42 protein-coding genes and 2 pseudogenes (1 of these 44 running past the window's edge) are annotated in these 57,671 nt (G+C 73.6%); 24 read left to right on the plus strand and 20 right to left on the minus strand.

Annotated elements, in window-relative coordinates; genetic code table 11:
• Window positions 1–234 precede the first annotated feature (234 nt).
• A pseudogene (locus ACZ5GH_RS38370) lies at window positions 235–519 on the minus strand (transposase); the annotation flags it as partial.
• A 97-nt stretch (window positions 520–616) separates the two neighbouring features.
• Here ACZ5GH_RS38370 and ACZ5GH_RS38375 point away from each other — a divergent pair.
• Window positions 617–1,183: an SCO4402 family protein gene (locus ACZ5GH_RS38375; protein ID WP_464336953.1), complete on the plus strand. Its 567-nt coding sequence runs from the start codon at window positions 617–619 to the stop codon at window positions 1,181–1,183.
• 164 nt (window positions 1,184–1,347) lie between these two features.
• A pseudogene (locus ACZ5GH_RS38380) lies at window positions 1,348–1,571 on the plus strand (Tn3 family transposase); the annotation flags it as partial.
• Between the two features lie 61 nt (window positions 1,572–1,632).
• On the opposite strand, the gene ACZ5GH_RS38385 reads toward ACZ5GH_RS38380, so the two are convergent.
• Window positions 1,633–2,757, minus strand: coding sequence for a DUF6183 family protein (locus ACZ5GH_RS38385; RefSeq protein WP_464336954.1), 1,125 nt, complete (start codon window positions 2,755–2,757; stop codon window positions 1,633–1,635).
• Window positions 2,758–2,939: 182 nt separating this feature from the next.
• Between ACZ5GH_RS38385 and ACZ5GH_RS38390 the strand changes: the two genes are divergently transcribed.
• The gene (locus ACZ5GH_RS38390) at window positions 2,940–3,590 is read left to right on the plus strand and encodes a GNAT family N-acetyltransferase (protein ID WP_387760552.1); all 651 of its coding nucleotides are present in this window, start codon (window positions 2,940–2,942) and stop codon (window positions 3,588–3,590) included.
• Window positions 3,591–4,495: 905 nt separating this feature from the next.
• On the opposite strand, the gene ACZ5GH_RS38395 is transcribed toward ACZ5GH_RS38390, so the two are convergent.
• Window positions 4,496–4,828: an ArsR/SmtB family transcription factor gene (locus ACZ5GH_RS38395; RefSeq protein WP_387760551.1), complete on the minus strand. Its 333-nt coding sequence runs from the start codon at window positions 4,826–4,828 to the stop codon at window positions 4,496–4,498.
• 178 nt (window positions 4,829–5,006) lie between these two features.
• Between ACZ5GH_RS38395 and ACZ5GH_RS38400 the strand changes: the two genes are divergently transcribed.
• On the plus strand, window positions 5,007–6,191 hold the full coding sequence (locus ACZ5GH_RS38400) for an MFS transporter (RefSeq protein ID WP_464336955.1): 1,185 nt from the start codon (window positions 5,007–5,009) through the stop codon (window positions 6,189–6,191).
• A gap of 80 nt (window positions 6,192–6,271) precedes the next feature.
• Here the strand turns inward: ACZ5GH_RS38400 and pgm are convergent, their stop codons facing one another.
• A complete protein-coding gene (pgm, locus tag ACZ5GH_RS38405; RefSeq protein WP_464336956.1) occupies window positions 6,272–7,912 on the minus strand; it encodes a phosphoglucomutase (alpha-D-glucose-1,6-bisphosphate-dependent) in 1,641 nt (546 codons plus the stop codon).
• A 191-nt stretch (window positions 7,913–8,103) separates the two neighbouring features.
• Entirely contained in the window at window positions 8,104–8,403 is a 300-nt protein-coding gene (locus tag ACZ5GH_RS38410; protein ID WP_387760548.1) for a YciI family protein, read from the minus strand.
• A gap of 245 nt (window positions 8,404–8,648) precedes the next feature.
• On the opposite strand from ACZ5GH_RS38410, the gene ACZ5GH_RS38415 reads away from it, so the two are divergent.
• A complete protein-coding gene (locus tag ACZ5GH_RS38415) occupies window positions 8,649–10,145 on the plus strand; it encodes an FAD-binding protein (RefSeq protein WP_464336957.1) in 1,497 nt (498 codons plus the stop codon).
• A gap of 785 nt (window positions 10,146–10,930) precedes the next feature.
• Window positions 10,931–11,269 carry a hypothetical protein gene (locus tag ACZ5GH_RS38420; protein ID WP_464336958.1) on the plus strand — a complete coding sequence of 113 codons (339 nt, stop codon included), beginning with the start codon at window positions 10,931–10,933 and terminating at the stop codon, window positions 11,267–11,269.
• 131 nt (window positions 11,270–11,400) lie between these two features.
• Here the strand turns inward: ACZ5GH_RS38420 and ACZ5GH_RS38425 are convergent, their stop codons facing one another.
• The gene (locus tag ACZ5GH_RS38425; protein ID WP_464336959.1) at window positions 11,401–11,847 is read right to left on the minus strand and encodes an Lrp/AsnC family transcriptional regulator; all 447 of its coding nucleotides are present in this window, start codon (window positions 11,845–11,847) and stop codon (window positions 11,401–11,403) included.
• Between the two features lie 482 nt (window positions 11,848–12,329).
• Window positions 12,330–13,313: a helix-turn-helix domain-containing protein gene (locus ACZ5GH_RS38430; RefSeq protein WP_464336960.1), complete on the minus strand. Its 984-nt coding sequence runs from the start codon at window positions 13,311–13,313 to the stop codon at window positions 12,330–12,332.
• Between the two features lie 277 nt (window positions 13,314–13,590).
• Between ACZ5GH_RS38430 and ACZ5GH_RS38435 the strand changes: the two genes are divergently transcribed.
• The 3 genes from ACZ5GH_RS38435 (at window position 13,591) to ACZ5GH_RS38445 (ending at window position 18,661) form a co-directional block, all read left to right on the plus strand.
• Entirely contained in the window at window positions 13,591–16,575 is a 2,985-nt protein-coding gene (locus tag ACZ5GH_RS38435) for a S8 family serine peptidase (RefSeq protein WP_464336961.1), read from the plus strand.
• A gap of 732 nt (window positions 16,576–17,307) precedes the next feature.
• Entirely contained in the window at window positions 17,308–17,649 is a 342-nt protein-coding gene (locus ACZ5GH_RS38440; RefSeq protein ID WP_387760542.1) for an ArsR/SmtB family transcription factor, read from the plus strand.
• Between the two features lie 43 nt (window positions 17,650–17,692).
• Window positions 17,693–18,661: a phosphotransferase family protein gene (locus ACZ5GH_RS38445; protein WP_464337019.1), complete on the plus strand. Its 969-nt coding sequence runs from the start codon at window positions 17,693–17,695 to the stop codon at window positions 18,659–18,661.
• Window positions 18,662–18,805: 144 nt separating this feature from the next.
• Here the strand turns inward: ACZ5GH_RS38445 and ACZ5GH_RS38450 are convergent, their stop codons facing one another.
• On the minus strand, window positions 18,806–20,092 hold the full coding sequence (locus ACZ5GH_RS38450; protein ID WP_464336962.1) for a phytase: 1,287 nt from the start codon (window positions 20,090–20,092) through the stop codon (window positions 18,806–18,808).
• A gap of 501 nt (window positions 20,093–20,593) precedes the next feature.
• Window positions 20,594–21,229, minus strand: a complete 636-nt coding sequence (locus ACZ5GH_RS38455) for a LysE family translocator (protein ID WP_464336963.1) — start codon at window positions 21,227–21,229, stop codon at window positions 20,594–20,596.
• A gap of 518 nt (window positions 21,230–21,747) precedes the next feature.
• On the opposite strand from ACZ5GH_RS38455, the gene ACZ5GH_RS38460 reads away from it, so the two are divergent.
• From ACZ5GH_RS38460 to ACZ5GH_RS38475, 4 genes are all read left to right on the plus strand, one after another.
• Window positions 21,748–21,822, plus strand: coding sequence for a hypothetical protein (locus ACZ5GH_RS38460; protein ID WP_464337020.1), 75 nt, complete (start codon window positions 21,748–21,750; stop codon window positions 21,820–21,822).
• Between the two features lie 141 nt (window positions 21,823–21,963).
• A complete protein-coding gene (locus tag ACZ5GH_RS38465; protein ID WP_464336964.1) occupies window positions 21,964–22,170 on the plus strand; it encodes a S1 RNA-binding domain-containing protein in 207 nt (68 codons plus the stop codon).
• A gap of 789 nt (window positions 22,171–22,959) precedes the next feature.
• The gene (locus tag ACZ5GH_RS38470) at window positions 22,960–23,307 is read left to right on the plus strand and encodes a hypothetical protein (RefSeq protein ID WP_464336965.1); all 348 of its coding nucleotides are present in this window, start codon (window positions 22,960–22,962) and stop codon (window positions 23,305–23,307) included.
• A gap of 101 nt (window positions 23,308–23,408) precedes the next feature.
• Window positions 23,409–23,729 carry a hypothetical protein gene (locus ACZ5GH_RS38475; protein WP_464336966.1) on the plus strand — a complete coding sequence of 107 codons (321 nt, stop codon included), beginning with the start codon at window positions 23,409–23,411 and terminating at the stop codon, window positions 23,727–23,729.
• Window positions 23,730–23,838: 109 nt separating this feature from the next.
• Here the strand turns inward: ACZ5GH_RS38475 and ACZ5GH_RS38480 are convergent, their stop codons facing one another.
• The gene (locus tag ACZ5GH_RS38480) at window positions 23,839–24,315 is read right to left on the minus strand and encodes a Dps family protein (RefSeq protein ID WP_387758820.1); all 477 of its coding nucleotides are present in this window, start codon (window positions 24,313–24,315) and stop codon (window positions 23,839–23,841) included.
• A gap of 337 nt (window positions 24,316–24,652) precedes the next feature.
• Between ACZ5GH_RS38480 and ACZ5GH_RS38485 the strand changes: the two genes are divergently transcribed.
• Window positions 24,653–25,054 (plus strand): SsgA family sporulation/cell division regulator, encoded by a 402-nt coding sequence (locus ACZ5GH_RS38485; RefSeq protein WP_387758819.1) that lies wholly within the window; start codon window positions 24,653–24,655, stop codon window positions 25,052–25,054.
• A gap of 120 nt (window positions 25,055–25,174) precedes the next feature.
• Complete coding sequence (locus ACZ5GH_RS38490) at window positions 25,175–25,480, plus strand: DUF6479 family protein (protein WP_387758818.1); 306 nt, start codon at window positions 25,175–25,177, stop codon at window positions 25,478–25,480.
• 254 nt (window positions 25,481–25,734) lie between these two features.
• Here the strand turns inward: ACZ5GH_RS38490 and ACZ5GH_RS38495 are convergent, their stop codons facing one another.
• Together ACZ5GH_RS38495 and ddaH are read right to left on the minus strand one after the other, a co-directional pair.
• Window positions 25,735–26,193, minus strand: coding sequence for an SRPBCC family protein (locus ACZ5GH_RS38495; protein ID WP_387758816.1), 459 nt, complete (start codon window positions 26,191–26,193; stop codon window positions 25,735–25,737).
• A gap of 207 nt (window positions 26,194–26,400) precedes the next feature.
• Window positions 26,401–27,225 carry a dimethylargininase gene (ddaH, locus tag ACZ5GH_RS38500; protein WP_464336967.1) on the minus strand — a complete coding sequence of 275 codons (825 nt, stop codon included), beginning with the start codon at window positions 27,223–27,225 and terminating at the stop codon, window positions 26,401–26,403.
• A gap of 307 nt (window positions 27,226–27,532) precedes the next feature.
• On the opposite strand from ddaH, the gene ACZ5GH_RS38505 reads away from it, so the two are divergent.
• From ACZ5GH_RS38505 to ACZ5GH_RS38515, 3 genes are read left to right on the plus strand one after another with little or no spacing between them, the layout of a single operon-like run.
• Complete coding sequence (locus ACZ5GH_RS38505; protein ID WP_464336968.1) at window positions 27,533–28,147, plus strand: nucleotidyltransferase family protein; 615 nt, start codon at window positions 27,533–27,535, stop codon at window positions 28,145–28,147.
• Window positions 28,144–28,398, plus strand: a complete 255-nt coding sequence (locus tag ACZ5GH_RS38510; protein WP_387758811.1) for a BON domain-containing protein — start codon at window positions 28,144–28,146, stop codon at window positions 28,396–28,398. The genes ACZ5GH_RS38505 and ACZ5GH_RS38510 overlap by 4 nt, the downstream gene beginning before the upstream one ends.
• On the plus strand, window positions 28,395–29,132 hold the full coding sequence (locus ACZ5GH_RS38515) for a metallophosphoesterase family protein (protein ID WP_401109018.1): 738 nt from the start codon (window positions 28,395–28,397) through the stop codon (window positions 29,130–29,132). Before ACZ5GH_RS38510 ends, ACZ5GH_RS38515 begins: the two co-directional genes overlap by 4 nt.
• Window positions 29,133–29,258: 126 nt before the next feature.
• Here the strand turns inward: ACZ5GH_RS38515 and ACZ5GH_RS38520 are convergent, their stop codons facing one another.
• Window positions 29,259–29,552 (minus strand): WhiB family transcriptional regulator, encoded by a 294-nt coding sequence (locus ACZ5GH_RS38520; RefSeq protein ID WP_387758808.1) that lies wholly within the window; start codon window positions 29,550–29,552, stop codon window positions 29,259–29,261.
• 178 nt (window positions 29,553–29,730) lie between these two features.
• Here ACZ5GH_RS38520 and ACZ5GH_RS38525 point away from each other — a divergent pair, with 178 nt between their 5' ends.
• From ACZ5GH_RS38525 to ACZ5GH_RS38540, 4 genes are all read left to right on the plus strand, one after another.
• Window positions 29,731–30,699 (plus strand): LLM class F420-dependent oxidoreductase, encoded by a 969-nt coding sequence (locus tag ACZ5GH_RS38525; protein ID WP_464336969.1) that lies wholly within the window; start codon window positions 29,731–29,733, stop codon window positions 30,697–30,699.
• Window positions 30,700–30,778: 79 nt separating this feature from the next.
• Window positions 30,779–30,949 carry a hydrophobic protein gene (locus tag ACZ5GH_RS38530; RefSeq protein WP_387758806.1) on the plus strand — a complete coding sequence of 57 codons (171 nt, stop codon included), beginning with the start codon at window positions 30,779–30,781 and terminating at the stop codon, window positions 30,947–30,949.
• Window positions 30,950–31,163: 214 nt separating this feature from the next.
• A complete protein-coding gene (locus tag ACZ5GH_RS38535; protein WP_387758805.1) occupies window positions 31,164–33,449 on the plus strand; it encodes a catalase in 2,286 nt (761 codons plus the stop codon).
• A gap of 82 nt (window positions 33,450–33,531) precedes the next feature.
• Complete coding sequence (locus tag ACZ5GH_RS38540; RefSeq protein ID WP_464336970.1) at window positions 33,532–36,162, plus strand: SpoIIE family protein phosphatase; 2,631 nt, start codon at window positions 33,532–33,534, stop codon at window positions 36,160–36,162.
• 71 nt (window positions 36,163–36,233) lie between these two features.
• Here ACZ5GH_RS38540 and ACZ5GH_RS38545 read toward each other — a convergent pair whose 3' ends face one another.
• The 3 genes from ACZ5GH_RS38545 to ACZ5GH_RS38555 all read right to left on the minus strand — a co-directional run bounded on the left by ACZ5GH_RS38545 (window position 36,234) and on the right by ACZ5GH_RS38555 (window position 38,214).
• On the minus strand, window positions 36,234–36,695 hold the full coding sequence (locus ACZ5GH_RS38545) for an ATP-binding protein (RefSeq protein WP_464336971.1): 462 nt from the start codon (window positions 36,693–36,695) through the stop codon (window positions 36,234–36,236).
• Window positions 36,696–36,823: 128 nt separating this feature from the next.
• Window positions 36,824–37,219: an STAS domain-containing protein gene (locus ACZ5GH_RS38550; protein WP_387758823.1), complete on the minus strand. Its 396-nt coding sequence runs from the start codon at window positions 37,217–37,219 to the stop codon at window positions 36,824–36,826.
• Between the two features lie 113 nt (window positions 37,220–37,332).
• Window positions 37,333–38,214, minus strand: coding sequence for a SigB/SigF/SigG family RNA polymerase sigma factor (locus tag ACZ5GH_RS38555; protein WP_387758803.1), 882 nt, complete (start codon window positions 38,212–38,214; stop codon window positions 37,333–37,335).
• A 302-nt stretch (window positions 38,215–38,516) separates the two neighbouring features.
• Here ACZ5GH_RS38555 and ACZ5GH_RS38560 point away from each other — a divergent pair, with 302 nt between their 5' ends.
• Both ACZ5GH_RS38560 and ACZ5GH_RS38565 read left to right on the plus strand, forming a co-directional pair.
• Window positions 38,517–41,969 (plus strand): HAMP domain-containing protein, encoded by a 3,453-nt coding sequence (locus tag ACZ5GH_RS38560; protein ID WP_387758801.1) that lies wholly within the window; start codon window positions 38,517–38,519, stop codon window positions 41,967–41,969.
• 67 nt (window positions 41,970–42,036) lie between these two features.
• Complete coding sequence (locus ACZ5GH_RS38565; protein ID WP_387758800.1) at window positions 42,037–44,514, plus strand: SpoIIE family protein phosphatase; 2,478 nt, start codon at window positions 42,037–42,039, stop codon at window positions 44,512–44,514.
• A 43-nt stretch (window positions 44,515–44,557) separates the two neighbouring features.
• Here the strand turns inward: ACZ5GH_RS38565 and ACZ5GH_RS38570 are convergent, their stop codons facing one another.
• The 4 genes from ACZ5GH_RS38570 to ACZ5GH_RS38585 all read right to left on the minus strand — a co-directional run.
• A complete protein-coding gene (locus tag ACZ5GH_RS38570) occupies window positions 44,558–46,057 on the minus strand; it encodes a phosphatase PAP2 family protein (protein ID WP_464336972.1) in 1,500 nt (499 codons plus the stop codon).
• A gap of 143 nt (window positions 46,058–46,200) precedes the next feature.
• Window positions 46,201–46,710 (minus strand): GNAT family N-acetyltransferase, encoded by a 510-nt coding sequence (locus ACZ5GH_RS38575; protein ID WP_387758796.1) that lies wholly within the window; start codon window positions 46,708–46,710, stop codon window positions 46,201–46,203.
• A 123-nt stretch (window positions 46,711–46,833) separates the two neighbouring features.
• A complete protein-coding gene (locus tag ACZ5GH_RS38580; protein ID WP_387758795.1) occupies window positions 46,834–47,037 on the minus strand; it encodes an MbtH family protein in 204 nt (67 codons plus the stop codon).
• Window positions 47,038–47,108: 71 nt separating this feature from the next.
• Window positions 47,109–57,671, minus strand: the 3' portion of a protein-coding gene (locus ACZ5GH_RS38585) for a non-ribosomal peptide synthase/polyketide synthase (RefSeq protein ID WP_464337021.1). The gene runs 8,202 nt beyond the window's last position; 10,563 of the gene's 18,765 nt are visible here — the last part of the coding sequence; its start codon lies off the right edge, out of view — the gene reads right to left on this strand; the stop codon is at window positions 47,109–47,111.

Genomic DNA, 57,671 nt, shown 5'->3' on the forward strand with positions numbered 1-57,671 from the left:
TGCCTGCCGCTGGCCAGAGCGAGGAGGCGATCTTCGCCGAACTGGCAGCGAGGACAGGCGAGTCAGGTATCTGCGCGTGGGCAGTGTGCGTTGCTGTGGGCGTGCCCAGATCCGACGCCTAGGCCAGACTCCGCGAGGCCGAACCACTCTTTGCGGAGTTGTCGCTGGGAGAGGAGGAACTTGTCGCCGCTCTCCTCGCGCTGGGGGACATGTTCATCGCCGGACCGAGTACTTGACGAGCACGACAGGCCGCACCGCCCGCACGGCCCGCCACGCCAGGAGGGCCCGGACGTGCTCGACCGGCCAGGTCGGGGACGTCATGAACTGCTGCAACGCCTGGTGGTTGACCCCGAGCCGCTCGGCCATCGGCTACATCGACTTTCGCCGGCCCTCCAGCAGCAGCCCCGCAGATACAGCCCACCCTTGGCCCCGCTGATCACAGCGGGCCAAGGGCGCGAACACCTCAGCCGCGAACTCCTCCAACCGACCCCGCCACAACGCAAGCTCCCCAGCCCTCATACGACCAGAGAACTACCAACCACACGATGCGACAAGCCTCCTAACAAAGCACTATTAGGAGCTGTCCGGCCGATCACAAGATGCGTACTCTTAGCACGTGATTGATCACGGCGTTGCTCTGCCTTACTACCGCCTCCATGTCGTGCCTGCGGTTGAAGCGCTGGCCAGCCCGACGTGGCAGCGAGAGGTGTGGCTCGATCCGGATCAGTTCGAGGACCTCGACTACACGGTGCATGTGCTCTTCGACGACTTCTGCGATGCGAACAACCCTCAGCCCTGGCTGGGGCAATCGCTTCGCAGCGAGGAAGAAGTCGAGCTGATGGCACATCTTGGCACTGCCTACAACGCGGTGCAGGAGTCGGTCGGCGCCACTGCCCGTGACGAGGTCTATCTGGACTCACCGGGCTGGTCGGGCGTAGTCGCCGCGGCAGCCCGGCTGGCTCAGGTACTGGTGTCCAACGACCACTCTGCGTTGAGCAAGTTGCATGACGCCGGCCATCGCTGGCCGCTCGACACTGAGCCAGTTACGTCGGTGACGGAAGGCCAGCACGTCGATTCATGGCCGCAGCCAGATGGCCACGGCCGCCGCGGTGACCGTTGCGAGGAAGACGTAGCCGCGCTTGTCGTATCGCGGGCCACGGCCGGGCGTTCTTCAGCTTGTTGATGGCCCGTTCGACGGTGTTGCGCTTCTTGTACCGGTCCTCGTCGAAGCCCGGTGGCCGTCCGCCGCATGATCCCTTGCACAGGCGGGCGGCCTTGCTGTCGGCCTTTTCCGGGATCGTGTGCCCGATACCGCGCCGCCGCAGGTACTGACGGCAGTCGGGCACGCTCGCACTGCGCCTGCTCCAGTCCGCCCTGGTCAACGTCAACACCCTGCTGATGCAGCAGGTCCTCGCCGACCCGAAGGGAGCCAACCAGCTCACCGACGCCGACCGCCGGGCTTGTCGCCGCTGTTCTGGACGCACGTGAACCCGTACGGCCGGTTCGAACTCGACATGAACGGCCGTCTCGATCCCGGTCCCGCCGCGGCCATCCCCCCTACGGACGGGTGAACCCCAGCCGGCAGCCGCCGGATGACGTCGGCTACCGCCTCAACCAGCAGACCACGGAAGGTCAGTCGGTGTCCGTCGCGGCCAGTACGGCCAGGCGCCGACGGCCCGGTGCCAGGACGGCCAGACCGATGTCCCAGGCCACTTGTTCGAACCACGTCGTGTCGGCGCCGAAACCGTGCCAGACGCAGTCCCGCACACGTGCTTCGACCTCGCCGGCGGTGGCGCCTTCCGGGCTTCCGGCTAGCGCGGCCAGGGACTGCCAGGCCGCCAGCCGGCCGTAGGCGCCATAGGAACCGGAGTTGTACGCCCCTCCCGTCGACGCCGCCGCGAAGAGCACTCGCCATGCCTGGGCCAGCGGGCGGACAGCGACCGACAGAGCCGTCTTCCTCCCCACCCCGCCCAGACACTCCAGGCCCAGTGTCAGCAGCGCGTCCGGGACCAGCCGGGCCTCCAAGGCCTCGGCGAAGTCGAACACCCGTGCCTCGATGCGCCCGTTGGACTCTTCAACCCAGTTCGTCACGGCCTTGGCCATCGCCGTGGCAGAGGCCTCTGTCGTCGTCTCCTCCGCCGACGGGACACGCGCGCTGGTGGTCACCGCCAGTTCGTGGCCCTCCGCCGCACCGTACGGCATCGCGTGACCGCTGCCCCGGATGCTGTAGCTCGGCAGGTCCGCGGTTCGTTCCATGTCGGACAGCGTCAAGGGAAGCCAGCCCAGCGGGTGATGACTCCAATGCGGTGATGTCGCCCAACCCGCGATCCCCGACACCTCCTCGACGACCACACCCCTGAGAACCAGCTCGTGGACCAGGCAGGCCCGAAGCTCCTCCGAAGCACGGCCGGTGAACGCCGCGGCCAGGTCCGACGCCTCGTGACTGGAGGCCAGCAACGAGGCGGTGTAGCGATCCAGTTGCGTGCTGGCGACCTCAGCCGAGGAGACCAGCCGCAGCGCTTGGGCGACATTCTCGGGACCAGCGGTGGTGGCCAACAGCCGAAGCAGATGGTCGAAGACGCTCCTGTACTGCCACATCTGCCCCCCGGTGCCGTGCGTCCTGGCGAGAGCGATGCCAAGGTCCGCAGCGAAGGCGGCATCCCCCTGCGCGGCCCGGCCCTCGGCCACCGCACACACGCCGGTGACATCCTTCAGGTCCGGCAGCCCCGTCACGATCTTCTGTATCTGATCAGCCACGGCCCTGAGCCTACGCATCCGACGGCCCCAACTCACCTCATGAACGGTCATCTCCGGGAGGAAGATCGAACGGTCCCACAGAACGTGCCACAGGACCCGCGGAGACCGCCGTACAGGGGACCGCGGTGCGGCGGCGGTGAAAACGCGGTGCGCAGTGGAGCCTCGCTGGGCACACTGGTTCGATGATCACCGACCACTGGCCGCTGCGGGGCCTGCGGGTGGCCTCGCCCCGCCTGGAGCTGCGCCTGCCCACCGAGGACGAACTCGCCGAGGTCGCCGACGTCGCCGCGCGCGGCGTCCACCCGCCCGAGGACCGCCCGTTCCTGACGCCCTGGGGCGAGCTGGCGCCGGCCGAACGGGCCCGGCACGTGATGCAGCTGCACTGGCGGCGACTGGGCCGCTGGAGCGAGCAGGACTGGGCGCTGAACCTGGTCGCCTTCCACCAAGGGCGCCCCGTGGGCATCCAGGACATGCGCGCCAAGGAGTTCGGCGTGCGACGCGAGATCGTCTCCGGATCCTGGCTCGGCCTGGAGCACCAGGGCAAGGGCCTGGGCACCGAGATGCGCGCGGCGATGCTCCACCTGGCCTTCGCCGAGCTCGGCGCGCAGTCGGCGACCTCCCTGTCCTTCACCGACAACCACTCCTCACTGGCCGTCTCCCGCCGGCTCGGCTACCACGACGACGGCATCGACCGCGACGTCCTGGACGGACAGGTGGTCGTCTCCCAACGACTGCGCCTGACCCCCGAAGCCTGGGCCGAACACGCCCGCACCCCGGTCACCGTCACCGGCTTGACCACCGCCTGCCGCACCCTCTTCGGCCTCCCCCACTGACCACCACCCACCAACGGCCCGCCCAGCCCGCAGCCAACCACACAACAGCACCTCCGCCCGGCGATCGGCCTACGGTCAACGCACCCCGCACAGTGGGAAACCGGACCCGCCGACTTCCCACTCCCCCACAGCGACGCGCGACCACAGCGGACCGTACGCAGCACAGCCCCGGCAGGCAGAAGCCAAGCCGACCCACAGGGCCAGGACACAGCGCCAAGCCCTCCACAGACCGAACCCCCGCCCCACAGCCCCGACATCGACGCCCGCCCCCCGCCGCCCCCGCACAGGAAGTCGGACCCGCCGACTTCCTGTGCGGCGGCGCCGTGCGGCCAGGGCAGCGTGCAGCGGCCGACCCACGCCACGCTGGTGCCGCCGACTTCCCTACGGCTCGACGGCAGCTGATCCGGCTAGTACTGCAGCGGGCCTGGTGCGGCGCGGCCCCCAGGGGCGGGAGGCGAGTCAGCCCACAGAGCCAGACACGACGGCAAGTTCCACCGCAGGCCGAAACCCGCCTCAGCGACGAGGACTTGCCCCCTGCTCCCGCGTGGGAAGTCGGCCCGGCCGACTTTCCACGCGCCACCCCAGCACCAGCGCCCCCGCGCAGCCAGGCCGACGAACGGGCCTGCCGCCCGCATGCCCCGGGCCGTGGGAAGTCGCACCTGCCCGACTTCCCACCCTCCACGGCTCGGCAACGGCCGCGCTCCGGCGAACGCACCAGCAGCGGGCCGGGCGCAGCGCGGCCCCCGGGGGCGGGAGGCGAGTCGGCCCGCAGGGCCGGGCGCGACGACGGATCCGCTGGAGGCCGAAGCGGGCGGTGCGGCAGGCGCGTCGGGCGGCCGCAGCCGTGCCGCCCAGGGCGGGCGCCGCCGACGGTGCGGGGCGGCCCCCGGGGGCTGGGGCGCTGCCTACGGTGCGGGGGTTGCGGCCGCGGTGAGGAGTGCGTCGAGCAGGCCGGGGAAGCGGGTGTCGAGGTCGGTGCGGCGCAGGCTGACGAGGCGGTTGCGGCCGGCGACGCGGGTGGTGGTGACGCCGGCCTCGCGCAGGACCCGCATGTGGTGGGAGACGGTCGACTTGTGGAGGTGTTCCAGGCCGAGGCCGCGTGGGTCGCAGGAGTGTTCGCCGCCGTCGGCGTAGCTGAGCAGCAGGGTCATGCGGACGGGGTCGCCGAGGGCGTGCAGGACGGTGACGAGGTCGATGTCGGCGGTGGCGGGCTGGGGAAGCCGTTCGTCGTCGGGCATGGCGCGCGCTCCTGGGGGCGGGGGCGGGGACAGGGAATGGTTTGACAATCATCCACCCATCCCCGATTGTTTGACGAGTGTCCAACGGTTGCATGCTTGTCCAACAGTTTCGTCCGTTCGACGACGACACGCCCCGCCCCGTCCCACGATCCGTTCCTGCACCCCGGGGGGTCCCGCCGTGCCCGTACGTCTACTCCTGCTCGCCCTCGGCACCTTCGCCGTCGGCACCGACTCCATGGTCGTCGCCGGCATCCTCGGCCCCGTCTGCGCCGACCTGGGCGTGTCGGTGCCCGCCGCCGGCCAGCTCGTCACCGTCTTCGCCCTCGCCTACGCGCTGCTGGCCCCGGTGCTGGCCACGCTCACCGCCCGCTGGCCGCGCCGGCGCCTGCTGCTGACCGCGCTGGCGCTGTTCAGCGCCGCCAACGCGCTCAGCGCGCTCGCCCCCACCTTCGGACTGCTGCTGGCCACCCGCGTGCTGGCCGCCGCCGGCGCCGCCCTCTACACCCCCACCGCCAACGCCGTGGCCACCACCCTGGTCGCCCCCGAACGGCGCGGACGGGCACTGGCCACCGTCCTCGGCGGGATGACGGTGGCCACCGCACTCGGCGTACCGCTGGGCACCTGGGTGGGACGCACCGACTGGCGGCTGACGATGTGGCTGGTCACCGCACTGGGCCTGGCCGCGCTGACCGGCCTGGCCCTCCTGCTGCGCGACCTGCCCGCCCCCACCGCCGCCCCCACCCTGAAAGCCCGCCTGGCCCCACTGCGCCGGCCCCGCGTCCTGGGCGCCGCGGCCACCACCCTGGTGTTCTTCCTCGCCTTCCAGAGCGTCTACATCTACCTGGCCACCGCCGTGAGGAGCGCCACCGGCGGCGACTCCGGCCGGCTCAGCATCATCCTGGCGACCTGCGGCGTGATGTCGGTGGCCGGCAGCTGGCTCGGCGGACGCCTGGTGGACCGGATCGGCGTGCGCCGCGTCCTGCTGACCGGCTCCGCGCTGGCCGCCGGTGCCTTCACCGCACTGCCCTGGCTCGCCCTCAGCATGCCGGGCGCACTGGTCTACGCAACCGTCGTACCCCTGGCAGGCTGGGCCGTGTCAGTCGCGCTGCCGCACAAACTCGCGACCATCGACCCCCACAACGCACCCCTGCTGATCTCCCTCAACAGCAGCGCCCTCTACCTCGGAACCGCGGCCGCAGGCCTGGCCGGATCCACCGCCATCACCGTCCTGGGCGAACGCTGGTTCCCCCTTGCCGCAACCGCCCTCGCCCTGACCGCCTACACCGTCGCAGCCACCACCACCCGCGACGAACGCCCCCGGCGAACCCCGACGCCACGACCCACGCAACCCACCCACACCTGAACCGCCACCCACACCGACGCCCGGTGCCCCGGTCCGGCAGCCTGCCGGACCGGGGCACCGGGCGCCACGAGCAGAAGGGTTCAGCCCCGCAGGACCTCGCCGACCAGCGCGCGGGCCTCCTCCTGCACCCGGGCGAGGTGCTCGTCGCCGTGGAAGGACTCGGCGTAGATCTTGTACACGTCCTCCGTACCCGAGGGCCGGGCGGCGAACCAGGCGTTGGCCGTACAGACCTTGATACCACCGATCCGGGCACCGTTGCCGGGAGCCTCCGCCAGGACCGCGGTGATCTCCTCCCCCGCGATCTCACCCGCCCCGACCCGCTCCGGCGACAACCGCGCCAGACGGGCCTTCTGCTCACGGTCGGCCGGAGCGTCCACACGGGCGTACGACGGCGCGCCGTGACGCTTCGTCAACTCCCCGTAGTAGGCGCTGGGAGACGCGCCGGTGACCGCGGTGATCTCCGCGGCCAGCAACGCCAGCAGAATGCCGTCCTTGTCCGTCGTCCACACCCCGCCGTCACGGCGCAGGAACGACGCACCCGCGCTCTCCTCACCACCGAAACCGATCGAACCCTCCAACAGGCCGTCGACGAACCACTTGAAGCCGACCGGCACCTCCACCAGCGCACGGCCCAGGTCCGCTGCCACCCGGTCCAGCATCGAGGAGGACACCAGCGTCTTGCCCACACCCGCGTCCCCGGGCCAGTCGACGCGGTGGCGGTACAGGTAGTCCACCGCCACCGCCAGGTAGTGGTTGGGGTTCATCAGACCCCCGTCCGGAGTGACGATGCCGTGCCGGTCCGCATCCGCGTCGTTGCCGGTCGCGATCGCGTACTCGTCCTTGCGACCGATGAGGGACGCCATCGCCGCCGGAGAGGAACAGTCCATCCGGATCTTCCCGTCCCAGTCCAGCGTCATGAACCGCCACGTCGGGTCCGTCACCGGGTTGACGACGGTCAGGTCCAGGCGGTGCACCTCCGCGATCCGCGCCCAATAGGCCACCGACGCGCCGCCCAGCGGGTCCGCACCGATCCGCAGACCCGCCGCCCGCACCGCGTCCAGGTCCAGCACCGAGGGCAGATCCTCGACATAGGCACCCAGGAAGTCGTAACGCCCCGTCGTGGCCGCGGCCAGCGCCCGCGCGTACGGAACCCTCCTCACCCCCCGCATGCCCTCACGGATCAACTCGTTCGCCCGGTCCTGGATCCACCCCGTCGCCTGCGAACCCGCCGGCCCGCCACTGGGCGGGTTGTACTTGAAACCGCCGTCCCGCGGCGGATTGTGCGAGGGCGTCACCACGATCCCGTCCGCCAACGCACGGGGACTACGCCGGTTGTGCGCCAGGATCGCGTGCGACACCGCCGGCGTCGGCGTGTACCCGTCCTCCGCGTCGACCAACACCTCCACCCCGTTGGCCGCCAACACCTCCAACGCCGTCACCTTCGCCGGCTCCGACAGAGCGTGGGTGTCCGCCCCCAGAAACACCGGACCCGCGACCCCCTGCCCCGCCCGGAACTCGCAGATCGCCTGTGTCGTCGCCGCAATATGGTCCTCGTTGAACGCCCCGTCCAACGACGAACCCCGATGCCCCGACGTCCCGAACACCACCCGCTGCCCCGGCTCCTGCGGATCCGGCGCCAACGCGAAGTACGCCGTCACCAACCGCGCCACGTCCACCAGGTCACCAGACTCCGCCAACCGCCCGGCCCGAACATCCACCATCAGCCAACTCCCAACCCAAGATCACAACCCACCACGCACCACCACCCCACACTCACCGATCGTAACCACACACCACCCCACACCGAACCGAGCAACACAGACGACGACCGACACCGGACCCCTGCCCGACACCGAGAGCGACGGACACGCGGCCCCGCACGGACACCGAGGACGACGACGGGCGCGGGGCCTCAGTCGGGCAGCCGCTGGCGGTGGGCCGCCAGCGCGGGAGCGGTGGTGGTGGCGAGGAACTCCGTCACCCGGTACTCGGTCAACCCGGCCCGCACGAACGGGTCGGTGGCCACCAGCGCCTCCATCGCGGCCCGGTCCCCGCCCACCGCGAGGATCACCCCGCCGTCACGCGGCACCTTGCGCCCCGAGGCCAGGAAGGTACCCGCCGCGTAGTGCCCCTCCAGCCACTCGATGTGCTGCGCCAGCACGGCCTCGACCGACTCCAGGTCGGCGGTGTACGTGAGCTCCAGTACGAACATGCCATCCAGGCTAGACCTCGGCCCCCACTCACCCCCGAACACCCCCACCCACCCCCGAACACCCCCACCCGCCCCGACGGGCCACCAGAGCACCCGGTGATCCCCGGCAGGCCCCGTAGGCCCCTGCGAACAGCCTCCCGCGAGCCCCGACGACGGCCCCTGCACGCGGCCCACGGCAGTAGGTGATCACCCGATGGTTGCGGTACAACAATCCCGATGTGACGACCGATCGGAGAGATCCTCATATGAGCAGGCCAGGACTGTCACGCCGCGCCCTCCTCACCGCCGCCGCAGCCGGCACCGCCACCGCCGTCGCCGGCTGGAACACCGCCACCGCCGCCTGGGCCACCGAGACCGGCGCCGACGTCGCCGAACTGCCCGCCCTGGACGGCACGATGACCCTCCAGGGACCGGGCCTGGAACGCTTCACCGGCGACTTCGGCCACCTCGTCACCGCCCGCCCGCGCGCCGTACTGCGCCCCGGCTCCGTACGCGACGTGCAGCAACTGCTCGCCTTCGCCCGCCGCCACCGCATCCCGGTGGCCGTCAACGGCCAGAGCGGCGACCTCGCCCAGCACGGCGAGGCCGGCCTCGAATCCCACTCCAGCTACGGCCAGGCCAACCCCCGCGGCGGCATCGCCATCGACGCCCGCGGCCTGTCCCGGATCGTCTCCGTGCAGCCCGGACGCGCCGTCGTCGAAGCCGGCGCCACCTGGGCGCAGGTCACCGAAGCGGGTCTGGCCGCGGGCTGGGTCCCACCGGTGCTCACCGACTACCTGCACCTGACGGTCGGCGGCACGCTCAGCGTCGGCGGCATCGGCGGCGCCGTGCAGCGCCACGGCATGCAGGTCGACAACGTCCTCGAACTCGACGTCGTGACCGGCACCGGCGAACTGGTGACGGCCTCCCCCACCCGCAACCGCGACCTCTTCCACGCGGTGCTCGCCGGCGGCGGCCAGGCCGCCGTCATCGTGCGCGCCACCCTCGCCCTGGTCCCCGCGCCCGAACGCGCCCACGTCTTCTCCCTGTACTACGACGACCTCGACACCTACCTCGCCGACCAGCACACCGTCATGGCCCAACGCCGCTTCGACCTCCAGGTCGGCGACGTCGTCCGCACCGAGGACGGCACCCGCTGGCGCTACAAGGCGGAACTGGTCGCGTTCACCGACACCGGGCAGACGGTGGACCAGGCCGCACTGCTGGCCGGACTCCACCCGACACACACGGAAGTGGTGGAGCAGAGCTGGCGCGACCACGCCTTCCGGGTCGACGCCTTCGCCCAGTACCTGCGCGAAGCCGGCCTGTGGTCACAGCCCAAACCCTGGCTGAGCGTCTTCCTGCCCGCCGCCACCGCACGCAGGTTCATGGCACGCGCCGCCGACATCCTGACACCCGCGGACCTGGGAGCAGGCCTGCTGCTGTTCTACCCCTACCAGCGCTCGAAGATCACCGCACCCCTGGCAGTCCTGCCCGAACAGGAAGTCGGCTGGCACTTCGACCTGCTGGCCTTTCCGCTACCCGGCTCGGACACCACCGCCATGCTGCGACGCAACCGACAGCTGTACGACCTCGCCGTCGAACTGGGCGGCAAGCGCTACCTGATCGGCGCGATACCCGCCATGACCCACTCCGACTGGCAACACCACTACGGAAACCTGTGGCAGGACGTCACCCACGCCAAACAGCGCTGGGACCCCGCAGGGATCCTGACCCCCGGCCAAGGCATCCACACCCCCTGACCACCACCCCCGGACCACCACTCCCGGACCACCGCCCCTCGCACCGCCCCCTCCCGCACCACCGCACCGCCCGCCCGCCGAACGGAGTCGACCACCGTCCCGGCCGCCCGCGCGACACACCCGCGCGGGCGGCCCCTCGCACCGCCCCCTCACGCTGCCCTTTCGGACTGCCCGCTCGGACATTCCCTCCCGGCCCCCGCACCCTCCGACCCCCGCGCGCTCCGAACCCGGGCACGGGTTCGCTACCCTGCCCCGATGGCCCCCTCCCCCCGCCCCACCCGGCTCACCACACGGCTCGTCGACGGACTCGTCTGCGTCTACACCCCCACCGCCGACGCCCTGGGCGTGCTGACGCCCGCCGCGGTCTACCGCCCCGTCCCCGCAGACGAGGCCCTCGCCCACACCGTCGCCCCCGACCTCACCCGCGCCTACTACACACTGCCTGGAATGGAGCGGCGGCTACCTCGACACCGACACCATCCTCGCCACCCTCGCCGGCGAAGACGAGAACGAGGAGGACTGGTTCCGCCACTACCGCGTCCACGCCCGCACCGGCCACATCCACGGCCCCGTCGACACCCACGCCGCCCACCCGGACGACCTCCACCCCCTCGGCGACGGCTCCTGGCTCACCACCGGCCCCACCGGCCACCCCCTGCGCTGGACCCACCCCTGACCCGGACACCGCCACAAGCAACCCCGACGACGGGCCACCGGCGTCCGCACCCAACCGCCTGCGGACGCCCCCGGAGGGCCCACCCCACCCGGCGCGTACAGTGCCTCCCGTGCCCGGACAGAGGAAAGAACCCCGAACCCCCGACAACGCGCAACCCGCGACCTACGAGACCGTACGCGCCGCCATCCTGGTCTCACTCGACTTCGCCAACCTCGACATGGACTTCCCCCGCATCGTCCACTGGCTCCGACAACTACCCGCCACCGACCGCGACCGCGTCCTGAACGACCTGGAAACCCTCACCACAACCCCCACACCCCGCCAGAACGACGCCACCTACCTCCTCAACGACCTCGGACTGCGCCGCATCCACTGGCCACCACCCTGCCCCCCTCACCGAGGAGCGGTCCGGTCGATCGTCAGGTGCGTACTCCCGGCTCGTGATTGACCACGGCATTGCCCTGCCGTACTACCGCCTCCATGCCGTGCCTGCGGTCGTGGCGCCGGCCGGCCCGATGAACAAGCCTGCCGCCGACAGGCGGACGGCCTCCGAGCCTCGGGCGTGATGCCGTTTCGCGGTTACGGGGTGCCGGCTTGCTCAGTCACCCGCGTCCAGGTGTTCATGATGATGAAGGTCTTGGTGCCCTCCACCTTGCCGGTCCGGCGTACGGCGTTGATCACCTGCTGAAGATGCTTCACGTCCCGGACCCGGAGCCTGAGCAGGGCGTCGGAGGTGCCGGCGATGCTGTGGCTCTCCTCGATCTCCGGGATGCTCTCGGAGATGCCCTCGATCTCGTCGCTGTCGGTCGCGCCGAGCAGACGGATCTCGATGAACGCCTGAAGCATGCCCGCCCGGCTGTCCTCGATGACCGCGGTGTAGCCGTGGATCACACCCGTCCTCTCCATGCGCTCGATGCGGCGAGCGCACGGAGCCGCCGAGAGTCCCACAGCACGCGCGATCTCCGACACGGGCGCTCGCCCGTCCTTGCGGAGGATGGTCAGGATATGACGGTCGATCGCGTCCACGGCCAACTCCCCGAATCATGCGCGCCACGCACAAGTCACGCGCTGAAAGCTCCACTGCCCCTTGCAGATCGAGTGAACCACGCTCGACATATGCGTGATGATGCCCGGCCTATCGCCTGCGGACCGCCCTCCTGTCATCGTCATGGCGTCCGGGTGACCCCCGGCAGGAGGCCCGCACCGGCCAACCCCTACGGCGCGGACTCCGACCAGGTGACAGGTGCGCGGGTATCCCCGGCACCCCGCGGCCGGCCCCACATCCTGGGGCCGGCCGGGTACCGGACCAGGTCCACCAGCAGCGGTCATCGCGCAGGCCGCGCAAGAGCCCGCCGGCACCATCCGCCGGAGCAGTTCCCACGAATCGTCCAGGCGCCGGCCGTTCGACGATCCCGACCATGGCTCGTAGGCCACCGAGCCGGCCGAATGAGAGGGCTGCCAAGGACCGCACGCACGAGGGGGTGAGGGCCGGACAACCCCAGACGGGCTCAGATCCAGCCGCGCTCCCGCGCCCGGACCCCCGCTTGGAACCGCGTACCGGCGTCCAGTGCGACCATCAGAGCCGCCACCCGCCGCGTCGCCGTGCGCACGCTGACCCCCAGCTGCCGGGCGATCGCCTGGTCCTTGAAACCGGCGTGCAGCAGACGTACGAGCACCAGATCCTCCTCGCTGGGCCCCTCCTCCACCTCCTCCACCTGATGGGCGAGCAGGGGTTCGGCGCGTGCCCAGTACGCCTCGAACAGCTCGATCAGCCCGTCCAGCAGGCCCGACGGATGCACGAGCACGATGGATTCCTTGCTGCCACCGGTCAGCGGCACCATCGCCACCCTGCGGTCCACGATCCGCGCCTTGAAAGGCAGATGACGCAGCAGCCGCGACTTCTCGCCGAGGGCGGCGAGCCGCAGAACGGTCTCCATCCGGCCGGGCGGAGCGATCGACTCCAGGCAGTACACGCCCCGGATGTCCACGCCGCGCTCCACCCATTCGCGGGTGGTCGTCTTCTCCTGCTCGTGGAAGTGCGGCTGACCGACCGCATCCAGGTACGGCGGCTTGTCCAGCGTCCACAGATGGGTGGTGACGGACCGGTTCACCTCGTCGATCCGCCGGGCGATCGCCTCCGGGTCCGAGAGCACCTCCACCAGGGCTTCCGGGTCCGACGTCAACTGGTTGGCCCGGTAGAGGCGGTGGAGACCCGACAGTTCCGCCTCCACTTCGCCGTACATCGTCTCCGCCTCGGACCGACGCCGGTGCAGCAGGGCCGAGAGCGCCGACCGGGGGCTTACCGCCTCCCATCGGCCCCGGCTCACCCGCCGTACGAGGCCGAGGTCGGCCAGCCGCTTCAACGCCTGTCCGGTACGCGCCGCTCCGGCGCCGGCGCTCTCCGCGAGATCGGCCACCGTGCAGTGCTGTCCCGACAACACCGCCGGGTACACGCTCTCGTCGAACGGGCCCACACCCACGGCTTCCAGCACGACCAACCCTCCTTGCCACCCGAGAGGACACCGCCAAAGGCCCATGCCCCGTTGCGGGCCGACCGGTCTTCCCCCGCGTGGCGCGTTTGGCCACCACGCCAAAGACGCCATCACATTATCTGGACAGTCGGTATTTGCGCAGCGTTCACTCGTCCCGGACCACCTGCCAGTCACCCCAGGTGCCAGACGGTTCGGAGATTCCCACCCCCAGCGCACGCCTCAGACGAGCATCCACGCTCGTCTCTCCGGCGTGCGTGGAAATCCATGAGGAGAGTCCGTGTCACTCCTACCGCGACGAACGTCGCGCAACCGGCGAGCCGCCCTCGCCGCCTTGCTCACCACCGCCCTTGCCGCGCTCAGCCTCCCCCTCGCCACGACCGCCACCGCCACCCCCGCTCCGATCGCCGAATCCGCGACGGGCACCTACCTGGTCACCCTCGCCGACCAGCCTCTGGTCACCTACGACGGCGGGATCGGCGACCTCTCCGCCACGAAGCCCGCCGAGGGCGGCAAGATCGATGTCGAATCGGCCACCGCCAAGCGGTACCGCACCCACCTGACGGACCAGCAGACCCGCGTCGCCAAGGAGGTCGGTGCCACCGTCCGGCAGCACTTCGCGGTCACCACCAACACCTTCAGCGCCCGGCTCGACGCCCGCCAACTGGTGCGCCTCGCCCGCGCCGGGAGCGTCGTGCACATCGCCCCCGACCGGTTCCACAAGGCCGCCGACGACCGGAGCTCCACCGACTTCCTCGGTCTCTCCGGCCGCAACGGGCTGTGGAAGGCCCTCGGCGGGACGGCCGAAGCCGGCAAGGGCATCGTCATCGGGGACATCGACACGGGCATCTGGCCCGAGAACCCCTCCTTCGACGCCCCGGCCCTGAGTTCCCGCAAGCCCGGCAACAAGGACCGCCACCGGCCCTACCGCGTGGGCACGACCACCGTGATGCAGAAGGCGGACGGCGGCACCTTCAAGGGCACCTGCCAGACCGGCGACCGCTTCACCGCCGCGGCCTGCAACGAGAAGGTCATCAGCGCCCGCTACTTCGGCGACGCCTGGTTCGACGCCGTCCCGGAGTCCAACCGGGCCGGATACGTCTCCCCACGCGACAGCCAGGGCCACGGCACCCACACGGCGTCCACCGCGGCCGGCAACGCCGACGTCCGCGCCAAGGTCGACGGTGAGGACCTCGGCACCGTCTCCGGCGTGGCCCCCGCAGCCGCCATCGCCGTCTACAAGGCCCTCTGGCAGAGCAAGGACGGCGCCTCGGACGGCGGTCTGACCAGCGACATCGTCGCCGCCATCGACCAGGCCGTCGCCGACGGCGTGGACGTCATCAACTACTCGATCGGCGGCACGTTCGAGAGCGCGTACGACAGCCCGGTGCAGGTCGCGCTCCGCAACGCCGCCGTGGCCGGAGTCTTCGTCGCCACCGCCGCGGGCAACTCCGGCCCCAAGCCGTCCAGCCTCGACAACATCGCGCCCTGGACCACCACGGTCGCCGCCGGCACCATCGCGTCGCACACCGGCACGGTGACCCTCGGCAACGGCGCGAGCTACACCGGCATCAGCACGACCGTGCACCGGCAGGTCGGCCCCGCCCCGCTCGCCCGGGGCTCCGCGGTCCGGGTCTCCGACACCGTGGACGTCTACGCGGACTACTGCATGCCGAACTCCCTCGACCCGGCCCGCGCGGCCGGGAAGATCGTCGTCTGCGAACGGGGCGTCAACTCCCGCCCCGAAAAATCCGCCGAGGTCCGGCGGGCCGGCGGCATCGGCGTCGTCCTGGTGAACCCCGGCGACGATAGCAGGGACGGCGACCTGCACAGCTTGCCGGTCGTCCACCTCAACACCCCCGACGCGACCACCGTCCGCACCTACGCCGCCACGGACGGAGCCACCGCCACCCTCACCGAGGGAGGCACCTCCGACATCTACCCGCAGGTGGCCGGCTTCTCTTCGCGCGGCCCCTCGCTCGTCGGCAACGGCGACCTGCTCAAGCCCGACATCACCGCGCCCGGCAGCACGATCCTCGCGGCCGTGTCCCCGGACGGCAACAACGGCCACGACTTCGACTACTACTCCGGCACGTCCATGGCCACCCCGCACATCGCCGGCCTGGCGGCGCTCTACCTCGCGGAGCACCCCACCTGGTCCCCGATGAGCATCAAGTCGGCCATGATGACCACAGCCACACCGACGAAGACCGCGGACGGCAAGAACAGCGACGACGCCTTCGCGCAGGGCGCCGGCGAGGTGGACGCACGGGCCATGCTGCGGCCCGGACTCGTCTACGACTCGGGCGAGCGGGACTGGCTCGCCTACCTCGAAGGCTCCGGCGTGCACACCGGAACCGGCGTCAAGGCCATCGACCCGAGCGACCTCAACTACCCGTCCATAGCCATCGGCGACCTCTTCGGCAAGCAGACCGTCACCCGCACCGTCACCGCGACCACGCCCGGCACCTACCGTGCCCGCGTGGACCTCCCCGGCGTCAAGACCACCGTGAGCCCGTCCGTACTGCACTTCACCCACCCCGGCCAGAAGCTCACCTTCACCGTCACCCTGGACGTGACCACCGCGCCCGCGGGACGCGTCGACACCGGGTCCCTCACCTGGACCTCCGACCGCATCACCGTCCGCAGCCCGATCGTCGTCACCCCGCAGACCGTCCGCGCCCCCGCCGAGATCAAGGGCTCCGGGTCCAGCGGCTCGACCACGTTCTCGGTCACCCCGGCCACCAGCACCCTGACGGCCACCGCCTACGGACCGGTCTCCTCACCCGCCACCAAGGGCACCCTGACCACGGCGCAGCAGATCTCCTACGACGCCGAGATCCCGTCCGGCGCCAAGGCGTCGCAGATCACGGTCCGCTTCGACGCGGCGGCGGACACCATCACGGGCGTCCTCTGGGGCAGCAAGGCCGGCGGAGTCCTCCAGGACGTCCACGTCGCCGTCCCCGACAGCGACGGAACGGTCACCATCACCGTGCCGCATCCCACGGCCGACGCCATCCTCGTGTCCCTGGTCGCGGTCGGGGCCAACGACGAAACCGTCACTCCGTACACCTACCAGGCGAACCACATCACCGCGGACAGCCCCGTCACCGGCAAGGTCACGGTCACGCCCGACCGGGCCCGCGTCACCCCCGGCGTACCGACCGACCTGACCGCCGCCTGGTCCGGCGTCCCGGCGGACGCCCGGTCCGGCGCCTGGATCGAATACGCCAACGGGGCGGGCTCCTTCCTGTCCCTCAACTGAATCCCGGCGCCCACCAGCGGGGGCGGCACGCACACGCGTGCCGCCCCCGCACGGGTGCTCCGCACGCGCCGGCTGCTCGAACTGATCAGCGGGCCCTCCCGAAAGCCCTGGCCGGGGCCTGACCTTCAGCCAGGCCCCGACCTCCTCCCACACCTCATCGCCGCCTGGACCGGCCACTGCCCCACCTGCCGACAACCCACCCCGTGGCAGACCTGCGACACCCCTGACAAAGCGCTACCAGGGACCGCGTCGAGCCGTTCCGGGAGCCGTTCACCCTGGCGCTCGGCGAGCATGACAGCGAAGGAGCGGACGTGCCGGGTGAGGACGTCGGTCCTCAACGTCGGCGGCTCTCCGCCCGACAGGCGGACAGCCCTCGTCCAGGGTCCTGCTCAGCCGCCTTCGCCGGTTCCTCCGCCGGTTCCTCGGTCCGCGCCCGGGGTCAAGGCGGTAGGTGCGGCGAGCCGCGGTGCCGTCGGCGGGCCAGGTGCTGACGGGCGTCCTCGCGGCGCCGGCCCGCTCCGCGCGGCCTGGAGCCCGGCCGCCCTGTCCCTTCCCTCCGCCCCGGCGCCGTGTTCCGCCGGGGCGTGTTGTGCGGGTGTCGCGATGAGTGTGTCGCCCGGATGGGGCATAGTAGCGTCGTGCGCGTGAAGTCACGTGCATGGCGCGGACTTTGGCCATCGAACGGACGGGGGCGAGTGTTGGGAAGGGGTGGTGGGTGTGGGACGGGCACGCGTGGCAGCGCGGATGATCGTGCACCCCGGCGTGGAGGACGTCAGCGTCCAGCAGGTGCTGGAGGCGCTCGCTGACCCGGCCCGCAGGACGGTGGTACGCACACTCGCCCACTCGGGAACCGACCTGAGCTGCGGCTCCTTCGACCTGCCCGTCGGGCGCTCGACCTCCAGCCACCACTTCACCGTCCTCCGCCAGGCGGGACTACTACGCCAGTACTACGTGGGCACCACCAAGATGAACGCCCTACGCAGCGAGGAACTGGAACGACGGTTCCCCGGCCTGCTCGCAGCGGTGGTCGCCGCCGCCGACGCAGAAGCCGCACGCACCGCCTCCAAGACCTGACCCGAGGTGCCCTCGGGGCGGGGGCGTAAGCTTGCCGTCCGTGATCAACAGTGGGGGCCAGGACCAGGAGTGGGACACCACGCGCCGGTGGGTCGAGGGACACCTCGCGCCCGGCGAGCGCATCGGCGAGGTCAGCGCGCTCAAGGGCGGGTGGACCTCACGGATGCGCCGCCTGGAGGTGGCCCGCCCCGGCGGCGCGGAGGCCCCCTACACGCTGGTGCTGCGTTCCTTCGTCAAACCCTTCTACCGCCGCCACGCCCCCCAACTGCTGGCCCGCGAGGCCACCGTGCTGCGTCTGCTGGAGGACAGCGCCGTCCCGGCCGCGCGGCTCGTCGCCGTGGACGCCCAAGGGTCCGTGTGCGAGCACCCGTCGCTGCTGATGACCCACCTGCCCGGCAGCGTGCGCCTGGACCAGGACGACGACACCGCCGCCCGTGCCGACCTGCTCGCCGCGCAACTCGCCGCCGTGCACGCCCTGCAGGTCGACGACAGCCACCGGCCGCGCACCTGGCAGCCGTGGACAGCCCCCGAACGCGTCGCCGTACCCCAGGACACCACCCGCCCCGCGCTGTGGGCACGGGCCGTGAAGGCGATCGACACGCCCCCGCCCGCGTACCGGGGATGCTTCCTGCACCGCGACTTCCACCCCGGCAACGTCCTGTTCACCGGCACCGGCCCCACCCTCGCCCTCACCGGCGTGGTCGACTGGGTGGAGACCTCCTGGGGCCCGGCCGACCTCGACGTCGCCCACTGCGCCACCACCCTCGCCTTGCTCCACGGCCCCCAAGCGGGCCTCGCCTTCACCGACCGCTACACCGCCGCCGGCGGCCGCACCCTCTCCGAGGGCCGCGACCACCTGTACTGGCGACTCCTGGACGCCCTCGCCTTCGCCCCCGACGCCGAGAAGGTCGCCGTTCCCTGGCGCGAACTCGGCCGCACCGACCTGACACCTTCCGTCCTGACCCAACGCCTCGAGGACTACCTGCAGGCCCTCTTCGACCGCTACGCCTGACCCGCTTCCCCGGCAGCGGGCGCAGCCGGGCGATGGCCTCCTCGACGCGCTCGTCCCGGGCAGGCAGCCAGGCGATGCAGGCCCGGCCGACAGCGGTAAGGCGGACGCACGGTGTCACCACCGTGCGTCCGCGGTGTTCCCGGATCAGTCGATGGCGTCGAGGACGTCGCCGAGGTCCACGAACTTGAAGCCGGTGGCCTCGCGGTCGCCGTCGCCGGGGGTCTCCTGGCCGTCCTGGACGACGAGCAGGCCGTGGGGGTAGCGGCTGCCGAGAGGGGCGTTGAGGGCGGCGGCGCCGTCGCAGACCTCGGAACCGTCGAGGGTGGTGGAGGCGGCGGTGATACGGAAGGCGCCCTCGTACTCGTTGTCGTCGTCGCGCTCGCGGTCGTAGGCGACGAAGGTGTTGTCGCCCTGACTGGAGGCCAACAGGTAGCCGTCACCGTCCGCCTCGGTGACCAGGGCCAGGCCCTCGACGTCGGCCGTCAGGCGCCTGCCGCCATAGCCGGGGTCGGCGCCCGGGGTGCACTTCTCGGTCGCCTCGTCGTAGGTGCCGGGCACGCCGTACTCGCGCACCTTGTCGACCAGGACCGGTGTGCCGGTCAGGCCGGCGTCGATGCGCCAGATGCCGACGTCCTCCTGTCCCGCGTACAGGGTGCCGTCCGCCGGGTCGACGACCATGCCTTCGACCTGCGGCAGTTCACCGGGTTCGGCGCACGGCGTCCAGGTCGTGCCGTTGGGCAGCCGGAAGGTGGACGGCAGGTCGAGAGTGCGCACCTGGCGGTAGTCCACCGTGCCGGCCGGGGTGGCGATCAGTTCCAGCATCGCGATCCGGGTGCGGTTGCGCTGACTGACCAGCGCGTAGGAGCGCCCGGTGGAGCGGTCGGTCCAGGTGGCCAGACCGTACGCGGTCTTCTGCTTGTTGATCTCGGCCTGGTCGGCGGAGAAGACCGGACGCACTCCCGGGTCGGTGACGTCGGTGAGCGGACCGCCGGGCTTGTCGCGGTCGATGCGGTAGATCCGCAGCCGGTCGTTGCCGCGGTCGCTGACCACCGCGAGGTCGGCGGGGGCGCCGCCCAGCCCCAGGCCCTGCACCAGGTCGACGTTGTTGAACCGCCCGGGCTTGTCGGCGACGCTCGGCCCGGCCGGGGCGGGGAGCGACTGCACCTGCCGCGCCTCCAGGTCGTAGACCCGCAGGCCGCCCTGCTTGGCAGTGGCGATCACCAGGCTGCGGCCCGGGTCGGCGGCGTTGCGCCAGATCGCCGGGTCATCCGCGTTCGCGTTGCCGCCGGCCTCGTCGTCGAACAGAGGCGCGGTCTCGGCCTTCGCGTGGACGGCCGGGATCCCGGAGGCCTGCGCCGGGAGGGCGAGCGAGCCGGCCAGTGTTGTGCAGAGGACGAGGGTTGAGACGCGAACGGCCAGACGTATCGTCATGTTTTCTCCCGATATGAGCGTTTTGCCCTGATGGGGAAGAAACTCGCTGCCGCATCCGTCATGTCCGCGACTGTTCGGTGTCCGGTTGTTGAACACCTCGCGAATCCGTGGAGCGAAGACCGGGCCGCCCCGGTCGGCCCCGGCCCGTGATCACCGGTTCCGAGGCTTGCGGGACATCACCGCCCTCCCGCCGAGCCGGAGTGCAGGGAGGCCACCGGCCGCCTCCCGCCGCATGAGGGCTGGAGGGAGGGACGGTCCGGCAGCCGGAGCCGACTCGACGGAGAGGACGCTAGGCCCCGGGCCCGAGGCCGCGCATCAGGGAGATCCCTTGCCTCGGGCGCAGGGTTCCTGGCAGTCCGTCATCGACCGCTGCAGAAGGGGTGCGGGAGAAGGGGCGGGCGCCGTCGGCAGAGCCGTACGGGATCCGGCGCCGGCCGTCGCGGACCGGCGTCTACCCAGCTGCTCTCGACCGCCCCCTTGGTCACCCCGTTCGACAGCCGCCTACTTCGGCGCGGCGACGAGACGCACGGCCAAGCCGCCGAAGATCGTTCCACCGAGGACGTTCAACGCCCGAGCGGTGCGGGCGCTGCGGCGCAGCAGCGCGGCAAGTCGTCCGGCCAGCAGCCCGACCGACGTGTCGACGGCCAGGCCGATGAGGACCATCGTCAAGCCCAGGAGGAGGAACTGCACCGGAACATGCCCCATGGCCGGACGGACGAACTGTGGCAGGAACGCGATGTTGAACAAGATCACCTTTGGGTTCAGCAGGTTCGTCAGCATGCCCTGGCCGAAGGCGCGCCACCGGCTGGGGCCCGCCGACCCGGTGGTGCCTCCGTCCTCGCCGAGCGGGGCGCGGTCCCGGAAGGCCTTGACGGCGAGATATAGCAGATAGGCCGCCCCGACCCAGCGCAACACGTGGTACAGCGTGGGGAAGGCCAGGAACAACGCGGAAAGCCCCAGCATCGCGGCGAAGACGTGGACGAGGGCGCCGCATCCGACGCCCAGCGCCGCGAGCACCCCCGCTCTCGGCCCCCCACGGCCGCCCATCGCCACGATGAACATCATGTCCGGCCCAGGTGATACGCACAGCATCAGAGCGGCGAGGAAGAAGGCGGCATACAGACTTGAGTCGATCATGGCCCTGATGTTCACTCACCGACTCACTCTTTACAACTCATTTGCCGGCTAGGCCAGTTGCCCGAAGACGTCGATCGCCTCACCAGCACAGAGCGCCTCCAGGACGTACGGGACGGAGAGGAAGTGGCACCGCTCCGCCGGCGTCCTGGCCCCGGACACGGCAGGGCGAGGGCGGCGTCGACGGTCGGGCAGCGCAAGGGTTCGCCGCTGGCGGCGTCGGCGACGATGCTGCTGGAGCATGTCAGAAAGTTCGCGCAAGGCCATGGTCTGGAAGGCTGGCCGGGGCCCGGTTGAGGGCTCCGGCAGGCCGGAACGGACAGGACATGGACGAGAGGGAAGGGCCGGTCGTCGAGCCGGTGCGCTTCAACAGTGTTGGTAGATTCGGACATTCGGACGTGCGGAATAAGGTCTGAGCCGTGACGTATCCGCTCCCCTCCAAAGCCCTGAGAGACTTCCTCCTTTCGCTACGCACAGGCGATGTCGTGGCAGGGGTGGTGAGTGGGATCGAGAACTTTGGTGTGTTCGTCGATCTCGACGGGGCACCGGAGGCCTCGGTAGGGTTCGTCCCTCCGCCCGAGCTCTCGTGGAGATGAATCTCCTCGTGTCATGAAGCGGTGTCACTGGGGCAGCGTGTGAGCGCCGAGGTCTTGGCTCTGGACAGCGAGAGGCGTGGGCAGGCTGTGCTGTCCTTGGTCGCCCTTCAGGAGAATCCATGGCTCGGCTGGTCTGGGCGTGTGGGCAGCACCGTCAGTGGCCGCGTCACGAAGCTCGCCCCGTTCGGCGCCTTCGTAGGCCTCGATGACGGGATCGCAGGGCTGATTCACAACGCCGAACTGCTCGCAGCAGAGCCGGATCGGAAAGTTCGTGTCGGCGATGTGATGACCGCGCGGATCGCAGAGGTCGACCCGTCCATGCGCCGCATTCGCCTGTCGCTCACATGATCGACGCCGACGCGGCGGCTAGCAACGAGCAGGCCGGCACGCCGGCGCAGCACCGGACGAGCAGGACGTCGACGAGCCGGTCCCGGAGGGTGCCGAGGACGGCGGCTTGGCGCAGCAGGGCCGCCGTCGACGAGCAGGCCCCAGACGGCAGCGGTCCGGGCCCGCGGCGGCGGTCGACCCGCGGCGGGCGCGATCGGGACTTCCCGGGCCGTACGGGACACCCGGAGTGCTGCTCTCCGGGCCGTCCGTCCGCTGTCCGCCGGCCCGGAGAGGAGTAGTCGGTGTTCCGGGGCGCGGGTAGTCCCCGGTGCTGAGCAGCGCGGACGCGGGACAACCGGCACTGTCCCGGAACAACCTCCGGCGCACCCTGCGGAGCAACGCCCACGGCAACGCCCGGGGCAACCTGCGGAGCAACCACAGGCCCGGGGCCGCCGACGAAGACCGGTGGCCGTCCGGCCTCAGGGCGGGCGGGTTACCCCTGCAGTTGCCTCGGCCGAGCCAGGCCCCGATCTCCGCAGGCCAGCAGCCGGGCCGCGTTCCACTGCCGATCGACGCCGCTCCACCAGACGCGTTACAGAACCCAGCGACTTGATGTCTACACCGAATCCGCAGGTCAGGGCGCTACTTGACCAGCCGTCGGATATGTGGAACCATTTTCCGGACGGGATATCTGTGTCCTGACCCATGAAGGCCTCGCTGAGCAGCGGGGCTTTTTACGTTCCAGCCCACAGCAACACACTCAAGGCCTCCGCCGACGCGGGGGCCTTTCGTCGTCTCGGAGGGGAAACCTTGGACGCTGCTTTCGACATCGCGACCCTGGTGGTCGTGCTCGTTCTGGGCGCGATCGCCCTGCTGGCGGCCCTGATCGCGTACATCGTGCGGGTGTGCGTGGCCCGGACGCAGGCCCAGGACATGCCCGACATGGTCGGGCGGCTCACCATGCTGATCGCCGCCGTGGAGAAGTTCACGCCCCGCTACCAGGGGGTGCGCGAGCTCACGGCCCCGCTGCGCGGGCTGCAGCTCGGCCAGCAGAACAACTCCACCGCGCCAGCGCCCACCCCGCAGACGGCCCCGATGATCCCCGGCCAGGTCGTCGAGCCGGCAACCACCACGGCGGTCGCCGGCGGTGCCCAGTGACCCGCCGTTCGGTCCCGAGAGACCCCACCGGCCGGAAGGCCACCACCAACGCGCTCACGATCAGCCCGATCGCGCGGGCCCACCTTGAAATGCTTCTCCTGTTGCTGGTCAATAGGGACCTCTCGGGGGCCGAGGTCCGCAAGCAGACCGGCGTGACCCCGATCGAACTGGACCGGCAGCGAGACTCGTACTCCGCCGACACTCTTCGGGAGGTGTACGAGCTCGAGGGCCTGACCGACGGCCTGCCACCCGAGGTGAAGGCCGTCGTGCGGGAGTACGAGGAACGGCCGCTCGGCTACTGCTGGCAGTGCGTGCGCAAGACCATCCCGCCGCCGACCTGGCGCGGCGGCCGGCCCCAGCGCTACTGCTCGAACGCCTGTCGGCAGAAGGCCTACCGTGAGCGAACCCGCGCGTCGGACTGACCCTGGCCACCCAGCCGGGTCCGCTGGGGTGGCCACGACGTCGACCGGGACGCCGGCGGGCCCCGCCCCGGCGGTCGGGCGCCGGGGCGGGGCAGGGCGGGCGGCGGGCTCAGGTGCGGTTCTCGGCCTGGAACATCCAGCTGTGCTTCTCCAGTGCGGCCGTGAGGCCGATCAGGAGGTCCTGGCTGACCGGATCCGCCTCGCCGGTCTCGTCGATGCGCACCCGCAGCCGTTCGATCACGGTGGCGAACGCCTTCACCAGGTGCTCGACGACCGTCACGTCCGCCGTCCAGCCCTCGGGGAAGCCGGGCAGGCTGCTGGTGGCGGCCACCGTGGCGGCGCGGCCGTCCGGGCTGAAGCCGATCGCGGCGGCGCGCTCGGCCACCTGGTCGGCGAAGTCACGCGCGGTGGTGACCACTTCGTCGAGGTGGAGGTGGACGGAGCGGAACCGGGGCCCGTAGAGGTTCCAGTGCGCCTGCTTGGCCACCAGGGAGAGGTCCAGCAGGTCGACCAGGGTGCCCTGCAGGGCGTTCCCGACCGTCTTGCGTTCGCCTTCCGGCAGCGGGCTGGTGATGACGACACCCATCGTTGACATCCTTCCTGATCGGGGAGCCGTCGGCCGGCCCCCGTCCGTGTGGGCGCCCCGCCGCCCGGCGGCCGGCCGTGCGCGCTCTCCGGCGGAACGTGCGCGGGGCCCTGACCGTCCGGGGCACGGGCGGACGACCGCCCGGGCGGCGGGATCGTCCGGCGCCTGCCCGGCCCCGCGGCGGGGAAACCACTCGGGCGGGGGATCACGCCGGGCGACCCGGCCGCGTTGAGAGACGAGGAATGCACCCCGGGCGCGCGGGTAACCGAGCGCTGCAACCCCGGCCGCCGCGGCCGGAGGAGAGCCCGGTGCCACCGCCAGAATGGGAGTCCGCCGCATGACCGTCGCCACCTCCTGGTCCACCGCCGTCACCCTGCCCGAAGGCCCGTTCCCGGACGTCGCCGTGGACGCGGAACTGCGCTTCGACACCGCGTCGCCGTACGCGGTGTGCCTGGCCTTCCCCCCGCTCGGCGACGACGAAGCTACGCAGTGGACCTTCGCGCGCGACCTGCTCGACCAGGGCCGGCACGGCCCGGTCGGTTGCGGGGACGTGACCGTCGCGCCCGGGCCGGAGGGCCAGGTGCTGATCACCCTGCGGTCCCCGTCCGCGCGCGCCGTCATCAGCGTGCCGGCGGCCGTCGTATCGGCGTTCCTCCTCGACTCCTTCCGCCTGGTACCGGCCGGCACCGAGACCGAGCACCTGGACGTCGACGCCGCCCTCGCCCAGCTGCTGTCCTGATCCGCTCCGCACCGGGGCAGGCATGCCTCCCGGCGGACGGGGTAGGCGGGCGACACCGGCGGGCCCGCCCCCGCCTCCCGGGGAACGGCCCGCCGCCGGATCCGGGAAAGGAGAAGACCCATGGCCACCCAATCGCTCCTGGCCGCACCCGACGGCCCCTCGCTGCTCGCCGTCGCCGTACCCGCCCTGGCCATAGCCCTGCTGCTGATCGGCGCGTTCGCCTGGGGCAGCCGCCACCTGAACCGGCGGCGGCCGAAGCCCCCCAGGGGCGCCCCCGCCGCCCGCGCCGACTCCTGGGGCACTCCCGACGGCGACGGTCCGCGCCCTTCCCGTGCCGCGCCGGGCGGTCACGACGGCCACGGGACCGACGACCGCCCGGCGCAGCGGGCGTCACAACGCGCGGAGCCGCCCCGGCGCTCCTCGTGAGGGCCGGGGTCGTCCCTGTGATCCCCGGTGCCTGCGGCCACATCGCGGGCACCGGGGATCACGTCGTCACCGGCACTGCCGGGTGACCCACCGCCGCACGGCAAACTCCGGGACGAACTCCGGGGCGAACTCCGGGACGAACTCCGGTGGGAAGACGGTGTGTTCGGCGTGCAAGGGTCCCGCCCTCCCGGACCCGGCTCGGCCCCGGTCCCTCGCGGGGACCGGGGCCGAGCGCCGCACGGGCCGGACCGCGCTCAGCCGGGGCTGATCCGCCCCCGCCAGCCGCCCTGCTCGTGGCCGTGGCCCTCGATGAAGTCCTTGAAGCGCCGCAGGTCCCCCTTGACCCTGCGGTCCACGACGCCCAGCGCGTCTCCGGCCTTCTCGACCATGCCCTCCGGGCGGAAGTCGATGGCCATGTTGACCCGGGTGTGCTGGTCGTCGAGCCGCTGGAAGGTCACCACGCCCTGCTGCTGCACGTCTCCGCCCACCGTCCGCCAGGCGATCCGCTCGTCGGGCAACTGGTCGACGATCTCGGTGTCGAACTCGCGCGTGACCCCGCCGATGCTCGTCCGCCAGTGGTTGTGGCGGTCGTCCACCTGGGTCACCGAGTCGACGCCCTCCATGAAGCGCGGGAACTCCTCGAACAGCGTCCACTGGTTGTAGGCGGTGCCCACGGGCACGTCGACGTCGACCGATTCCTTCACCATGCTCATCTGTGCTCTCCTCGTTCGGAGTGGCCGGGGCTCTCCCCCGGTCATCCGCGCGTCTGCCCGCCGCGCGCCGACGCATGCCTCCCGGCGGCCCGGCGGATCGATCCGACGCCATCCGACCCGATCGGATCCGATCCGGCGCGACCCGGTCCGAGCGCGGTCCGGCCAGTACGGAGGACGGGGGCGCCGCGCCCGTCGACCGCCCGCCCGTCACCCCGGCCGTAGTTCGAGCACGCAGCACTTCGGCCCGCCGCCGCCCTTGAGCAGTTCCGGCATGTCGACGGGTACGGGCACGTATCCGGCCCGGTGCAGCCGCCCGGCCAGGCCGTGCGCGGCGGCGGGGAGCACCACGTGCCGTCCGTCGCTCACGGCGTTGAGGCCGAAGACGGCCGCGTCCGGCTCGGCGACGAGGATGGCCCGGGGGTAGAGCGCGCGCAGCACCCGTCTGCTCTCCGGGGCGAAGGCCGGCGGGTGGTACATGATCTGCTCGTCGTCGAGCACCGCCAACGCCGTGTCGAGGTGGTAGAAGCGCGGGTCCACCAGGACCAGGCTGACCACCGGGCGGCCGAGGACCCGGCGGGCCTCGTGGTGGGCGGCGCGGCTGGTCCGGAAGCCGGTGGCGGCCAGCAGGTGCCGGCCGGCCAGGAGGAAGTCGCCCTCGCCCTCGTTGACCGGTCCCGCGACCCGTACGGGCCGGTACCCGGCCGCGGCGAACCATCGGCGGTGCGCCTCGGCCTCGGGGGCGCGCTGCTGGTGCCGGAACCGGGCCACCAGCACCCGGCCGTCGATCGCCGTGGCGCCGTTGGCGGTGAACACCATGTCGGGTAGTCCCGGCACCGGGTCGAGGAGATCGACCCGGTGGCCGAGGGCCCGCAGCGCGTCGCGCAGTCGGCCCCACTGGGCCTCCGCGGCCGCGCGGTCGACGGGGCGCGTGGGGTCCATCCACGGATTGATGGCGTAGTCCACCGCGAAGTGGGTCGGCGGGCACAGCAGGTAGTGGCGCCGGCGCGCGGTACGCACGGGGGAAGGTTCCATGGGTGGGCGCGTGCCCACGGCCGTCGGGTGGAAACGGTGGGGTGGAAACGGTGCGGGCCACGCCGGCCCGCGGCGTGAAGTCCCGCTCGCCGGGTACCCGCCGGAGGCGTCCCGGATCGAGCCCGAACCGTCCCGCAACAGCAGCGGCGACCGCAACCGCGTCCCGCAAGCGCAACCGCAACCGCAACCGCAACCGCAACCGCAACCGCAACCGCAACCGCAACCGCAACGCCGCACCCGGGCGTACAGAACCGCTCCCGAACGCACTGGACCCTTCCGAACCGGAACGGACGCCGAGGAGGCCGCGATGGACCACCTCTCCGAACACTCCGAACACTCCGACGAATCCCTCCCGCCGGACCGGGCCCAGGCGATCCTGGAGGCGGCGAAGCGGATCGGCTCCCTGCTGAAGGCCGAGGACCACCCCTTCGCGGTGGCGGGCGGCGTGGCCGCTTACGCGCACGGCGCGACCGTACGGCTCCAGCACGACGCCGACTTCTGCATCCGCCGGGAGGACGCGGAGGCCGTCACCCGGACCCTGCGCCAGGCCGGGCTGCAGGTCTTCCTGCCGCCCGAGGACTGGCTGCTCAAGGCCCGCTGCCTGGGCCAGGACGTCGATCTGATCCTCGAACTCGCCAAACGGCCCGTCACCTCCGAGCTGCTGGACCGCGCCGAGGTGCTGCCGGTGGACTCCGTGCGCATGCCGGTGCTGTCCGCCACCGACCTGGTCGGCAGCCTCCTCGCCGCGTTCTCCGAACACCACTGCGACTTCGGAGCCGTCCTGGCCGTGGTCCGGCCGCTGCGCGAGAAGGTCGACTGGGCGAGGATCCGCGCCGAACACGGCGACGCGCCGATGGCCGCCGCCTTCCTCTACCTCCTGGAACGGCTCCAGGTGATCGAACCCGAAGGAGTCGAGGCATGACCGGCACCGACGACACCGAGTACCGGGTGGCCCACCTGCGCGACCGTCTCGCCGAGGCCGAGATCGGCGAGCTCGGCCTGCGGATCGAGACCCGCGGCGGACACGTCACGGTGTACGGCACGGTCCCCACCGAGCGGCACCGGGCGGCCGTCGAGCGCATCGTCGCCGAGACCCTGGCCGGGCTGGTGGTCCACACCGACATCGTGCTGGCCGACGACCGGCCGCCGGCCGGATCGGAGGTGCTCCGGTGATCCGGCTGGCCGCCGTCGGGGACATCCACCTGGGCCGCGACAGCCACGGCGTGCTGCGGCCCGCCTTCGAGGCGCTGCGCGAGCGGGCGGACCTGCTGCTGCTGGCCGGCGACCTCACCCGGCACGGCGTCCCGGAGGAGGCCGCGGTGGTCGCGCAGGAGGTGGCCGGTCTGCCGGTGCCGGTGATCGCCGTGCTGGGCAACCACGACTACGACGCCGGCTGCCCGGAGGAGGTCGCGGCGATCCTCTCCGGGCGCGGCGTCCACGTGCTGGAGCGCACCTCGACGACCGTCCGGGTGGGAGGTCGGCTGGTCGGCGTGGCCGGGACGAAGGGCTTCGGCGGCGGGTTCGCCGGCCGCAGTGGCAGCGAGTTCGGCGAGCCGGAGATGAAGGCCTTCATCCGGCACACCCGGCACTGCGCGGAGGGCTTGCGGGCCTCGCTGGACCGGCTGGCGGCCGAGCGCTGCGACCTGCGCATCGCGCTGACCCACTTCGCGCCGGTCGCGGACACCCTCGCCGGGGAGCAGCCGGAGATCTTCCCGTTCCTGGGCAGCTACCTCCTCGCCGAGGCGATCGACGCCGCGGGTGCCGACCTCGCCGTCCACGGCCACGCCCACCTCGGCACCGAGCACGGCCTCACCGCCTGCGGGGTACGGGTGCGCAACGTGGCGCAGCCGGTCATCGGACGGGCGTTCGCGCTCTACGAGCTGGAGCCGGCCCCGCGGGCGCCGTAGCCCGCTGCCCCTGGCCGCCGAGGTCGGGCGCCGTAGCCCGCTTGCCCCGGCCGCCGGTGTCGGCGGCCGGGGCAGCGGATACCCCGGTCGGGAGCCCACCTCCCGGCCGGGGCGGCCGGTGACCGGTCAGGCCGCGGAGGCGACCGGGTCACCGGTGAACAGGGCGCGGCGCTCGTCCGCGGTCAGGCCGCCCCAGACGCCGTACGGCTCGCGGGCCGCGAGGGCGTGGCGCCGGCACTCCACCCGGACGTCGCAGCCGGCGCAGACGGCCTTCGCCGCCTCCTCCCGGGCCCGGACGGCGGCCACGGGTTCGTCGGCGGACCCGCCGAAGACGCCGCCGTCCGCGGTGTGGCAGGCCCCGTCGGGCTCACGGCTCCACCGGGGCTGCGGGGCTTCTGACACGTGCGAGAGGTCGGCCACGGCGGTTCCTTCCGATCGGGTTCGCGCTGGCCCCACTCGTCTAACCCCGTCCCGCCGGTTCATGCCTCCGGCCGCTCACGGCCAGCTCACGGCCGCTCCCGGCCGACTCGTCCGGCCGACCGGATGAAGTCCGGCCCGCCTGTGTGGAGAACGGGCCGGACCGGGCAGGCGCGGGGGCATGGTGCAGATCGGATACACGATGATGACGGAGCAGCGGGGCCCGCGCGGCCTCGTCGCCGACCTGGTGCTCGCCGAACGCGCGGGCTTCGACTTCTCGGTGGTCTCGGACCACTACTTCCCGTGGCTGGACGAGCAGGGCCACGCCCCGTACGCGTGGGCGGTCCTGGGCGCGGCGGCGCAGGCCACCTCGCGGATACCGCTGATGACCTACGTGACCTGCCCGACCTTCCGCTACCACCCGGTGGTGGTGGCGCAGAAGGCGGCGACGCTCCAGCTGCTCTCCGAGGGCCGGTTCCGGCTGGGGCTGGGCAGCGGGGAGAACCTCAACGAGCACGTCGTCGGCCGGGGTTGGCCGGCCGCCCAGGTGCGCCAGGAGATGTTCGGGGAGGCGGTGGAGATCATCCGGGCGCTGTTCGAGGGCGGGTACGTGACCCGGCACGGGAAGCACTTCGACGTGGTCGGCGCACGGCTGTGGGACCTTCCGGAGCAACCGCCGCCGATCGGGATGGCGGTGTCCGGGCCCGTGTCCTGCGCGCTCGCGGGGCGGCTCGCCGACGTGGTGATCGCCGTCGAGCCGGACGCCGGGCTGATCTCGGGGTTCGCCGAGCACGGCGGCGCCGGGAAGCCCGCGGTGGGCCAGCTGCCGGTGTGCTGGGACCGCGACCGCGACGAGGCCGTGCGCCGGGCCCACGAACAGTTCCGCTGGTTCGGCGGCGGCTGGAAGGTCAACGCCGACCTGCCGGGGACGGCGGGCTTCGCCGCGGCGAGCCGGTTCGTCCGGCCCGAGGACGTCGCCGAGGCCATCCCGTGCGGCGACAGGGTGGAGGACTTCGTCGAGGCCGTCCGTCCGTTCGTGGACGCCGGTTTCGACGAGGTGGCCCTCGTCCAGGTCGGCGGGGACTCCCAGCCCGCCTTCCTGCGGTGGGCGGAGGAGACGCTGCTGCCGGCCCTGCGCGCGGCGTTCTGACAGCGCCACGGGCAAGGGGGCATGCATCGGCGGTCCGGGGGCAGAAGGGCGGTCACCACTAACCGAGGAGGTCTACACCATGGTCCCGGTCCTTCTGGTCCTTCTGCTCGCACTCATCCTGTTCGGTGCCGGATTCGCCCTGAAGGTGCTCTGGTGGGCGGCGGTCGTCGTGTTCGTGCTGTGGTTGATCGGCTTCGTGGCCCGGGGCACGACCGCGGCCGGCGGGCGGGGCCGCTGGTACCGCTGGTAGCCGCCCGGCACCCCGTGGGCCGCACCGCTGGTGACGGAGCCCGGCGCCCCGTGGGCCGCGACACCGCGGCCTACGGGGCGCCTTCGCCGTCGGCACGTCGGGAGCCTCCGGTCGCGGGACAGCACCGCGCGCTCGGGTTGCGGGCGCGCTAATCCGTTTCCGGAGGCGGCCGCGGGGTTACCTGCGCAGAGTCCCCCGAGTACGAGGAGCATCCATGAACGAGTCCGGACCGGTGAAGAAGATCGTCGACGCCGTCGCCGACGTGGTCGAGCGCGCCACCCCGACCGACCGCCCGGAGGTCCCCGGTGCGCCCGGCGCCGCCTCGCCGGGCGTCGAGGAGCCGACCGAGGTGCACGACCCGCTGCCCCCCAAACCCGACCAGGCGGCTCCGCGGCCGGTGACCGCGACCGGGCGCGACACGGGTGCCGACGCGCGGGTGCGGTCGCAGAGCGGCGCCTTCCTGACCACCGCGCAGGGCGTGCGCCTGCCCGACAGCGACCACTCCCTCAAGGCCGGGCCCCGCGGTCCGGTGCTGCTGCAGGACCACCACCTGCGGGAGAAGATCACCCACTTCGACCACGAGCGCATCCCCGAGCGGGTGGTGCACGCCCGCGGGGCGGCCGCGCACGGCGTCTTCCGCGGGTACGGGAGCGCCGGCGCCGTCTGCAAGGCGGCGTTCCTCGGCGAGGACGTCGAGACGCCGGTGTTCGTCCGGTTCTCCACCGTGCTCGGCTCCCGGGGCTCGGCGGACACCGTCCGTGACACCCGCGGCTTCGCGACGAAGTTCTACACCTCCGAGGGGGTCTTCGACCTCGTCGGCAACAACATCCCGGTGTTCTTCATCCAGGACGCGATCAAGTTCCCCGACGTCGTCCACGCGGCGAAGCCCCACCCCGACCGGGAGATCCCGCAGGCCCAGTCCGCGCACGACACCTTCTGGGACTTCGTCACCCTGCACACCGAGGCCACCCACCACACCCTGTGGAACATGTCGGACCGGGGCATCCCGCGCTCCTTCCGCACCATGGAGGGGTTCGGCGTGCACACCTTCCGCCTGGTGAACGCCGAGGGGGCGAGCACGCTCGTCAAATGGCACTGGAAGCCCAGGCTCGGCGTCCACTCCATGGTCTGGGAGGAGGCGCAGCTGGTCGCCGGGGCGGATCCGGACTTCCACCGCCGGGACCTCGCCGACGCGATCGAGGCGGGCGCGTTCCCGCAGTGGGAGCTCGGCATCCAGACCTTCCCGGACACGCCGGAGCAGACCTTCGAGGGCATCGACCTGCTCGACCCGACCAAGATCGTTCCGGAGGAGCTCGCGCCGGTGCGCCCGGTCGGGCTGCTCACCCTCAACGCCAATCCGACCAACTTCTTCGCCGAGACCGAGCAGGTCGCCTTCCACCCCGGGCACCTGGTGCCGGGGATCGACATCACCGACGACCCGCTGCTGTCGGGCCGCCTGTTCTCGTACCTCGACACCCAGATCACCCGGCTGGGCGGCCCGAACTTCGCCCAGATCCCGATCAACCGCACCCACGCCCCGGTCAACGACATGCTGCGCGACGGCTTCCACCAGGACGCCGTCCACTCGGGCGTCGCGCCGTACAAGCCGAACTCGCTCGACGGCGGCTGCCCGTTCTTCGCCGGCGCCGGGGACCGTCCCTTCATCGAGTACCCGACGCCGGTGGCTCCGGCCACCAAGGTGCGCGAGGCGCCGGCGTCCTTCGCGGACCACTTCGGCCAGCCCCGGCTGTTCTGGGCGAGCATGAGCCCGGTGGAGCGCGAGCACATCATCGCCGCCTACACCTTCGAACTCGGCAAGTGCCACGAACAGGCGATCAAGGAGCGCGGCCTGCGGGTACTGGCCCAAATCGACGGCTACCTGTGCGCGCAGGTGGCGGCCGGTCTCGGCCTGCCGGCGCCCGAGCCCGCCGAACCGCTCGCCCCGGCCCGGCCCAGCCCCGCCCTCTCCCAGGTCGGGCGGACCTGGCCGCTGGACGGGCGGGTCGTCGGGCTGGTCGCGGGCACCGATCACGGCGCGCTGGCGACGGTGCGCCGGGCCGTGCTGGACGCGGACATGGTCCCCCTGGTGATCTCCGCCGCCGGGGGCAGCCTCCGCCCGGAGGGCAACCACGAGCCGCTGGCCGTGCAGCGCACCTTCGCCACCGCCCGCTCGGTGGAGTTCGACGCGCTGGTCCTGGCCGGTGCCCCCGGACCGGCGCCCGAGGGCGAGGCGGCCCGGGACGCCAAGGCGGCCAACCCGCTGCCGGCCGCCTCCCCGGTCGACGCCCGGCTGGTGCTGATGCTGACCGAGGCCTACCGCCACGCCAAGCCGATCCTCGTCCTGGAGGGCGGGCAGGCCGCTCTCCAGGCCGCGGGCATCGCCGCCGACGCCCCGGGCGTCCTCACCGGCGTCCGGCCCGACCAGGCCGTGGACCAGCTCGGCCTGCTGCTCGCCGCCCACCGCGTCTGGGACCGCTTCCCGCCGCCCACCGCCGGCTGACGGAAAGCGTGTGCCGGGGCGGCGTCCGCGAGGGACGGCGCCCCGGCCTTTTAGCGCCGGTGTTTCCGAGCAGACGCCCGGTATGGGCATTCTCAGTCCGCCCGGGGTCCCGTCGCGGCGCTTCGCCCCGGCCCCCGAGAACGTCGCGCTGGCGCGACGGTTCGTGCGCTCGGCGCTGGCCGGCGTACCAGCGGAGACGGTGGACACGGCCGAACTCCTGACCAGCGAACTGGCGGCCAACGCCGTCCTGCACGCGCGCACCGAGTTCGAGGTGCAGGCGTGGGCGCAGGACGGCCGGGTCAACGTGCGGGTCAGCGACGGGCGGCCGGAGGTCGGCCTCGTCCCCCACGACCGCCATCCGTACGCCTCCACCGGACGCGGCCTGGGCCTGGTGGAGGACCTCGCGCCCAGCCACGGCGTCCACAGCGACGCGGAGCGCAAGACGGTCTGGTTCGAGCTGTGGCCCGGGCAGCCGGACCCCCCGGCCTCCGCCTGGGAGACCGTCGCCCCGGTCGGCCCGACCGCGACCGTGACGCTGATCGACGTGCCGTACGCCCTGTACTGGGCGGCGCAGCAGCAGTGGGAGGGCCTGCTGCGGGAGCTGTACCTGGACGGGTGCGCCGAGGAGCGCGTGGTCGTGTCCGCAGCGGACCTGACGGTCGCCCGGGACGCCGGGAACATGATCTGCGAGTGCATGACGGCCTCGGTGCAGCAGGAGACCCCGGACAGTTCGACGCTCTCCGTGCTGGTCGCCTTCCCGGCGGACGGCGCCGAGGCCGTGGCCACCCTGTACCGGGTCCTCGACCAGGCGGAGGCCGCCGCCCAGCAGGGGGCCCTGCTCACCCTCCCGGCACTTCCGCAGATCCGGGCCTTCCGGGAGTGGCTGTTCGACCAGATCACCTCCCAGCTGTCCGGCGCGGACCCCACCGCGTGGACGCTGAACCCCGACGCGCCCAGCGGCACCCCGACCGAGCTGGCCCCGTGGGACGCGAGCGAGGTGGCGGCCGCCACCGAGCCGACGGTCGCGGCCGACGACCTCAACCGGATCATCGCCGTGAACGCCGCCGCGGCGAACCTGCTCGGCTGGTCCCCGCAGGAACTCGTCGGGGAGCGGCTGACCGTCATGATCCCCGAGCACCTGCGCGGCCGGCACGAGGCCGCCTTCACCTCCCTGCTGCTCACCGGCCAGCCCCGCATCCTGGGCCGTTCCGTCCCGCTGCCCGCGCTGCGCCGCGACGGCCGGCTGGTCCCCGTGCGGCTGCGCGTGCAGACCCAGGAGGCGATCGACGGGCGCACGGTGTTCGTCGCCCAGCTCACCGCGCGGACCGGCCCCACCGGCGCCCCGCAGGACCCGCAGGAGCTGCGGAACCTGCACGGCCCGAGGATGGAGCCCGGCCCGGTGAGCCTGCCGACGACCACCAGCAAGTCCCGGCGGGCGAGCATCGAGCGGGCCGCCCTGGACCGCCTCGCCCTGCTGGCCGACACCGGCCTGGCGCTCAGCAGCACCCTGAACCTGCACGAACGGCTGCACCGGGTCTGCCAGGTGCTGACCCAGCGGCTGGCCGACTGGTGCGTGGCGGACCTCCTGGACGACACGGCCGGCCGGGTGGAGCGGGTCTGCGTGGTCCACGGCGACCCGCGGATGCCCATGCCCGAGGGCCTGCTCGGCCGGCTCCCCCCGCTGGCCGAGGACACCCAGGGCTCCCTGCCGCGCGTGATGCGCGGCGCGGGCCCCCTGCTGGTCACCGACTTCGCGCCGCCGGAGCGGGCCCAGAGCGCCCTGGAGGCCCGGCAGCTGGACATGTTCGAGCGGCTGGAGGCGAGCAGCGCCATCGTGGCCCCGCTGCGGGCCCGCCGGGAGGTCCTCGGCGCGCTGACGCTGGTGCGCACCCGCGACGAGTACCCGTTCACCGGCGACGACGTGCTGCTGGTGGCGGAACTCGTCCGCGGGATCGCCCTCGGGGTGGACAACGCCCGGCTGCACCAGCACACCCGGCGCACCGCCGAGCGCCTCCAGCGCGCCCTGCTGCCGGACGTGCCCCCGGTCGCCAACCTGGACCTGGTGGCCCGCTACGCCCCGTCCAGCACCACCGCCGAGATCGGCGGGGACTGGTACGACGCCTTCGTCCTGCCCACGGACGACCTGGTGCTGGTCATCGGCGACGTGGCGGGCCACGACCTGCGGGCCGCCGTGGCGATGAGCGCCCTGCGCAACATGCTGCGCGGGATCGCCGTCGACCGCCGGGAGCCGCCCGGCGAGGTGCTGCGCCAGCTGGACCGGGCGAGCACCACCCTCACCCCGCAGTCCACCGCCACCTGCGTGTACGCGCTGGTCAAGGGCGGTGAGTCGGGCCCCTGGGAGCTGCACCACTCCTCCGCCGGCCACCTGCCGCCGCTGCTCACCACCGAGGACGGCGGGACCCGCTACCTGGACGGGGCCGCGGGCCTGCTGCTCGGCATGGACGCCGACACGCCCCGGCCCACGGCCCGGGAGCCCCTGGCGCCCGGTTCCACCCTGCTGCTGTACACCGACGGCCTGATCGAGCGCCGCGGGCAGTCCCTCGACGACGCCATGGACCGGCTGCGCCGGCACACCGCCGCCCTCGCCCGGGCGCCCCTGCACGTGTTCTGCGACGAGCTGGTCATCGCCCTCGGTGCGGAGAGCGACGACGACATCGCCCTGCTCGCCGTGCGCGTCGCGCCGCCCGGCTGACCGCGCCGCGAGCCGCCCGCCGCCCGGCACCGGAGCGGTGCCGGGCGGGGGCTGGGATCAGGCGCCGCCGGTCAGGCGCGGGGCAGCCCGGGGGCGTCGAACTCGACCCAGATCGACTTGCCCCGGGCGTGCGGTTCGGCGCCCCAGCGATCGGCGATCCGCTCCACGATGAACAGCCCGTGGCCGCCGGGAACGGCGGGCACGTGCGGGCGCCGCAGCTCGGGCAGCGTCGGGCTGCGGTCGCTGACCTCGACCCGCAGGCGCGCCTGGGTGACGTCCAGGACCAGTTCCAGCGGGCCGTCCCCGTGCAGCATGGCGTTCGCGACGAGCTCCGCGACCACCAGGACCACGTCGGCGGCGAACTCCGGTGCGGGCGCGTACCAGTCCGCGAGCGCCTCGGTGGCGCAGGCCCGGGCGCGGGCGACCGGCGTCGGCATCCCGACGAGCGTCAGCCGTCTGCGCTGGACTCCGGGCGGCCGGGCCGGCCCGGGCGGCCGCGGGTCACCGTCCAGGGTGCCCCGACTCATCGTCATGTGAGGGTTCCCCTTCGGATCGACGGCGGTTCGCAAGCTCGGTTTCCCCGTGCCTCCCGGATTATGCCTCGTTCCCCCGACACCGCCGGCGGCCGGCGGATCGGGGAGGGACGAGGCCCGGGTCCCGGTCAGGACTCCAGCGCCGATGCGACGGAGCCGTGGAGGGAGAACACCGTTCGCGCGCCGGTCAGTTCGAGGACGCGCATGACGGTGGGCGGCACCGCGGCCAGCCGCAGCCGCAGGCCCTCCCGCTCCGCTTCGGCACGGATCCGGAGCAGGAGGTTCAGGCCGGAGGAGTCGCAGAACGCCACGCCGGCCAGGTCGACGACGATCACCGGCGGACGCCGCGCGAGGAGACCGGTGAGCGCGGCGGCCACCGGCGCGAGCGTCTCGATGTCGAGATCGCCCGCCAGCGCGCACACCACCGCCCCGCCGCCCACGGTCCGGGTCTCCACCGCCGCCTCCGGACGGGGCGGCGGGACCGCGAAGGCCAGGTCTCCGGCGTCGTGGTCGGAAGGCGTCATCGTCGTCCCCTCGGTGTCGGATGCCCTCCGACTCTAGGCAGGTCAGGGCGGTGGCGCAACGGACCGGGCGGTCGCGCCGGTGCACCGGGGGTCCTCCCCCGGCGGGCGCCCGGTCAGTCGTCCTCCAGCCCCTCGCGCAGGCGCCGCAGGGTGCGCGAGAGCAGCCGGGAGACGTGCATCTGCGACACCCCCAGGCGCTCACCGATCTGCGACTGGGTCAGGTCCTCGCAGAAGCGCATCGAGAGGATCAGCCGCTCGCGCTCCGGCAGGGCGGCGACCAGCGGCTTGAGCGCCACCAGGTCCTCGACCTTGGAGAGGTCCCGGTCCTCCTCCCCGAACCGCCTGCCCAGCGACCCCGGCCCCTCGTCGTCCTCCGCACCCCCGAGGTCCAGGGAGCCCGCCGTGTGGCCGTTCGAGGCGGTCAGCCCCTCCACCACCTCCTCCTCGGACAGCTGCAGGTGCCCGGCCAGCTCGGCCACCGTCGGCGCCCGGTCCAGCTCCTGCGCCAACCGCTCCTGCGCCTTGGCCAGCACGATCCGCAGTTCCTGGAGGCGGCGCGGCACGTGGACGGCCCAGGTGGTGTCCCGGAAGTGCCGGCGGATCTCCCCCAGCACCGTCGGCAGCGCGAACGTGGTGAACTCCACACCGAGGTCCGGATCGAACCGGTCGATCGCCTTGATCAGGCCCACCGCCCCGACCTGCAGCAGGTCCTCCTGCGGCTCGCGGTGCGCGGTGAAGCGGCGGATCGCGAACCTGACCAGGGACAGGTTCATCTCCACCAGGGTGGACCGGACGTACGAGTACTCCCGGGTGCCCTCCTCCAGGGTGGCGAGCCGGCGCAGCAGGACCCGGCTCAACTCCCGGGCATCGGCCGGCGCCACCTCCCGCAGATCCCGCTCCTGCGCCAGCTCCGGCGGCAGCAGCTCACGCAGCTCCGCCGTGGAGGGCAGGGGCGCGGGGGTGGTGACGAGCGGTTCGCGAGTGGTCACGGCCATCGGGGTCCCTTCGTCGTTTCGGTATGACGCAACGCCCGCTACCCCGGTTCGGCCGATCGATGCGGCCACCGGGCGTGAAGATTCCGAAAAGGAGGTTCGTACACTTCGGGTGCGCCGCGGATCCGCCCAGGCTAACGCGCCGGACCGCCGGGTCCAACGCGGCGACCAGTCGTTTCGGCGTGGCCGGGAGCTGGGATAGCCTCCGGAGGGGATCCCACCCCCTTTGCGACCACGGACCGTTCCGTGGTGCCCACGACCGGATGCGGGCCGGCGGCCCGGCGTTCTACGGAGGCGACGTTTCGATGGCTGGCCCGACCCTGCCCCCCGACTCGCAGCACCGCTCGCAGAACGGGCCGGGCACCGCGCTGGTGAACGAGGCGGAACTGCGGCAGCTGCTGGCCGGGTTGACGGCCGTACGGGACGGCGACTTCAGCACCGAGCTGCCCGACGACGCGGAGGGGCTGCTGGGCGAGATAGCCACCGTGTTCAACGGGATGGTCGACCAGCTGTCGCACTTCACCTCGGAGGTGACCCGGGTGGCCCGCGAGGTCGGCACCGAGGGCCGCCTCGGCGGCCAGGCGCAGGTGCCGGGCGTCTCGGGCACCTGGGCGGACCTCACCGACTCGGTCAACGCGATGGCCGGGAACCTGACCTGGCAGGTGCGCAACATCGCCCAGGTGACCACGGCGGTGGCGCGCGGCGACCTCACCCAGAAGATCGAGGTCGACGCCCAGGGCGAGATCCTGGAGCTCAAGGACACCGTCAACACGATGGTCGACCAGCTGTCCTCGTTCGCCGGAGAGGTGACCCGGGTGGCCCGCGAGGTCGGCACCGAGGGCCGGCTCGGCGGCCAGGCCAAGGTCGAGGGCGTCTCGGGGACGTGGCGCGACCTGACGGACTCGGTGAACTCCATGGCCGGCAACCTCACCGGGCAGGTCCGCGCCATCGCCCAGGTCGCCACCGCCGTCGCCGAGGGCGACCTCACCCAGAAGATCACGGTCACCGCCCGCGGCGAGATCCTGGAGCTCAAGACCACCATCAACACCATGGTCGACCAGCTGTCCTCGTTCGCCGACGAGGTGACCCGGGTGGCCCGCGAGGTCGGCACCGAGGGCCGGCTCGGCGGCCAGGCCCGGGTCGAGGGCGTCTCCGGCACCTGGAAGCGGCTCACCGCCAACGTCAACGAGCTGGCCGGCAACCTCACCCGGCAGGTCCGCGCCATCGCCGAGGTCACCGGCGCCGTCACCGCCGGGGACCTGACCCGCTCGATCACCGTGGACGCCTCCGGCGAGGTCGCCGACCTCAAGGACAACATCAACGCCATGGTGGAGTCACTGCGCCAGACCACCCGCGCCAACGAGGAACAGGACTGGCTGAAGACCAACCTCGCCCGCTTCTCGGCCCTGATGCAGGGCCGGCGGGACCTCTCGGTCGTCGCCGAGTCCGTGATGGACGAACTCGCCCCGCTGGTGGGCGGGCAGTGCGGCGCCTTCTACCTCGCCGAGGAGGGCCCCGAGGGAACGGTGCTGCGGCTCGTCGGCTCCTACGCGTTCCCCGACGGCGAGCGCCCGACCAGCTTCCGCCTCGGCGAGTCCTTCGTCGGCCAGGCCGCCCGCAGCCGGCGCACCATCGCCGTCGACTCCCTGCCGCCGGACTACCTGGCCGCCTCCTCGGGCCTGGGGCGCACCGAGTCGCTGTCGCTGATCGTGCTGCCGATCGTCGTCGAGGAACAGGTGCTCGGCGTCATCGAACTGGCCTCCGTCCGGCCGTTCACCCAGGTCCACCGGGACTTCCTGGAGCAGCTGCTGGAGACCATCGGCGTCAACGTCAACACCATCATCGCCAACGCCCGCACCGACGAGCTGCTCGGCGAGTCCCAGCGCCTCACCGCCGAACTCCAGGCCCGTTCGGAGGAGTTGCAGGCGCGCCAGGAGGAGCTCCAGGCCTCCAACGCCGAGCTGGAGGAGAAGGCGGAGCTGCTGGCGACGCAGAACCACGACATCGAGGCCAAGAACCTGGAGATCGAACAGGCCCGCCAGGAGCTGGAGGAACGCGCCCACCAGCTGTCCCTCGCCTCCAAGTACAAGTCCGAGTTCCTGGCCAACATGAGCCACGAGCTGCGCACCCCGCTCAACAGCCTGCTCATCCTGGCCCAGTTGCTGGCCCAGAACCCCACCCGGAACCTGACCGCCAAGCAGGTCGAGTACGCCGGGATCATCCACTCCGCCGGCTCCGACCTGCTCCAGCTCATCAACGACATCCTCGACCTCTCCAAGGTCGAGGCCGGGAAGATGGACCTCAACGTCGAGGACGTGCCGCTGCAGTCGCTGCTCGACTACGTGGAGGCCACCTTCCGCCCGATGACCGGGCAGAAGAACCTCGCCTTCGCGGTCCGCACGGCCAGCCGGGTGCCGTCCGAACTCCGCACGGACGACTACCGGTTGCGCCAGGTGCTGCGCAACCTGCTGTCCAACGCCGTGAAGTTCACCGAGCAGGGCCGGGTCGAGCTGCGGATCGAGCCCGCCGACGAGGACGCCGTCCCCGACGGGGTGCGCCGCGACGGGCCGGTGCTCGCCTTCCACGTCACCGACACCGGCATCGGCATCGCCCCGCAGCACCTGGAGACCGTCTTCGGAGCGTTCCAGCAGGCCGACGGGACCACCAGCCGCAAGTACGGCGGGACCGGGCTCGGGCTGTCGATCAGCCGTGAGATCGCCTTCCTGCTCGGCGGCGCCATCACCGTGGAGAGCACCCTCGGCCGGGGCAGCACCTTCACCCTCTACCTGCCCGCCGAGCCCGCCGGTCTCCCCGCCGGCGGCCCCGGCGCCGCGCTCCAGTCGGCCGAACACACGGCCGCGCTGCCCTCGCAGGACGCCGGACACCACTCGGATCACCCCGCCGCCGGCCGGCCGCGTCGCCTGCTCGTGGTGGAGGGCCGCCCGAACGGCCTGCTCTCCCTGGTCGCGGAGAACGCCGTCGCGGACCTCGCCCGCTACTCCGGTACGCAGCGGCCGGTGGAGATCGTCGCCGCGGTCGGCGCGCAGGAGGCCGCCACGGCCCTGGCCACCGCGCCGTGCCACTGCGTCGTCCTGGAGCTGGGCCTGCCCGACGGAACCTCCACGACCCTGCTGAAGGAGATGGAGGGCGACCCGGCCCTGTACACCGTCCCGGTGCTGGCCCACGACAACCGGGGCGTCGTCCCGGAGCACGAGCAGGCCGTCCGCCGCGCGGGCGAACGGCCGCTGGAAGTCCTCTCCAGCCTCGACGAGTTGCGCGAGCGCATCGCCCTGCACATGAGCGCCGACCGGCCCGGGAGCGTCGTCCAGCTGGTCCGCGGAACGGACCGCGAGTCCTCCTGGAACCCCGGCGCCGACCGGGCGCTCTCCGGCCGCACCGCGCTGGTCGTCGACGACGACGACCGCAACCTCTACGCGATCACCAGCATCCTGGAACTGCACGGCATGCACGTCCTCCAGGCCGAGAACGGGCGGGCCGCCCTGGAGGCGCTCGCCGTGCACCCGGGGATCGACGTGATCCTGATGGACGTGATGATGCCGGAGATGGACGGCTACTCCGCGACCGCGGCGATCCGCGCCATGCCGGAGCACGAGGGACTGCCGATCATCGCGGTGACCGCCAAGGCCATGGTCGGTGACCGGGAGAAGAGCCTCGCCTCGGGAGCCAGCGACTACATCACCAAGCCGGTCGACGCCGACGAGGTGATCAGCCGGATCAGGCGTCACCTCACCGTCTAGCACCGGCGCGCCCGCCCGCGTCACCCCACCATCCGTCACGAGCCGCCGCACCCCAGGAGTCCCGACCGTGCACCAGCCTCCGGAGCAGTCCGCCGCCGGCCAGCGCCCGTCGACCGGACCGACCGCCGGCGACGCCGGCGCCGGGCCCCCGGGCGTTCCCGCCACGCCGGGAGCGCCGCCGGCCCGGCAGTCGGAGCGCGAGGCGACGGCGGTCGGCCGGCTCGCCGGCACGGTGGAGCGGCTGCGGCTGGAACTGGACCGCGCCGAGGCCCACGCGGCGGGCCGCGCGGTCGTCGAGATGGCCGTCGGCGTGCTCGTCGAGCGGCTGCGGTGCGGCCCCACCGAGGCGGCGCGGCAGCTGGAGAGCCTCGCCGAGCGGTCCGGGACCTCGACCCTGGCCTTCGCCGCCGACCTCGTCAACCAGTCCGCGGCGGACGAGATATCCGCGCTCGCCCGCGGCTTCGTGGCCGGTGCCGCCGAGCCGTCGGCCGACGCCCCGCCGGCGGAGCCGGTCTCCGTCCGCCTCCGCAGCACCGAGGCGGACGCGCTCGCCGGCGACGCGGCGGCGGCCGCGCGGTCCATGCTGGAGCACGCGCTGCGGCCGCTCGGCGCGGCCGCCGTCGCCATCTGGGCGGCGCACCCCGACCTCTCGCTCTCGCTGGCCGGCAGTGCCGGCTTCCCCGAGGAGGAGGCCAGCCGCTGGCGGCACGTGCCCCCGGGCGTCCCGACCCCGGCCCGCAGGGCGCTGGACGAGCGCTCGGCCGTCGGCTACCCGACGCTCGCCGACGCCTCGCTCCCGTCGATCGGCCAGCACGAGGTCCGGGGCGGTCGGCTGGCCGTTCCGGCCGGCACCGGCGGCCGGCTCATCGGGGTCCTGGAGATCTGCTGGCACGACGCCCTGCCCGAGCAGTCCCAGTCGCTCCAGCGGCAGTTCGAGGCGCTCGCGCAGCTGGCGGCCGCGACCCTGGAGACCTGGAGCGGCCAGGAACCGCCCGGTCCCGAGCCGGACGACCGGCAGTTCGGTGAACTGCGGCAGCTGGTCGACGGCCTGCTCGACCCGTGCCTGGTCCTGCGGCTGTCCCCCGACGACGACCACCTCCCCCGGTTCCTGATCCGGCACGTCAATCCCGCCTTCGTCGACTTCGCCGGCCGGCCCACCGGCGCCATCGTGGGCACCCGGCTGCTGGAGGCGTACCCGCTGGCCGCCGAGCCCGGCGGGCTGGCGGAGAAGGTCGAGCACGTCTTCGCCACCGGGGAGCCCTTCCGCACCCACGACATGCACCTCGCCGCCCTGGTCGACGGCGTGCCGCTGACCACTCGGGCCCAGGTGAGCATCAGCCGGCACGGCACCCACCTGGCGGTGGTGTGGCGCCTCGGGGACGGCACCCCGAGGGTCGCCCGGCTGCTGCAGCACGCCCAGCGGCTCGGCCGGATCGGCGGCTTCGAGGAGAACCTGGGAACGCGTCAGATCGCCTGGAACGAGACCCTGTTCGAGCTGCACGGGCTGCCGCCCGGCGCGTCGCCGATCCCCCTGGACCAGCTGGCCGAGCACGCCCACCCGGACGACCGGCACACCATCGGCCGGTTCCTGCGCACCCTGCTGCACCACCGGCGGCCGGCCTCCACCGCCTTCCGCCTCCTGCGGCCCGACGGGGTCACCCGCCACATCCGGGTGGTGGCGGAGCCGGTGCCCGCCCCGGACAGCAGCCCGCACATCGTCCGCGGCGCCTACCAGGACATCTCCGCCCAGCACTGGACGGAGGTCGCCCTGGCCGCGACCCGCGACCAGCTGGCCCAGAGCGAGCAGCAGGCGGCGGAGCGCAGCCGGCTCGCGCTCCAGCTCCAGCACGCCATCATGCCGCCCGCCCGCGGCCCGCTGGACCTGCACGACCTGCACGTGGCCGTGCGCTACCGTCCGGCGGAGAAGGACCACCTGGTGGGCGGCGACTGGTACGACGCGCTGACGCTGCCCTCCGGGGACGTCATGCTGTGCGTGGGCGACGTCTCCGGGCACGGCATCGAGGCCGCCACCGGCATGGTCGCCCTGCGCAACGCGCTGCGCGGACTGGCCGCCACCGGCGCGGGACCGGCCCAGCTGCTGAGCTGGCTCAACAGCGTCACCCACCACCTCACCGACAACGTCACCGCCACCGCGGTCTGCGGCCTGTACGAGCCCGGGAGCGGCAGGCTCCGCTGGGCCCGGGCCGGGCACCCGCCGCCGGTCCTGCTGCGCGGCGGGCGAGCGGCCGCCCTCCCGCAGCTGGGCGGCATCCTGCTCGGCGCCCTGGACCAGGCGGACTACGAGGAGGGGGAGTTCGTGCTGGAGGCGGGCGACACCCTGGTGATGTACACCGACGGGCTGATCGAGCGCCGCGACGAGTCCCTCCAGGCCTCGCTGACCAATCTGACCGGCCTCGTCGAACAGGCGCACCGCGGCGCGGCCGCGGGCGTCGACGGGCTCCAGGACCAGCTGGACCACCTGCTGCGGTACAGCAGCGCGGACACCGACGACGACACCTGCCTGGTCGGGGTGGCGGTCCGGTAGGCCCGCTCCGGGCGGGCCCACCGGGACCGGACGGACTGGACGGTCAGGAGGTGACCGGCGGGCGGTACACGGTCAGCGCCGCCGGGTTCTTGGACAGCCGCAGGGCGCCGCGGGCGGGGACGCTCTCGCCGTCGACGGCGATCCGGTCGGCGTCGCCGAGGAAGTCCAGGTCCAGGACGCGCAGCCGGGCGGTCCGGTAGACCCGGGAGCGGTGCAGGGTGCCGGACAGGAAGGCGGCGGCGAGGCGGGTGCGGGCGAAGGGCCTGCCGCCGTCGACGACGCGGACGTCGAGCTTCCCGTCGGCCAGGGCGGCCCGGTGGGTGGGCGCGAAGCCCGCCGGTTCGTACGCCCCGTTGCCGGCGAACAGCAGCCACACCCGGTGCGGGCGGCCCCCGGCGTGCACGGTGACCGGTTCGGCGGTCGGCAGCAGCTTGGCGACGGCCACCGCGAGGGCCGGCCACTTGCCGATGCGCTTCTCCAACTTCTCCCGCTGGTGGACGAGTTCGGGGTAGATGCCGAGGCTGAAGGTGTTGACGAAGGTGCGCGACCCGGTGTGGTCGACGGCCAGTCCGAGGTCCACGCCGACCGCGGTGCCGGCCTCGACGGCCGTGGCGGTGTCCTGGTGGGTGGTGGTGCCGAGGTCGAGCGCGAAGTGGTTGAGGGTGCCGCCGGGGAAGACCGCCAGCGGCAGCTTGCGGTCGACGGCCAGGCCGGCGGCCAGGTTGACGCTGCCGTCGCCGCCGCACACCCCGAGCGCGCCGCCGTCGCGGGCCGCCCGGTCGGCGGCCTCGGTCAGCAGTTCGGCCAGGTCGTCCTCGGGCCCGCACACCCGGACGTCCGCCTCGGGCAGCAGGCCGCGCAGGGTGTCGGCCGTCTCCTCGGGGCCGGTGGCCGTCATGGAGCCGTTGCCCGAGCCGGAGTTGACCACCACGGACAGGCCCCGGCCGCGCGGCAGGGCCGGTGCCGGGAAGGCGGCGGGGGCGGCGGGCGGCGGCGCGTCGGACGAACGGGGCCACCAGCGCAGCGTGGTGGCGGCGGCCGCCGTTCCGAGGGCCGCGCCCGCGAGGACGTCGCCCGGGTAGTGCACCCCGGTGTAGACGCGGGAGAGCGCCACCGCCGCCGCGACCGGGGCGACGGCCGCGCCCAGCAGCGGGGACTCGATCGCCACGCCGGTGGCGAAGGCCGCCGCGGAGGCGGAGTGGCCGGACGGGAAGGAGGTGGTGACGGGCTGGCGCAGCAGCCGTCGCACCGACGGCACGCCGTCCAGCACCGGTCGGGGCCGGCGGGTGGCGTGTTTGGCCACGGTGTTGGCGGTGGCCGAGGCGATCGCGAGCGAGCCGAGTCCGCGCAGGGCGGCGCGCCGGCCGCGGCGTCCGCCGACCGCGCCGAGGAGGGCGGCGGCGCCCGTCCAGAGCACTCCGTGGTCGGCGGCCCGGCTCAGCGCCCGCAGCCACGGACCGGTCCCGTGCAGCCGGGCGGCGGCGATGCGGTCGAACAGGGCCCGGTCGATGGCGTCGAGTCGTGAGGTCCCCAGTCGTGTCATCCGACGAGCCTAATGGGGTTCGGTGCTGCGGGGCGGGAAGGCGGCCCGCCGGTGTGTCACACGAACGGCGGCGGGCCGGGCCCGCGGCGCGGGCGGGCGTGCCGCGGGCCGGGGCGAGGGGACGGAGCGGGGCGAGGCCGGGATCAGGCCCCGTCGGTGGAGGCGGCCAGCAGTCTGGTCACCGAGCCGTCGTCCCCGACGACGTCGCGCAGGTGCCGGAAGCCGAGCCGGCGGCACATCGTCAGACTCGGGGTGTTCTCGGCGCCGACCATGCCGTAGACCTCCTTGAGCCCCAGCTCGTCGCGGGCGTAGCGGATCAGTCCGCGCACCACCTCGCCGCCCAGGCCGCGGCCCCAGAACTCCGGGGCCAGCGCGGTGACCAGCTCGTGGCCGTCGACGTTCCCGGTGCGCTTGACCTCGGCGTGGCCGGCGTACGCCCCGTCCAGCCAGATGCCCCAGACGTCGAAGAGGTTCTGCGGGTAGACGTCGGACAGGATCGCGCGGAACAGGGTGCGGATGTCCGGCTCGGGAACGAGGTCCTGGCCCATCCAGCGGCACACCTCCGCGTTGCGGAGCAGGGAGACGAAGGCGTCCTCGTCCTCGGGCCGGTAGGGGATGAACTCCAGGTGCTCGGTGCGCAGCGGAGGGGTCATGGTGCTCTCCTCGGGGTGGTGGCGGCTCGGTGCTGCGGTGGTGCGGGGGCGGTGCGGTGGTGCGGTGGCCGGGAGGGGCCGCCGGTCGGCGCGGGTGCGACCGGCGGCCCCTCACGGTGGCGGTCAGGCCCCGGCCTTCTCCATGCGCTCGCGCAGGCTCTTCGGGCGCATGTCGGTCCACACCTCGTCGACGTAGGCGGTGCACTCGGCCTCGGTGCCCTCGGTGCCGACGGGCTGCCAGCCGGCCGGTACCTCCAGGTCGGCAGGCCAGAGGGAGTACTGCTCCTCGTCGTTGCGCAGCACCTGGTAGCGGGTGTTCTCGTCCATGTCGGTCTCCTTCGTCATCGTCGGTGAGGTCGTGTCGGTCGGTCGGTCGGTCGTGGCGGGTGAGGGTTCGCTCACCGTCCTTCCCGGGCGTGCCGGGCGATCCACCGCAGGGCGGCGGCGAAGTCCTCGGCGGCCCGGCGGACGGCCTCGGTGGTGTGGACGGCGGGCCGGTGGTGCCAGGTGAAGGCGAGGCGTCCGTGCTGGGCCGCGCCGACCACCTCCAGCGGGTGGGAGCCGCCGTCCCGGGGGTCGTGGTCCTGGCCGAAGGAGCCGAGTTCGGCGCGGACCAGGCCGTCTGCGGCACTCTCGGGCCGCGAGTCCCACTGGCCGAGGTAGTTGAAGACCACCTGGCCGTGCCCGCCGGCGGCGAGCCGCTCGCGGACCTCGGCGCTGCCGAAGGTCCGCAGGGCGCCGAAGCCCAGGCCGTTGCCGGGCACCGCGCGCAGCTGCCGGCGGACGGTCTTCACCAGGGCGCGCCAGTCGCGGTCCGGGCCGAGGTCCGCGGGGTCGGGGACGTCGAAGGCGACGGGGTGGACGGTGGTGAACCAGCCGACCGTACGGGACAGGTCGACGCCGTCGAGCAGGTCCTCCCGGCCGTGCCCCTCCAGGTCGAGGGCGACCCGCGGCCGGCCGCTCCAGCGGGCCAGGGCGAGGGCGAGGGCGGCCAGCAGCACGTCGTTGACCCGGGTGCGGTAGGCGGCGGGGGCGGCGCGCAGCAGCGCCTCGGTGTCCGCCTCGTCGAGTTCGACGGTGACCGCCGCGCTCCCGCCGTCGCCGGGGCCGGCCGGGCCGCCCGGCAGGGCCGCACGGGCACCCACCGCCTGCTCCCAGTACGGGAGTTCGTGGTCCAGGCCGCCCTCGGCGACATGCGCCGCGAGCCGGTGCGCCCAGTCCCGGAAGGAGGTGGTGCGCTCCCCCAGGGTGATCGCCCCACCGCGGACGGCCTGCCGGTGGGCGCTGTCCAGGTCGTCGCGCAGCACCCGCCAGGAGACGGCGTCGACGACCAGGTGGTGGGCGACCAGGAGCAGCAGTGCCGGGTGGTCGGGGTGGCCGGTGAACAGGGCGGCGCGCAGCAGCGGTCCGTGGGCGAGGTCGAAGCCGGCGTGCAGTTCGTCGGCGGCCTTGGCCATGGCCGCGTCGGCGGCCTCGGTGTCCTGGCCGGTCAGGTCGTAGCGGGACAGGAGGTCCTCGACGGGGGCGGGCGGCGGGTTGAACTGGTGCCAGCCGGCCTCGTCGCGGGTGAAGCGCATCCGCAGGCCGTCGTGGTGCTCCAGCAGGGCATAGAGGGCGGCGCGCAGCGCCCGGGGGTCGGGGTCGGCGGTGAGTTCGAGCAGGGTGGACTGGTTGAAGTGGTGGTGGGCGGCGCGCGGGGTGGTGAGGAACCACTCCTGGATGGGGGTGAGCGGTACGTCGCCGGTCACCGGGCCGTCGTCCGCGGGTTCGGCGGCGGTGCGGACGACGGTGGCCAGTGCGGCGACGGTCTGGTGGCTGAACAGGTCCCGGGTGGCCAGGTGGAGGCCGTCCCGGCGCAGCCGGGAGACCACCTGCATGCTGAGGATGGAGTCGCCGCCGAGCAGGAAGAAGTTGTCGTCGGCGCCGACCTGGTCGAGGCCGAGGACGTCCGCCCAGATCCGGGCGATCCGGCGTTCGAGGTCGGTCTCCGGGGCCCGGCCGGGGCCGGCCGGGGCCTGGGCCGGGCCGGGGTCGGGCAGGGCCCGCCGGTCGAGCTTGCCGTTGGGGGTGAGCGGGAGCCGGTCCACCGCGACGAAGGCCGAGGGGACGAGCTGCGGTGGCAGGAACTCGCCGAGATGGAGCCGGAGTTCGAGGGCGGGTGCGCCGGCGGCGGGGTCCGCGGGGACGACGTAGCCGACGAGCCGGCCGCCGGAGGGGCCGTCGGTGCGGACGGTGACGGCGGCGTCGCGCACCAGGGGGCTGCGGCGCAGGGCGCTCTCGATCTCCCCCGGTTCGATCCGGTGGCCGCGCAGCTTGACCTGTTCGTCGGCGCGTCCGGCGAAGCGCAGCACGCCGTCGGCCTCGCGGCGGGCGAGGTCGCCGGTGCGGTACATCCGCTCGCCGGGCGGGCCGTACGGGTCGGGCAGGAAGCGCTGGGCGGTGAGGCCCGGGCGGCCGAGGTAGCCGCGGGCGAGGCCGGGGCCGGCCAGGTAGAGCTCGCCGGTGATGCCGGGCGGTACCGGCCGCAGGGCGGTGTCCAGGACGTAGGCGCGGGTGGCGCCGCTGGGGCGGCCGATGGCGGGGCTGCCGGTGCCGGGGGCGAGCGGGCCGGTCCAGGTGGCGACGACGGTGGCCTCGGTGGGGCCGTAGGAGTTGATCATCCGTCGGCCGGGGGCCCAGGTGTCGACCAGGTCGGCGGGGCAGGCCTCGGCGCCCACCACCAGGGTGCGCAGCCCGGGCAGGGCGGCGGCCGTCCCCGGTTCCACGGTGGCGAGGGCCGCCGGGGGGATCAGGGTGTGGCTGATCCGGCGTGCGGTCAGCACCTCGGCGAGCCGTTCGCCGACCAGCGGGCCCTGCTCGCCGGTGACCAGGGCGGCTCCGGAGAGCAGGGAGATGCACAGCTCCAGTACGGAGGCGTCGAAGCTGGGCGAGGCGAACTGGAGGACCCGGTCGCCGGGGCCGACGGCGTACTGCTCGGCGGCGGCCGCCGCGAAGACGGCGAGGCCGGCGTGGGTGACCAGGACGCCCTTGGGGGTGCCGGTGGAGCCGGAGGTGTAGATCGCGTAGGCGGGGTGGGCGGGGGTGAGCGGGGCGCGGCGGTCGGCGTCGGTGGGCGGGGTGTCCGGTCCTTCGGCGGCCCAGACCCGGGCCGGGTCGTCGAGCACCAGGTGGGCGCCGGCGTCGCGGACCATGAACTCCCGGCGGGGTGCCGGGTAGTCCGGGTCGACCGGGAGGAAGGCGCCGCCGGCCTTGGTGACGGCGAGCTGGGCGACCGTCATGGCGGCCGAGCGGGGCAGGGCGAGGGCGACCAGCCGCTCCGGTCCGACGCCGCGCCCGATCAGGTGGTGGGCCAGCCGGTTGGCGGCCCGGTCCAGTTCGGCGTAGGAGAGCGTCCGGTCGCCGTCGAGCAGCGCCGGCGCCTCGGGGGTGGCGGCGGCCCGGCGCTCGAACAGCTCGGACAGGGTCGCCTCGGGCACCGGGCGCAAGCCCCCGGCCGGTTCGGCGGCGGGCTCCTCCGCCCCGGCCAGCGGCAGCGCGCCGACGGCGCATCCCGGATCCCGGGCGACGGCGGTCAGCAGGGTGGTGAGCTGGGCCGCCATCCGTTCGACGGTGGCCGGGTCGAACAGGTCGGTGCTGTAGGTGACCAAGCCGTGCAGCGCGCCGTCCGCGGCCTCGACGAACTCCAGCACGAGGTCGAAGACCGTCCGGAGGGTGTCGGTCTCGATGCCGGTCACGTCGAGGCCCGGCAGGTCGACTTCGCCGGACGGGGCGTTCTGGAGCACCACGTGGACCTGGAAGAGCGGGCTGCGGCTGGTGTCGCGCTCCGGCTGGACCGCGTCGACCACCTTCTCGAAGGGCACGTCCTGGTGGGCGAAGGCGTCCAGGACGGTCTGCCGCACCTCGCCGAGGAGGGCGTCGAAGGGCTGCCCGGGCTCGACCCGGGAGCGCAGCACCAGGGTGTTGACGAAGAATCCGACCAGCTGCTGGACCTCGGGCCGGTGGCGGCCGGAGGTGATGGTGCCGACGGCGATGTCGGTGTCCCCGGCGAGCCGGGCCAGGTAGGCCTGGGCGGCGGCGACCAGGGTGGTGAACAGGGTGGCGCCGCGTTCCCGGCCGACCTCGGCCAGCCGGCGGGCGGTGTCGGCGGGCAGCTCCAGCCGGACGGTGGCGCCGTTGCCGGTGCGCACCGCGGGCCGGGGCCGGTCGGTGGGCAGCCGCAGGGGTGCCAGGCCGGCCAGTCGGCTCCTCCAGTAGTCGAGTTGCCCGTCGGCGGTGGCCCCGTCGGTGCGCTGCCAGTGGGCGTAGTCGGCGTACTGCACCGGCAGCGGCGCCAACGGGGCCTGCGCGGTGCCGAGTTCGGCGCGGTAGAGGTGGGCGAGGTCGGCGAGCAGCACGCCGGTGGACCACCCGTCGGTGACCATGTGGTGCAGGGTCAGCGCGAGCGCGTGGTCGCCGTCGGACAGCCGGACCAGCGCGGCGCGCAGCAGCGGTCCGCGGCGCAGGTCGAAGGGGCGGGCGCGTTCGGCGGCGAGCAGTTCGCGCAGGGCCCGCGGCCGTTCCTCCGCGGGCCGTGCGGAGAGGTCGTGCAGCGGCAGCGGTACGGCCCGTGGCGGGTGGACGTACTGGACGCCGTGGCCGTCGACGCTGTCGAAGGTGGTGCGCAGCGCCTCGTGCCGGGCCGTCAGGGCGGTCAGGGCGGCGCCGAGGGCGGCGCGGTCGAGGGTGCCGCGCAGCCGCAGGGCGAGTGCGACGTGTTCGGCGCTGTCGGGCGCCAGCTGCTCCAGGAACCAGAGGCGTTGCTGGGCGTAGGACATCGGGGCCGCGCCGTCGCGGGCCACCGGGCGCACCGGCGGGCGGGCCGGGGCGGCGGGCGCCTCGGTGAGCAGCCGGGCCAGGCCGGCCGGGGTGGGGTGGTCGAAGACCGCGCGGGGGCCGAGGTCGGTGCCGAAGGCGTCGGCGAGCCGGGCGGTGAGCCGGATGCTGAGGATGGAGTCGCCGCCCAGGTCGAAGAAGCCCTCGTCGATGCCGGGCGGGCGGATGCCGAGGACCTCGGCGAAGACCTCGGCGGTGCGGCGCTCGGCCGCGGTGCGCGGTTCGGTCCGGGCGCGGCGTTCGCCGCCGGGCCGCTGTTCCGGCGCGGGCAGGGCGGACCGGTCGACCTTGCCGTTGCGGCTCAGCGGGAGGGCGGCGAGCGGGACGACGGCGGCCGGGACGAGGTAGTCGGGCAGGGTGCGGGCGGCGAAGGCCAGCAGCTCCCCGGGGTCGACGGCGCCGACCGGGTAGGCGACCAGCCGGCGGGCGCCGGGCCGGTCCTCTCGGACCACCACGGCGACGTCGGCGACCCCCGGATGGGCGGCGAGGGCGGACTCGACCTCGGCGGGCTCGACCCGGAAGCCGCGGATCTTCACCTGGTCGTCGGCGCGGCCGAGGAACTCCACGGTGCCGTCGGGGCGGCGCCGGGCGACGTCCCCGGTGCGGTACATCCGGGCGCCGGGCGGGCCGGCGGGGTCGGCGAGGAAGCGGGCGGCGGTGGCGCCGGGGCGGCCGAGGTAGCCGCGGGCGACGCCCTCGCCGGCCAGGTAGAGCTCCCCGGCGCAGCCCGGCGGGACGGGCCGCAGCCGCTGGTCCAGGACGTGCACCCGCCGGTCGTCCAGCGGGCGGCCGATCGGGACGCTGTCGGGCACCGCGGCGGCGTCCGGGAGGGCGTGGGCGGTGGCGAAGGTGGTGGTCTCGGTGGGCCCGTAGCCGTCCACCACGGTCAGCCCGGGGCAGGCCGCCAGGACGCGGCGCACGGCGGCGGCGGGCACCACGTCCCCGCCGGTCCACAGGGCCCGCAGCCCGGTGAAGCAGTCCGGCGCGTCCTGGGCGAGCAGCCGGAAGAGCCCGGCGGTGAGCCAGAGCGCCGTCGGCCCGTCCGGTCCGGCGAGCCGGCGCAGCAGCGCGGCGCCCACCGGCCCGTCGGGGGCGACCAGGACGCAGCCGCCGTTCAGCAGCGGCGCCCACACCTCGAAGGTGGCGGCGTCGAAGGCGACCGGCGAGTGCAGCAGCACCCGGTCGCAGCGGCCGCCGGTGAAGCGGCTGTCGGTGGCGAGCGAGGCCACGTCGCGGTGCCGCACGGCGACGGCCTTGGGCTCGCCGGTGGAGCCGGAGGTGTACATCACGTACGCCAGCCGGTCGGGGTCGGCGGGCGGCAGGCCGGGGCCGGCCGGGTGGTCCTGTGCGGCGGCGACCTGGTCGGCGGTGAGCAGCACCTTCGCGCCGGCCCGGTCGAGCAGCGCGCGGCGGCGCTCCTCGGGGGCGCGCCGGTCGACGGGCAGGTAGGCGCCGCCCGCCTTGAGGACGGCCAGCTGGGCGACGACGAGTTCGGTGCCGCGGTCCATCGCCAGGGCGACCCGGTCCTCGGGGGCGAGGCCGTCGGCGAGCAGCCGGGCGGCCAGCCGGTCGGACCACTCGTCGAGGCCGCGGTAGCTCAGTTCGCGCCCGCCCTCGCGCACGGCGGGGGCGTCGGGGGTGCGGCGGACCTGCTCGGCGAGGACCGCCAGCGGGCTGCGCGGCGCCGGCGGGCGGGCGGTGGCCTGCCAGGAGGCCAGCAGCTCGCGGTCGGCCGGGGTGAGGGGGTCCAGCGCGGCGAGGTCGCCGTCCAGGCCGTCGGCGAGGGCGGTGAGCAGCAGGGCGAGGCGGTCGGCGGCGTCCTGGGCGGTGCGCCGGTCGAAGAGCGCGGGGTCGTACGCCAGGTCGAAGGCGAGCTGCCCGGCCAGGTGGGCGCGCAGGCACCACGGGAAGGTGGTGGCGTCGTCGGCGCGCACCTCGGCCACCCGCACCCCGGTGCGGTTCGCGGCCGACTCGTCGACGGGATAGTTCTCGAACACCAGCATGCTGTCGAACAGCGGTTCCCCGGCGGGGAGTTCGCTCAGGGCCTGGATCCGGGGCAGCGCCAGGTGGTCGTGGCGGCGGGCGTCGCTCTGCCGGTCCTGGAGCTCGCGCAGCCAGGGCGCCACGGCGCCGCGGGCGGGCAGCCGGACCCGGGCCGGCACGGTGTTGATGAACAGGCCGATCATCGTCTCGACGCCGGGCAGTTCGGCCGGCCGCCCGGAGACTGTGGTGCCGAAGACCACGTCCCCGGTGCCGCCGTAGCGGCCCAGCAGCAGCGCCCACGCCCCCTCGACCAGGGTGTTGACGGTCAGTCCGGCGGCGGCGGCGTTCTCCCGCAGCCGGGCGGAGAGCGCCTCGTCGAGGGTGCGGTGGACGGCGGCGGTGGAGCGGGCCCGGTGGGCTCCGGCGGGCCGGCGGTCGTAGGGCAGCGCGGTCCGTTCGGTGAACCCGGCCAGGGCGGCGCTCCAGTGGTCCTCGGCGGCCTGCCCGTCCTGCTCGCGCAGCCAGGCCAGGAAGTCCGCGAACGGGCGCCGCACCGGGCGGGGCGCCTGCGGTCCGCCGGTCAGCGCGGCGTACTCCTCGCACACCTCGGTGAGCAGCTGTCCGGTGCTCCAGCCGTCCAGGATCAGGTGGTGGGTGGACCAGAGCAGCAGCACCTCGTCGCCTGGCAGCGCGGCCAGCGCCAGGCGGGTGAGCGGCGCGGTGCCGAGGTCCATCCCGGCGGCGCGCTCCTCGGCGAGCAGCCGTTCGGTCTCCGCGGCCCGCTGTCCGGGCGTCAGCCCGCGCCAGTCCAGGTGGCGGACGGGCAGCGCGGCGCGGCGGGCGACCAGCTGGACGGGGTGCGGCAGGCCGCGCCAGTGCACGGCGGTGCGCAGCGCCGGGGTGCGGTCGGCGACCAGCTGCCAGGCTTCGGCGAAGGCCGCCGGGTCGGCGACGCCGGCCAGCCGTACGGCGATCCGGTCCACGTAGGCGCCGTCCTCGTCGACCAGGCCGTGGAAGAGCATGCCGGACTGCAGGGGGGTCAGCGGCAGCACGTCCTCGGTGTCGCGGCCGTCGCCGACCAGGCGGTCCAGCTGCCGCTGGTCGAGGCCGGCCAGCGGGAAGTCGGACGGGGTGCGGCCGCCGGCGCCGGGGGCCGCGCAGTGCTCGGCCAGCTCGCGCAGCGCCTGGAGCGTCTGCTCGGCGAGGGCGCGGACGGTGGCTTCCTCGTAGCGGGCCGCGGGGTAGGTCCAGCCCAGTTCGAGCCGGCCGTCCTGGACCGCGCCGACGACGTCCAGCAGGTACGGGCGGGGCTCGTCGGGGTCGGTGTCCCGACCGGCCGGGGGCAGCGAGCCGCGCAGCAGCCCGTCGGCGCCGGTGCCGGTGTCCCACTGGCCGTGGTAGTTGAAGCCGACCTGCGGAGCGGCCGCGTCGGCCGGCAGGGCGGACGGGCGCAGGTGGCGCAGGGCGCCGTGGCTGAGGCCGCGCAGCGGGACGGCGCGCAGCTGCTCCTTGACCGAGCGCAGGGTGTCGTGCCAGCCGGCCTGCGGGTCGACGCGCAGGGCGAGCGGGAACTCGGCGGTGAACCAGCCGACCGTCCGGGAGAGGTCCTGGTCGGCGAAGAGGTCCTCGCGGCCGTGGCCCTCCACCCCGATCAGCACGGTGTCCCGGCCGCACCAGCGGGCCAGGGTGCGGCCCAGGGCGCTGAGCAGGACGTCGTTGACCTGGGTGCGGTAGGTCTCCGGGACCCGGCGCAGCAGCGCCGCGGTGGTCGGCTCGTCCAGCGTCACGGTGACGGTGGCGGCGGTGCCGTGGGTGTTGGGACCGGGCCGCCCGGACGGCAGGTCGGCCGGGGCCCGGCCGGTGCGGGTCCAGTAGGCGGTGTCGCCGTCCAGGGCGCCGGAGCGGGTGTGCCGTTCCAGCCGGGTGGCCCACCGGGCGTAGGAGGTGCCCGGCTCCGGCAGCCGGACGGGTGCGCCGGTGCGGGCGGCGCGGTGGGCCGCTTCGAGGTCGGCCAGCAGGATGCGCCAGGAGACGCCGTCCACGGCCAGGTGGTGGACGGTCAGGACGAGCTGGGCCGGCTGCTGCTCGCCGCCGTCGAAGTGGAGGGCCCGCAGCATCCGGCCCTCGACCGGGTCGAGGGAGCGCTGGGCCCGCTCGACGGCCTGCTGCAGTTCGGCCTCGGAGCCGGCCCGGTGGTGGGTGAAGGCGCCGTCCGGCGCCTGGGCCAGGACCTCCTGGTGCCAGCCCGTCGCGCCGTGGCGGAACCGGGTGCGCAGCGCCGGGTGGTGCTCCACCAGGGCCAGCACCGCCCGGTGCAGGGCGGCGGGGTCGGTGCCGGGGGCCAGCGCCAGCCGCTGGGTCATGGTGAAGCGCAGCGCCTCGCCGGGCCGGCGGCCGTCGAGGTACCAGTGCTGGATCGGGGTGAGCGGCGCCTCGGTGGGCTCGGCCTCCCGGCCCTCCGGGGACTGCGCGGACTCCCCCGCGCACAGGGCGAGTTCGGCGATGTTCTGGTAGCGGAAGACGTCCTTGGTGGTGAGGGCGAGCCCGGCGGAGCGGGCCCGGGAGACGATCTGGATGCTGAGGATGGAGTCGCCGCCGAGCGCGAAGAAGTTGTCCCGGGCGCCGACCCGCGGCACGCCCAGCACCTCGGCCCAGATCGCGGCGAGCCGCTCCTCGGTGCCGGGGCGCGGTGCCACGTACGGGGTGGTGCGGTCCGGCTGGGCGGGCGGGGCGGGCAGGGCGCGGCGGTCGGTCTTGCCGCCGGTGGTGCGCGGGATGCGGGCCAGCGGGACGAAGGCGGTGGGCACCAGGTGGTCGGGCAGGGTGCGCCGCAGCCAGGCCCGCAGCTCCTCGGCGGGCGGCACCCGGTCGCCGGCCGGCACGGGGTAGCCGACCAGCAGGGTCCGCCCGCCCTGCTCGCGGGCGGCGACGGCGCAGTCCGCGACGCCGGGGTGGGTCAGCAGCGCGGCCTCCACCTCGCCGGGCTCGATCCGGAAGCCGCGGATCTTGACCTGGGCGTCGGCCCGGCCGAGGAACTCCAGCTGCCCCTGCGCGTCCCAGCGGGCCAGGTCGCCGGTGCGGTACATCCGGGCGCCGGGCGGGCCGTACGGGTCGGCGAGGAAGCGGGCGGCGGTCAGTCCGGGCCGGCCGAGGTAGCCGCGGGCGACCTGCGCCCCGGTCAGGTACAGCTCCCCCGGCATGCCGGGCGGCACCGGGCGCAGCGCGCCGTCCAGCACGTACGCGCCGAGGTTGCGGCCCGGCCGCCCGATCACCGGGCGCTCGGGGTGGTCCGCGCAGCGGGTGTAGGCGGCGTCGACGGTGCACTCGGTGGGGCCGTACACGTTGTAGGCGGTGATCCCGAGCCCGGCCCGGGCCGCGGCCAGTTCGCGCCAGACGGCGGCGGGCACGGCCTCGCCGCCGACCAGCAGCAGCCGCGGGTGGTGCGGGGCGGGCGCGAGCAGCCCGGCGGCGGTGAGTTCGCGCAGGTAGGACGGGGTGACGTTGACCAGGTCGAGCCGCTGGTCGACGATCGTCGCGCAGAAAGCCTGCGGGTCCAGTCGGACGTCCTCGTCGATCAGGTGGAGCTCCTGCCCGAAGGCCAGCAGCAGCGGGCCCTCCCAGCTGGTGTCGAAGGAGAAGGAGGCGCTGAGCGCGATCCGCAGCCGGGCCCCGTCGGCGGTGTGCGGGGCGAGCAGCTCCTCCCGGTGGTCGTGGGCGAGGTTGACCAGCTGGCGGTGTTCGACGACCACGCCCTTGGGGCGGCCGGTGGAGCCGGAGGTGTGGATCAGGTAGGCGGCGTGCCGGGGCAGCAGCGGCGACGTCCGCTCGGCGTCGGTCAGGTCGTGGCCGGGCAGCTCCTCCCACGGCACCTCGCGCAGCGCCCGCTCGGTCAGCACGGTGCGCGGCCGGGTGTCGTCGAGCAGCAGGGCGGCCCGCTCCTCGGGCAGGTCCGGGTCGACGAACTGGAGGACGGCGCCGGCCTTCAGCACCCCGAACAGGGCGACCAGCAGCTCCGAGGTGCGCGGCAGCCGGACCGCGACCACCTGCTCCGGGCCGGCGCCGAGGGCGGCCAGGTGGCGGGCGAGCCGGTTGGCCCGGGCGTTGAG

The sequence above is a fragment of the Kitasatospora sp. Xyl93 genome (assembly GCF_055383135.1).

What these genes read in the sequence shown, in the direction of transcription:
- ACZ5GH_RS38390 (WP_387760552.1), top strand. Translation starts at nt 2,940, where the DNA reads ATGATCACCGACCACTGGCCGCTGCGGGGCCTGCGGGTGGCCTCGCCC.
- ACZ5GH_RS38395 (WP_387760551.1), bottom strand. Translation starts at nt 4,828, where the DNA reads ATGCCCGACGACGAACGGCTTCCCCAGCCCGCCACCGCCGACATCGAC.
- pgm (WP_464336956.1), bottom strand. Translation starts at nt 7,912, where the DNA reads ATGGTGGATGTTCGGGCCGGGCGGTTGGCGGAGTCTGGTGACCTGGTG.
- ACZ5GH_RS38410 (WP_387760548.1), bottom strand. Translation starts at nt 8,403, where the DNA reads ATGTTCGTACTGGAGCTCACGTACACCGCCGACCTGGAGTCGGTCGAG.
- ACZ5GH_RS38415 (WP_464336957.1), top strand. Translation starts at nt 8,649, where the DNA reads ATGAGCAGGCCAGGACTGTCACGCCGCGCCCTCCTCACCGCCGCCGCA.
- ACZ5GH_RS38450 (WP_464336962.1), bottom strand. Translation starts at nt 20,092, where the DNA reads ATGACGATACGTCTGGCCGTTCGCGTCTCAACCCTCGTCCTCTGCACA.
- ACZ5GH_RS38455 (WP_464336963.1), bottom strand. Translation starts at nt 21,229, where the DNA reads ATGATCGACTCAAGTCTGTATGCCGCCTTCTTCCTCGCCGCTCTGATG.
- ACZ5GH_RS38480 (WP_387758820.1), bottom strand. Translation starts at nt 24,315, where the DNA reads ATGGGTGTCGTCATCACCAGCCCGCTGCCGGAAGGCGAACGCAAGACG.
- ACZ5GH_RS38485 (WP_387758819.1), top strand. Translation starts at nt 24,653, where the DNA reads ATGACCGTCGCCACCTCCTGGTCCACCGCCGTCACCCTGCCCGAAGGC.
- ACZ5GH_RS38490 (WP_387758818.1), top strand. Translation starts at nt 25,175, where the DNA reads ATGGCCACCCAATCGCTCCTGGCCGCACCCGACGGCCCCTCGCTGCTC.
- ACZ5GH_RS38495 (WP_387758816.1), bottom strand. Translation starts at nt 26,193, where the DNA reads ATGAGCATGGTGAAGGAATCGGTCGACGTCGACGTGCCCGTGGGCACC.
- ddaH (WP_464336967.1), bottom strand. Translation starts at nt 27,225, where the DNA reads ATGGAACCTTCCCCCGTGCGTACCGCGCGCCGGCGCCACTACCTGCTG.
- ACZ5GH_RS38505 (WP_464336968.1), top strand. Translation starts at nt 27,533, where the DNA reads ATGGACCACCTCTCCGAACACTCCGAACACTCCGACGAATCCCTCCCG.
- ACZ5GH_RS38510 (WP_387758811.1), top strand. Translation starts at nt 28,144, where the DNA reads ATGACCGGCACCGACGACACCGAGTACCGGGTGGCCCACCTGCGCGAC.
- ACZ5GH_RS38525 (WP_464336969.1), top strand. Translation starts at nt 29,731, where the DNA reads ATGGTGCAGATCGGATACACGATGATGACGGAGCAGCGGGGCCCGCGC.
- ACZ5GH_RS38530 (WP_387758806.1), top strand. Translation starts at nt 30,779, where the DNA reads ATGGTCCCGGTCCTTCTGGTCCTTCTGCTCGCACTCATCCTGTTCGGT.
- ACZ5GH_RS38535 (WP_387758805.1), top strand. Translation starts at nt 31,164, where the DNA reads ATGAACGAGTCCGGACCGGTGAAGAAGATCGTCGACGCCGTCGCCGAC.
- ACZ5GH_RS38540 (WP_464336970.1), top strand. Translation starts at nt 33,532, where the DNA reads ATGGGCATTCTCAGTCCGCCCGGGGTCCCGTCGCGGCGCTTCGCCCCG.
- ACZ5GH_RS38545 (WP_464336971.1), bottom strand. Translation starts at nt 36,695, where the DNA reads ATGACGATGAGTCGGGGCACCCTGGACGGTGACCCGCGGCCGCCCGGG.
- ACZ5GH_RS38550 (WP_387758823.1), bottom strand. Translation starts at nt 37,219, where the DNA reads ATGACGCCTTCCGACCACGACGCCGGAGACCTGGCCTTCGCGGTCCCG.
- ACZ5GH_RS38555 (WP_387758803.1), bottom strand. Translation starts at nt 38,214, where the DNA reads ATGGCCGTGACCACTCGCGAACCGCTCGTCACCACCCCCGCGCCCCTG.
- ACZ5GH_RS38560 (WP_387758801.1), top strand. Translation starts at nt 38,517, where the DNA reads ATGGCTGGCCCGACCCTGCCCCCCGACTCGCAGCACCGCTCGCAGAAC.
- ACZ5GH_RS38570 (WP_464336972.1), bottom strand. Translation starts at nt 46,057, where the DNA reads ATGACACGACTGGGGACCTCACGACTCGACGCCATCGACCGGGCCCTG.
- ACZ5GH_RS38575 (WP_387758796.1), bottom strand. Translation starts at nt 46,710, where the DNA reads ATGACCCCTCCGCTGCGCACCGAGCACCTGGAGTTCATCCCCTACCGG.
- ACZ5GH_RS38580 (WP_387758795.1), bottom strand. Translation starts at nt 47,037, where the DNA reads ATGGACGAGAACACCCGCTACCAGGTGCTGCGCAACGACGAGGAGCAG.